The organism is Clostridium sp. AM58-1XD, from assembly GCF_003464085.1.
GTDB lineage: Bacteria > Bacillota > Clostridia > Lachnospirales > Lachnospiraceae > Lachnoclostridium_A.
The window spans coordinates 1-57671 of record NZ_QSDR01000013.1; the positions used below are offsets into that span (position 1 = coordinate 1).

General features: G+C 45.6%; 51 protein-coding genes and 1 pseudogene (1 of these 52 running past the window's edge). 5 read left to right on the top strand and 47 right to left on the bottom strand.

Translation table 11 applies throughout. The features are described 5' to 3' along the window. Positions 1-290 precede the first annotated feature (290 nt). From DXA13_RS09410 to DXA13_RS09545, 29 genes are all read right to left on the bottom strand, one after another. The gene (locus tag DXA13_RS09410; RefSeq protein ID WP_181995593.1) at positions 291-1922 is read right to left on the bottom strand and encodes a trypsin-like peptidase domain-containing protein; all 1632 of its coding nucleotides are present in this window, start codon (positions 1920-1922) and stop codon (positions 291-293) included. 304 nt (positions 1923-2226) lie between these two features. After that, positions 2227-3420: an elongation factor Tu gene (gene tuf, locus DXA13_RS09415; RefSeq protein WP_118243767.1), complete on the bottom strand. Its 1194-nt coding sequence runs from the start codon at positions 3418-3420 to the stop codon at positions 2227-2229. 173 nt (positions 3421-3593) lie between these two features. Next, positions 3594-5714: an elongation factor G gene (fusA, locus tag DXA13_RS09420; RefSeq protein ID WP_118243769.1), complete on the bottom strand. Its 2121-nt coding sequence runs from the start codon at positions 5712-5714 to the stop codon at positions 3594-3596. A 55-nt stretch (positions 5715-5769) separates the two neighbouring features. Continuing rightward, a complete protein-coding gene (gene rpsG, locus DXA13_RS09425; RefSeq protein ID WP_118243771.1) occupies positions 5770-6240 on the bottom strand; it encodes a 30S ribosomal protein S7 in 471 nt (156 codons plus the stop codon). A 260-nt stretch (positions 6241-6500) separates the two neighbouring features. Then, positions 6501-6920 (bottom strand): 30S ribosomal protein S12, encoded by a 420-nt coding sequence (gene rpsL, locus DXA13_RS09430; protein ID WP_118243774.1) that lies wholly within the window; start codon positions 6918-6920, stop codon positions 6501-6503. A 588-nt stretch (positions 6921-7508) separates the two neighbouring features. After that, positions 7509-8525 carry an alcohol dehydrogenase catalytic domain-containing protein gene (locus DXA13_RS09435; protein ID WP_181995594.1) on the bottom strand — a complete coding sequence of 339 codons (1017 nt, stop codon included), beginning with the start codon at positions 8523-8525 and terminating at the stop codon, positions 7509-7511. A 36-nt stretch (positions 8526-8561) separates the two neighbouring features. Then, positions 8562-9614: a LacI family DNA-binding transcriptional regulator gene (locus DXA13_RS09440; RefSeq protein WP_118243779.1), complete on the bottom strand. Its 1053-nt coding sequence runs from the start codon at positions 9612-9614 to the stop codon at positions 8562-8564. An 80-nt stretch (positions 9615-9694) separates the two neighbouring features. Beyond that, a complete protein-coding gene (locus tag DXA13_RS09445) occupies positions 9695-9865 on the bottom strand; it encodes a FeoB-associated Cys-rich membrane protein (protein ID WP_118243781.1) in 171 nt (56 codons plus the stop codon). 18 nt (positions 9866-9883) lie between these two features. Continuing rightward, on the bottom strand, positions 9884-10054 hold the full coding sequence (locus DXA13_RS20985) for a hypothetical protein (protein ID WP_181995595.1): 171 nt from the start codon (positions 10052-10054) through the stop codon (positions 9884-9886). A 239-nt stretch (positions 10055-10293) separates the two neighbouring features. Then, positions 10294-10836: a sugar ABC transporter substrate-binding protein gene (locus DXA13_RS09450; RefSeq protein WP_181995596.1), complete on the bottom strand. Its 543-nt coding sequence runs from the start codon at positions 10834-10836 to the stop codon at positions 10294-10296. Then, complete coding sequence (locus DXA13_RS09455; RefSeq protein ID WP_118243786.1) at positions 10758-11306, bottom strand: substrate-binding domain-containing protein; 549 nt, start codon at positions 11304-11306, stop codon at positions 10758-10760. Before DXA13_RS09455 ends, DXA13_RS09450 begins: the two co-directional genes overlap by 79 nt. 70 nt (positions 11307-11376) lie before the next feature. Continuing rightward, entirely contained in the window at positions 11377-12426 is a 1050-nt protein-coding gene (locus tag DXA13_RS09460; protein WP_118243789.1) for a sugar ABC transporter substrate-binding protein, read from the bottom strand. 25 nt (positions 12427-12451) lie between these two features. After that, on the bottom strand, positions 12452-12898 hold the full coding sequence (locus DXA13_RS09465) for a hypothetical protein (RefSeq protein ID WP_278287042.1): 447 nt from the start codon (positions 12896-12898) through the stop codon (positions 12452-12454). Positions 12899-13040: 142 nt separating this feature from the next. Further along, entirely contained in the window at positions 13041-13400 is a 360-nt protein-coding gene (locus DXA13_RS09470; protein ID WP_118243794.1) for an ABC transporter permease, read from the bottom strand. Between the two features lie 85 nt (positions 13401-13485). Continuing rightward, positions 13486-14391: an ABC transporter permease gene (locus DXA13_RS09475; RefSeq protein WP_118243797.1), complete on the bottom strand. Its 906-nt coding sequence runs from the start codon at positions 14389-14391 to the stop codon at positions 13486-13488. A gap of 20 nt (positions 14392-14411) precedes the next feature. Next, entirely contained in the window at positions 14412-15923 is a 1512-nt protein-coding gene (locus tag DXA13_RS09480) for a sugar ABC transporter ATP-binding protein (RefSeq protein WP_243009046.1), read from the bottom strand. A 331-nt stretch (positions 15924-16254) separates the two neighbouring features. Continuing rightward, complete coding sequence (locus DXA13_RS09485) at positions 16255-18411, bottom strand: alpha-amylase family protein (RefSeq protein ID WP_118243801.1); 2157 nt, start codon at positions 18409-18411, stop codon at positions 16255-16257. Further along, positions 18398-20362: a TRAP transporter permease gene (locus DXA13_RS09490; RefSeq protein WP_118243803.1), complete on the bottom strand. Its 1965-nt coding sequence runs from the start codon at positions 20360-20362 to the stop codon at positions 18398-18400. Before DXA13_RS09490 ends, DXA13_RS09485 begins: the two co-directional genes overlap by 14 nt. A gap of 32 nt (positions 20363-20394) precedes the next feature. Next, entirely contained in the window at positions 20395-21465 is a 1071-nt protein-coding gene (locus DXA13_RS09495) for a TAXI family TRAP transporter solute-binding subunit (RefSeq protein WP_118243805.1), read from the bottom strand. 141 nt (positions 21466-21606) lie between these two features. Further along, positions 21607-22272, bottom strand: a complete 666-nt coding sequence (locus DXA13_RS09500) for a GntR family transcriptional regulator (RefSeq protein WP_118243807.1) — start codon at positions 22270-22272, stop codon at positions 21607-21609. A 283-nt stretch (positions 22273-22555) separates the two neighbouring features. Next, positions 22556-22909 (bottom strand): aldolase/citrate lyase family protein, encoded by a 354-nt coding sequence (locus tag DXA13_RS09505; RefSeq protein WP_118243809.1) that lies wholly within the window; start codon positions 22907-22909, stop codon positions 22556-22558. Between the two features lie 196 nt (positions 22910-23105). Then, positions 23106-23309, bottom strand: a complete 204-nt coding sequence (locus tag DXA13_RS09515; RefSeq protein ID WP_118243811.1) for a hypothetical protein — start codon at positions 23307-23309, stop codon at positions 23106-23108. Positions 23310-23319: 10 nt separating this feature from the next. Continuing rightward, positions 23320-24135 carry a sugar phosphate isomerase/epimerase gene (locus DXA13_RS09520; protein ID WP_118243814.1) on the bottom strand — a complete coding sequence of 272 codons (816 nt, stop codon included), beginning with the start codon at positions 24133-24135 and terminating at the stop codon, positions 23320-23322. Between the two features lie 16 nt (positions 24136-24151). Further along, positions 24152-25195 (bottom strand): 4-hydroxythreonine-4-phosphate dehydrogenase PdxA, encoded by a 1044-nt coding sequence (locus DXA13_RS09525; RefSeq protein WP_243009047.1) that lies wholly within the window; start codon positions 25193-25195, stop codon positions 24152-24154. 7 nt (positions 25196-25202) lie between these two features. Then, positions 25203-26294 (bottom strand): tripartite tricarboxylate transporter substrate binding protein, encoded by a 1092-nt coding sequence (locus tag DXA13_RS09530; RefSeq protein WP_118243816.1) that lies wholly within the window; start codon positions 26292-26294, stop codon positions 25203-25205. Between the two features lie 38 nt (positions 26295-26332). Further along, positions 26333-27490: a tripartite tricarboxylate transporter permease gene (locus DXA13_RS09535; RefSeq protein WP_347559802.1), complete on the bottom strand. Its 1158-nt coding sequence runs from the start codon at positions 27488-27490 to the stop codon at positions 26333-26335. Continuing rightward, positions 27490-27843 (bottom strand): tripartite tricarboxylate transporter permease, encoded by a 354-nt coding sequence (locus DXA13_RS21680; RefSeq protein ID WP_243009048.1) that lies wholly within the window; start codon positions 27841-27843, stop codon positions 27490-27492. The genes DXA13_RS09535 and DXA13_RS21680 overlap by 1 nt, the downstream gene beginning before the upstream one ends. 15 nt (positions 27844-27858) lie before the next feature. Beyond that, positions 27859-28356 (bottom strand): tripartite tricarboxylate transporter TctB family protein, encoded by a 498-nt coding sequence (locus DXA13_RS09540; protein ID WP_181995597.1) that lies wholly within the window; start codon positions 28354-28356, stop codon positions 27859-27861. A gap of 203 nt (positions 28357-28559) precedes the next feature. Then, the gene (locus DXA13_RS09545) at positions 28560-29525 is read right to left on the bottom strand and encodes a LysR family transcriptional regulator (protein ID WP_181995598.1); all 966 of its coding nucleotides are present in this window, start codon (positions 29523-29525) and stop codon (positions 28560-28562) included. A 97-nt stretch (positions 29526-29622) separates the two neighbouring features. On the opposite strand from DXA13_RS09545, the gene DXA13_RS09550 reads away from it, so the two are divergent. Further along, positions 29623-31035 (top strand): flagellar biosynthesis protein FlgA, encoded by a 1413-nt coding sequence (locus DXA13_RS09550; RefSeq protein ID WP_118243822.1) that lies wholly within the window; start codon positions 29623-29625, stop codon positions 31033-31035. A gap of 424 nt (positions 31036-31459) precedes the next feature. Here the strand turns inward: DXA13_RS09550 and DXA13_RS21685 are convergent, their stop codons facing one another. From DXA13_RS21685 to DXA13_RS09570, 4 genes are all read right to left on the bottom strand, one after another. Further along, the gene (locus DXA13_RS21685; RefSeq protein ID WP_243009049.1) at positions 31460-31621 is read right to left on the bottom strand and encodes a hypothetical protein; all 162 of its coding nucleotides are present in this window, start codon (positions 31619-31621) and stop codon (positions 31460-31462) included. A gap of 147 nt (positions 31622-31768) precedes the next feature. Further along, positions 31769-32425: a phage head-tail adapter protein gene (locus tag DXA13_RS09560; protein WP_118243824.1), complete on the bottom strand. Its 657-nt coding sequence runs from the start codon at positions 32423-32425 to the stop codon at positions 31769-31771. Positions 32426-32727: 302 nt separating this feature from the next. Beyond that, positions 32728-36354: a DNA-directed RNA polymerase subunit beta' gene (gene rpoC / locus DXA13_RS09565; protein WP_118243826.1), complete on the bottom strand. Its 3627-nt coding sequence runs from the start codon at positions 36352-36354 to the stop codon at positions 32728-32730. A gap of 19 nt (positions 36355-36373) precedes the next feature. Next, complete coding sequence (locus DXA13_RS09570) at positions 36374-40228, bottom strand: DNA-directed RNA polymerase subunit beta (protein ID WP_181995599.1); 3855 nt, start codon at positions 40226-40228, stop codon at positions 36374-36376. A gap of 203 nt (positions 40229-40431) precedes the next feature. Here DXA13_RS09570 and DXA13_RS09575 point away from each other — a divergent pair, with 203 nt between their 5' ends. After that, complete coding sequence (locus DXA13_RS09575; protein ID WP_347559803.1) at positions 40432-40878, top strand: hypothetical protein; 447 nt, start codon at positions 40432-40434, stop codon at positions 40876-40878. Positions 40879-41295: 417 nt separating this feature from the next. On the opposite strand, the gene yfcC is transcribed toward DXA13_RS09575, so the two are convergent. The 4 genes from yfcC to DXA13_RS09595 all read right to left on the bottom strand — a co-directional run bounded on the left by yfcC (position 41296) and on the right by DXA13_RS09595 (position 45351). Next, positions 41296-42810 carry a putative basic amino acid antiporter YfcC gene (gene yfcC, locus DXA13_RS09580; protein ID WP_118243830.1) on the bottom strand — a complete coding sequence of 505 codons (1515 nt, stop codon included), beginning with the start codon at positions 42808-42810 and terminating at the stop codon, positions 41296-41298. A 192-nt stretch (positions 42811-43002) separates the two neighbouring features. Further along, complete coding sequence (locus DXA13_RS09585; protein ID WP_118243832.1) at positions 43003-43446, bottom strand: DUF1934 domain-containing protein; 444 nt, start codon at positions 43444-43446, stop codon at positions 43003-43005. Positions 43447-43450: 4 nt separating this feature from the next. Continuing rightward, entirely contained in the window at positions 43451-44266 is an 816-nt protein-coding gene (gene murI, locus DXA13_RS09590; protein WP_118243834.1) for a glutamate racemase, read from the bottom strand. A 17-nt stretch (positions 44267-44283) separates the two neighbouring features. Then, positions 44284-45351 carry a D-alanine--D-alanine ligase family protein gene (locus DXA13_RS09595; protein ID WP_118243836.1) on the bottom strand — a complete coding sequence of 356 codons (1068 nt, stop codon included), beginning with the start codon at positions 45349-45351 and terminating at the stop codon, positions 44284-44286. A gap of 96 nt (positions 45352-45447) precedes the next feature. Here DXA13_RS09595 and spoIIR point away from each other — a divergent pair, with 96 nt between their 5' ends. Further along, on the top strand, positions 45448-46074 hold the full coding sequence (gene spoIIR / locus DXA13_RS09600) for a stage II sporulation protein R (protein WP_243009050.1): 627 nt from the start codon (positions 45448-45450) through the stop codon (positions 46072-46074). 6 nt (positions 46075-46080) lie between these two features. On the opposite strand, the gene DXA13_RS09605 is transcribed toward spoIIR, so the two are convergent. From DXA13_RS09605 to ispE, 3 genes and pseudogenes are all read right to left on the bottom strand, one after another. After that, complete coding sequence (locus tag DXA13_RS09605) at positions 46081-46275, bottom strand: hypothetical protein (RefSeq protein ID WP_181995600.1); 195 nt, start codon at positions 46273-46275, stop codon at positions 46081-46083. Further along, positions 46275-46952, bottom strand: a complete 678-nt coding sequence (locus DXA13_RS09610) for a GntR family transcriptional regulator (protein WP_118243840.1) — start codon at positions 46950-46952, stop codon at positions 46275-46277. The genes DXA13_RS09605 and DXA13_RS09610 overlap by 1 nt, the downstream gene beginning before the upstream one ends. Beyond that, positions 46942-47849: pseudogene (gene ispE, locus DXA13_RS09615) on the bottom strand (4-(cytidine 5'-diphospho)-2-C-methyl-D-erythritol kinase). The gene DXA13_RS09610 and the pseudogene ispE overlap by 11 nt, the downstream one beginning before the upstream one ends. A gap of 222 nt (positions 47850-48071) precedes the next feature. Between ispE and DXA13_RS09620 the strand changes: the two are divergent. Both DXA13_RS09620 and DXA13_RS09625 read left to right on the top strand, forming a co-directional pair. Then, positions 48072-48590: a peptidylprolyl isomerase gene (locus tag DXA13_RS09620; RefSeq protein ID WP_118243842.1), complete on the top strand. Its 519-nt coding sequence runs from the start codon at positions 48072-48074 to the stop codon at positions 48588-48590. 4 nt (positions 48591-48594) lie between these two features. Further along, positions 48595-49341 (top strand): GNAT family N-acetyltransferase, encoded by a 747-nt coding sequence (locus DXA13_RS09625; protein WP_118243854.1) that lies wholly within the window; start codon positions 48595-48597, stop codon positions 49339-49341. A 79-nt stretch (positions 49342-49420) separates the two neighbouring features. Here the strand turns inward: DXA13_RS09625 and DXA13_RS09630 are convergent, their stop codons facing one another. The 7 genes from DXA13_RS09630 to DXA13_RS09660 form a co-directional block, all read right to left on the bottom strand. Continuing rightward, on the bottom strand, positions 49421-50791 hold the full coding sequence (locus DXA13_RS09630; RefSeq protein WP_118243857.1) for an MATE family efflux transporter: 1371 nt from the start codon (positions 50789-50791) through the stop codon (positions 49421-49423). Between the two features lie 245 nt (positions 50792-51036). Beyond that, positions 51037-51534: a zinc ribbon domain-containing protein gene (locus DXA13_RS09635; RefSeq protein WP_118243860.1), complete on the bottom strand. Its 498-nt coding sequence runs from the start codon at positions 51532-51534 to the stop codon at positions 51037-51039. A 30-nt stretch (positions 51535-51564) separates the two neighbouring features. After that, positions 51565-53307 (bottom strand): dynamin family protein, encoded by a 1743-nt coding sequence (locus tag DXA13_RS09640; RefSeq protein WP_118243863.1) that lies wholly within the window; start codon positions 53305-53307, stop codon positions 51565-51567. A 12-nt stretch (positions 53308-53319) separates the two neighbouring features. Continuing rightward, positions 53320-54294, bottom strand: a complete 975-nt coding sequence (locus tag DXA13_RS09645; protein ID WP_118243866.1) for a M48 family metallopeptidase — start codon at positions 54292-54294, stop codon at positions 53320-53322. 19 nt (positions 54295-54313) lie between these two features. Continuing rightward, a complete protein-coding gene (locus DXA13_RS09650) occupies positions 54314-54727 on the bottom strand; it encodes a hypothetical protein (RefSeq protein ID WP_118243869.1) in 414 nt (137 codons plus the stop codon). Between the two features lie 38 nt (positions 54728-54765). Next, positions 54766-56361, bottom strand: a complete 1596-nt coding sequence (locus DXA13_RS09655) for a dynamin family protein (RefSeq protein ID WP_118243872.1) — start codon at positions 56359-56361, stop codon at positions 54766-54768. Beyond that, on the bottom strand, positions 56348-57671 hold the 3' portion of the coding sequence (locus DXA13_RS09660; RefSeq protein WP_118243875.1) for a dynamin family protein. It continues 485 nt past the right edge of the window; the window shows 1324 of its 1809 coding nt (coding positions 486-1809); its start codon lies off the right edge, out of view — the gene reads right to left on this strand; it ends in the stop codon at positions 56348-56350. Before DXA13_RS09660 ends, DXA13_RS09655 begins: the two co-directional genes overlap by 14 nt.

Below are 57671 nucleotides of genomic sequence, written 5' to 3' on the forward strand. Positions count from 1 at the left end.
ATTATAGTAGATATCTAGAATCTTTACGTTAAAAACCTGATAATTCAGGCTAAATTTTAAAGACCAGTGGAATTTAGTCCCGCACTGGAATTTACTTTTTCAATTCAGCTACGAAAAAATTACCAATTATTTTGTAACTATTAAATATTACGAAAATATAAGTGTAAAAACCGGAGGCAAACACGGTAAGTAGTTTGTGCACCCTGTTTCTATCATAAAAAGTCTCCGCTGCTTCCCGTATGGACTCCGATCGTGCAGAAAAGGATACCATTCCTGATAGCTTACCGATTTCAGACCGTAAAACCTCCCGCAAACATCTGGATTGTCTCATAATCCACCGCAAAATTCAGATTCTGCCCGTCATCGACACCGGCCGTTATGATTCCGATCAGATTACCATATAAATCCAGCAGCGCTCCTCCGGAACTGCCATGAGAAATCGGCGCCGTAAACTGAATCATCGATACATCTTCCATTTTTCTAAAGCCGGAAATAATTCCATCCGAAACAGTGTTAAATAGTCCCAGCGGGCTACCGATTGCCACTACTTTCTGGCCTCTTACCAGCTTCTCCCTGCCTCTGTAAATCGGAATCGGAGGTCTTGCCTTATCTGTTTTCAGTACGGCCAGATCATGATACTGATTATATTTAACAAGTTCTCTTGTATAAAAAATTTCTTCTTCCTCTTCCAGCCTGATCCCATAGTAAGCTCCTTCGCAGGCCACATGAAAATTAGTGAGTATATATCCTTTGCTGCTGATCATTACTCCCGAACCTGTCTTAAAACACTGCCCCTTTTTATTGTAAACACTGATCATTACAATGGAAGTTGCCTTAGCAGCCAGCTCTACAAAATCCAGCGGCCGATCAGAAGGTAATGCCCCCTGTATCTGGCCTTCCTGCCTCTGCCATTCCCTCTTCCGGCTTACAGATGCACCCGCCGGCTGCTGTATCCCGGTGCCTCTATGTGGCTGCTGCTGCGGAGGAGCAAAGGGATTAACTCCGCCTGGAATAGTGGGAGGCTGCGTACTGACCACAGGTGTTCTTTGAGGCGCTCTTTGAGGAGGACTCTGAGGTGCTCTCTGAGGAGGACCCTGAGGCGTTTTTACCTCCGGTCTCTCTTGAATTCTCTCCGGTACTGCATGACTGGCAGCCGCAGGCCGCCTGAGTTCCCTCTGAGCCTGCTGTTTCTGATCACGCTCTATCCTTCGCAGGGAATCCCGGCTGATCGTTACTTTTTCCCGCTTTTTTTCATTGGAAGCCTGATACATCATGGACAGTGCCAGAAGCTTCTTGTCCTCGACTGCAACATCCTTCTCCTGTGCCAGAACCATGACATCGCATCCCATCATGGTCAGAAAATATAAAAACAGATATTCCTGTACCTTTACCTGACCCCCACACACAAATTTCGGAAAGGACCGCATTTTCAAGGTCTCGCAAAACAACTTTGGAAAATACATGTCGATCCAGTATATAACCTTTACCCCAAAGTTTCTCCGAAAGGTTTCTTCCCTTCGTCCCGAAGTATCCACATACATCTGTATCAGCTTCTCATAGTTACAGTAAAATGCCTGTTCCCACATCTCATTTTGATAGTGAAATGGGAGTTTTCCACCATCTCTCTTCCATTTTTCATAAATATCCACATATTTTGCAGTCTGATCCGCAGGAAGTACTCTGGCAATCTCCTCAACTCTCAGATAACCCGATTGTTTCTGCTCCATTCTCCGTTTCAGAGTGCTGTCCATCTGGCTGATTCTCTCATCGTAATCCCTGTTATGACTGGCTCCCACATAGCGAATAAAGCTGACCTCTTTCGTAAAATTAGAGTATCGCCCCTCTGTAGCTGTAAATTCACCGATCACATCCTCTCCCGAGAGAGGTCTCACCGTAACCTGAAAGCTCTGTAAAAGACCCATTTTTCTTTCCTCCGCCCACGTCGAATTGCTGCACAGGTATAATGCCCGCTTTGCGGTCATTATCTATATCCGCTCTCCGGATATCATGCCTCCGGCGGAACTTAGCGCACGGTTTTTGGCGGCTTGCGCCAAAACCGTCTATGCGCAGGTATAATGCCCGCTTTGCGGTCATTATACCATCGTAATCTACAAAAATCAACAAAGCTGGTATGTGCTTATTGTACAGAAAAACCCGCAGAACAAAGTTCTGCGGGTCTCTTACGCTTGGACACAATGCACCCTGTGGTGCGATATATTCTAATGATTATTCAATGATAGATACAACTCTACCTGAACCTACTGTACGTCCGCCTTCACGGATAGCGAAACGAAGTCCCTGCTCCATAGCTACTGGATGGATCAGTTCAACAGTCATTTCTACGTTGTCACCAGGCATACACATTTCAACGCCTTCTGGTAAATCGCAAACGCCTGTTACGTCAGTTGTTCTGAAGTAGAACTGCGGACGGTAGTTGTTGAAGAAAGGTGTATGACGTCCACCTTCATCTTTTGTCAGTACGTAAACCTGAGCTGTAAATTTCTTATGGCACTTTACAGAACCTGGTTTAACAAGACACTGTCCTCTTTCGATTTCGTTTCTCTGAACGCCACGAAGAAGAGCACCGATGTTATCACCAGCCTGAGCCTCGTCAAGTAACTTACGGAACATCTCGATACCGGTTACAACAACCTTACGAGTTTCTTCGTGTACACCAACGATTTCAACTTCGTCAGAAACGTGTAATGTACCACGCTCTACTCTACCTGTAGCAACAGTACCACGGCCTGTGATAGAGAATACGTCCTCTACAGGCATTAAGAATGGCTTGTCTGTTTCACGAACTGGGTCCGGAACATAGCTGTCAACTGCAGCCATTAATTCAAGGATTTTGTCGCCCCACTCGCTTGTAGGATCTTCCAGAGCCTTTAATGCAGATCCCTGGATGATAGGTGTATCATCGCCTGGGAATTCATACTCGTCAAGAAGCTCACGGATTTCCATCTCTACTAATTCAAGAAGTTCTGGATCGTCAACCATATCACACTTGTTCATGAATACTACGATGTAAGGTACGCCTACCTGACGGGAAAGAAGGATATGCTCTCTTGTCTGAGCCATAACACCATCAGTTGCAGCAACAACCAGGATAGCGCCGTCCATCTGAGCAGCACCAGTGATCATGTTCTTTACATAGTCAGCATGGCCTGGGCAGTCAACGTGTGCGTAATGTCTTTTCTCTGTCTCATACTCAACGTGAGCTGTAGAGATTGTGATTCCACGCTCTCTCTCTTCTGGAGCCTTATCAATATTTTCGAAAGCAACAGCTTCACCAGTACCTAATCTCTCGTGAAGAGTCTTTGTGATAGCAGCTGTTAAAGTCGTTTTACCATGGTCAACGTGTCCGATGGTACCAATGTTACAATGCGGTTTGTTTCTTTCAAACTTAGCTTTAGCCATTTTATAACGTCCTCCTTAATTTGCGCCCCCTAAAGAGGGCTATTATAGTTTCTATATCTAGGCTGTCTATAATTATATTATATTTAAATACTATTTTCAAGCCTATTTTCTTTACACTCTGCGGCAGTTTTACTGCCGCAAAAGTGCTGCGGAACTTAATAATTTATTCCGAATTATTTGCCGTTTCTTTCGTTAAGAACTTTCTCCTGAACGCTCTTCGGAACCTGCTCATATTTCTCAAAGAACATAGAGTAGTTACCGCGTCCCTGTGTCTTAGAACGTAAGTCTGTGGAATAACCGAACATTTCAGAAAGCGGCACATATGCCTTGATCAGCTTTCCGCCGCCGATGTCTTCCATACCTTCAATACGGCCGCGGCGGGAATTGATATCGCCGATAACGTCGCCCATATATTCTTCAGGCATAGTTACTTCGACCTTCATGATCGGTTCGATCAGAACAGGATTTGCTTTCTTCATAGCTTCCTTGAATGCCATAGAACCGGCAATGTGGAATGCCATTTCAGAAGAGTCAACCTCATGGTAGGAACCGTCGTATACATTTGCATGTACGCCCAGTACCGGGAATCCGCCTAAGATACCAGCCTTAGTTGCTTCTTCAATACCTTCGCCGACTGCAGGAACATATTCCTTAGGAATAGCACCGCCGACAACGCTGGATTCAAACTTGAATACTTCCTCAGCATTTGCATCCATTGGTTCGAACTTAACTTTACAGTGTCCATACTGTCCACGTCCGCCGGACTGTTTTGCATATTTATATTCCTGATCAACAGCCTTTGTGAATGTTTCCTTGTATGCAACCTGAGGAGCGCCGACATTTGCTTCTACGTTGAACTCACGGAGCAGACGGTCAACGATGATTTCCAGATGAAGCTCGCCCATACCGGAAATGATTGTCTGTCCTGTCTCATGATCTGTTCTTGCACGGAAGGTCGGATCCTCTTCTGAAAGTTTTGCAAGAGCTTCGCCCATCTTCTGCTGTCCCGCTTTTGTCTTAGGCTCGATTGCAATGTCGATAACAGGCTCTGGGAATTCCATGGATTCCAGAATAACCGGGTGCTGTTCATCACAGATGGTATCACCTGTACCGCTGAACTTAAATCCGATTGCAGCAGCGATATCGCCGGAATAAACCTTATCTAATTCCTGTCTCTTATTTGCATGCATCTGAAGGATACGTCCAACACGCTCCTTCTTGCCCTTCGTTGCATTCAGTACGTAAGAACCGGAGTTCAAAGATCCTGAATACACGCGGAAGTATGCCAGTTTACCAACGAATGGGTCTGTCATAATCTTGAATACGAGTGCTGAGAACGGCTCGTCGTCGGAAGAATGTCTTTCCACTTCGTTGCCTTCCAGGTCAGTACCCTTAATATCAGCAATATCTGTAGGAGCAGGCATGAATTCCACAACTGCATCAAGCAGCTTCTGAACGCCCTTATTTCTATAAGCAGTACCGCAGCATACAGGAATTGCTGCACACTCGCAAGTACCCTTTCTAAGAACTTTCTTCAATTCTTCAATGCTCGGTTCTTCGCCTTCCAGATACTGCATCATCAGATCATCATCCAGTTCGCAGATCTTCTCGACTAATTCAGTATGATACAGCTCTGCATCATCCTGCATATCTTCAGGAATATCTACGATGGAGATATCTTCGCCCTTTTCATCATTATAGATGTAGGCTTTCATCTCGAATAAGTCGATGATTCCCTTGAATTCATCTTCCTTACCGATTGGTAACTGCAGACAGATTGCATTCTTTCCCAATCTGGTACGAATCTGATCTACAGCGTTATAGAAATTCGCGCCTAAAATGTCCATCTTGTTGATGAATGCCATTCTAGGTACGTTGTATGTGTCTGCCTGACGCCAAACGTTTTCAGACTGCGGCTCAACACCGCCCTTTGCACAGAAAACGCCTACAGCACCGTCAAGTACACGCAGGGAACGTTCAACTTCTACTGTAAAGTCAACGTGTCCTGGAGTATCGATAATGTTGATACGATGTTCCAATGCACCTGGCTTTGGTTTACAGTTTTCTTCCAAAGTCCAATGACAGGTAGTAGCTGCTGAAGTAATAGTAATACCTCTTTCCTGCTCCTGGGCCATCCAGTCCATGGTAGCATTACCCTCATGAGTATTACCAATCTTATAGTTTACACCAGTATAATAAAGGATACGCTCAGTCAATGTAGTCTTACCAGCATCGATATGAGCCATGATTCCAATATTCCTGGTTCTGTCTAATGGATATTCTCTTCCAGCCAAGGGATTTTCCTCCTTATTATTCCGAAACACGGCCTACGCCGCATCACAGATTCGATTAGAATCTGTAATGAGCAAATGCCTTGTTTGCTTCTGCCATCTTGTGCATGTCTTCTTTTCTCTTAACAGATGCACCTGTGTTGTTGGCAGCATCCATAATTTCATTAGCCAGTCTTTCTTCCTGTGTCTTCTCGCCTCTCTTGCGTGAAAACATAGTGATCCAACGAAGTGCTAATGTCTGCCTTCTCTCCGGCCTAACCTCGATCGGCACCTGATAGGTAGCACCACCGATACGTTTTGCCTTTACTTCCAGAACAGGCATGATATTATTCATTGCTTCTTCAAATACCTCTACAGCTTCTTTACCGGTCTTTTCTGCAACACGGTTAAATGCGCCGTATACAATTTTCTGAGCAACACCCTTTTTACCATCTAACATGATGTTGTTAACCAGTTTGGTAACAACCTTGTTCTTGTATAACGGGTCTGCCAGAACCTCTCTTTTCTGAGTATGTCCTTTACGTGGCACGTTACTTCCCTCCTTAATCATCCTGCGTTCCGCTCTGCGCGTCCGCATTTTATTAAATCCCAGGTACTCACGCTCAAGTGTAACACCTGTTTCATGACACGCCAATCTGTGCGGTCATGCACCGGCGTACATGACTGTGCCTGATTCGGCCAGCCTTCTGCATGTTTCGTGCTCGGTTCTCCAATTTATATAATCCTGCAACCCACAGGTCAATATCAACCGGTCTTCCGGCACCAAAAATGATTCATGAACTGCGTGAATTATTTCTTGTCTTTCGGTCTCTTAGCGCCGTATTTAGAACGGGCCTGCTTTCTGTTAGCAACACCTGCAGTATCCAGTGTACCTCTGATGATGTGGTATCTGGTACCTGGCAAGTCTTTTACCCTTCCTCCACGGATCAGAACAACGCTATGCTCCTGAAGGTTGTGACCCTCACCTGGAATGTAGCTTGTTACTTCGATTCCGTTAGAAAGACGAACTCTGGCGATTTTTCTAAGAGCAGAGTTTGGCTTCTTAGGAGTTGCAGTCTTAACAGCTGTACAAACGCCTCTCTTCTGCGGAGCAGAAAGATCAGTTGCACGTTTCTTTAAAGAGTTGTAACCTTTCTGAAGGGCCGGTGCTGTAGACTTCTTTTCTGAAGTCTGTCTTCCCTTTCTAACTAACTGGTTAAATGTTGGCATTCTTTTCACCTCCTGTGATATTGTCTGTGGTTGCGCTTTTAATCAGCGTGATTTTTGCATACAAAAAACGCTTACGTTTATGCACGCTTACTTATTATATACAGATTCCATTTTTCTGTCAAGCTGAAAAATCTATTTTTTTCCTGCATTTTATACAGATTTCATCAGCATCTTACCATGTCGGCAGACAGGGCCATTTTTCCGGCTGCATTTTAAAATTGCGGCTTATGCCGTGTATCCAAATAAAATATACGGCGCCTTCTTTAATAATTACCATATCTGCTGTAAATATTCCAGGTGCAGTGCATAGTAGCCGCAGCTCCTGTCTTTATCGGCTCAATCTTTGCCGGAGGAATATGTATTATAATATGTAGCAACGCCTTTCATCCGTTTCAACCGAATAGCTTCTAAAAATAAAAGCCGGCACAAAACTTCAGCAAAATAAAACCTTGCGGTAATATTTGCTGCGCCCCGTACCGGCTGCTTTTTACGATTTGATCGACTGCATCCCTTCCTTAATATAAATATATAAATACAGAAGTAATAATCTTAAAAAAGACAAATGTTATCATCCCATTTCTATCGAACTTATGGAATTAAAACAAAACGGCCGCATATATGCCCACCATCGTTCAGCTGACGTAAGACTTCATTCGCATTTTCCAGTGAATTGACTGCCCCTATGATCGGTTTAATCTTTCCCATCTCGACCATTTTGAGGGCATCCTTCAGATTCTTTACCGAATGACCGCGTGTGCCTATCAGGCTCAGTTCGTTCACATGCGCTGCAGCAGAAGAGAAAAGGGATGGACTGTTAACCGAATACCCCACCATGACAAATTTTCCCCGCCTTTTCAGATGAGATAATATTCCGTTATAATTCGTTATTTTTCCTGTAACATCAAATATTGTATGGAACGTTTCATCCGCAGGCAAATCTTCTGCGTATCCGCAAAACACCTGATTAAGCCCAAGCTCCCCGGCAATGGTTACCTTCTCTCTGCATGGTTCACAGACTGTTACATCCACGCCGCAGCTGTTCAAGATCTGAGCCATGTGTACTCCAAGTCCTCCAAAACCGATTACGAGAGCCTTTTCCCCACTTTTGATATTAGCCGCTTCAAATGCTGCCCTCCAGCAGGTTGCCACTGCATCTGTAATGACGGCGGCCTCTGCGGCCGGAATTTCATCTGAAATCGGAACAAGATTTCTGGCCCGCACCTTCATTTTCTGTGCATAACCTCCATTTTCCGTGAATCCGATAATTTGCAGCTCATCACTTTCACAGAGCTGTTCCATTCCAGCCCGGCAGCTGTCACACGTCGTGCAGCCCATATAGATGGAAACCAGGGCCCGCTCTCCAATTTTCCAGCCGTTCACCCCGCTCCCGGCCGCGCTTACTCTTCCGACCACCTCATGGCCTGGAATAAACGGCAGCCGGATTTGTGCGCAGTTCGGATGCATGCCGGAAATTATCTTTAAATCTGAATGACAGACGCCGCATGCTTCCACGTCCAGAACCACCTCTCCATATCCCGGAACCGGGTCCGGGACTTCTCCGTAGCGCAGAGGCTGCCCGAATTGTTCCAGCAGCATTGCTTTCATCGTAAATCCCCCTTCCATATATACATGTTCCATCTTTCATGTTCCATGATCCGTATATCTCCCTACGGATTCCCTGTACTCAATATGGGTGGGCAGATACTGTACCAGAGGAGCCGCTTCGTTTTTCAGCAAACTCTCCAGAGTTTCCATAGCCTTTTCACCCAGCTCAGCTACAGGCACTGCAACTGTGGTAAGCGCAGGGGTTACAAACGTTGCCGCCTGTATATTGTCGAATCCCATCACCGATACCTCTTCCGGAACCCGGATACCATTTGCCTTCAAACCATTCAGGACACCGATAGCCATAAGATCGTTTTGGCAGAATACCGCTGTAATTCCGTCCCGTCCTCCAAATCCCTGCTTATTCAGTTCGTCTGCCGCACGCCTTCCTCCTTCTGCAGTAAAATCTCCATGTACAAAATATTGGTCAGGCACAGGAAATCCCGCTTCCTCCATCGCCTTCCTGTAGCCACGTTCCCGTTCTAATGCAGATATAGATGTTTCTGTTCCGGCTATCATGGCAATTCTCTTATGTCCCAGTGAGATCAGAGCTTTACAGGCCTGCCTGGCAGCCTCCACATTGTCAATCTGTACCGAATGGATGCTCTCATCTTCAGGCGTTCCGACCGCAACTACTTTCATTCCTGATTCGTGAAAATAGGCGGAATTCTCCACATTTCGAATGATGCTTCTTCCCACCATAATCAGTCCGTCCACCCTTTTTTCCCACATAATTCTCAAGGACTGTGTGATCTTTTCCTGGCTTCTTTGTGTATTGGCGAGTATAATGCTGTATTTCGACTTCTGTGCGCGGCTCTCCGCACCTTTTACAATTCTGGGATAGTAGGGGTTTGTAATATCCTGTATGATTAATCCAACTGTCATGGTAGAAAAAGAGTGCAGTCCCCGGGCCAGCACATTCGGACGATATTTTAATTCTTCTATTACTCCCAGTACATGCTGCTTTGTCTGCTCACTGACAAAATAATCGTTGTTGTTCAGAACTCTCGACACTGTGGTTATTGATACATTCGCTTTTTTAGCAACATCTTTTATCGTCATCGGCCGTAATGCCTGTTCATTTTTCACTCATATCCCTCATTTCTGCCAGTTCCGCCTTCGTAATGATTTCATGGGGAAATTCCCCAATTGCGTAAAAATCAGGCAGATTATTCTGTTCTTTCTTCCTTTTTAGAGCCGCAGCTGTTCCTATGAGTACATCCTTGACAGCCGCCCTGGCAGCAGGATCTGCCCGACTTTTTATCCCGATAAATTTTACGTGCTGCCAGCCCGGCGGCAAAAGCCACACAAAGCAGCAGCAAAAGGTCTATGATCTGCATTCTCTTTTCTCCATCTGTTTATTCTTTCTCCAGCACAATATATGCCTGACCAAAATTCATGCTATTGGCGGCACAGGCTGATATTAATTTTACTTTCCATCCCTGTTTAAGCTCTTCATTCACCTCTTCTAACCCATCATTCACACTTTTGGCATTTGCACTGCTTCTTATCCAAATTATTTTTTGCATTTTACACGCTCCTTTCAAAATCCGGTTTCTGAGTACACCGCTTTCGCCTGCGGCGGACAGACACAGCTTAATTTCTTTTCATTCTAATAGCAGCCGGTGGAAATGTCAAACAGCTCATTTCATATCAAACCTCCTGCGATACAAGTATATCAGGTTCCTGAAGATATGGGTGATTCTTCTCACAGGAACCTGGTACATATGAAAGTATGTTCCGGATTTTGAATATGCGGAATGCTATTTTAATTTACGGTCTCATCTACATTGTCCTTATCGATAATCAGCATCTTAGTGACGACTCGCTCTTCTACCTCTTCCCCATTGACGATTTTAGCTGCTGCCGCAACCGCCTGATATCCCTGATCGTATGGGACTAAATCACAGGAAAATGCCAGCTTGTCGTCCCGGATTGCGGTACGCGCATCTGCGTTTCCATCACACCCACCTACAATAATCTGATCTGACCTTCCTGCAGCCGCGATCGCCTCCACACATCCAAGAGCCATCTCATCATTGATAGCATAAACTCCCTGTACATCCGGATGGGCCTGAAGCAGGTTCTGCATCACTTCCATGGCCTTTGCCCTGTTCATATCTCCCGACTGGGAAGCGACAATCTCCATGTCCGGATAGCTTTCGATAACTTCCCTGGCTCCTCCGATCCGGTCAATTGAGTTCTGCGCACCTGTGACGCCTTCTATCAGAATTACCTTTCCTTTATAGCCCATTTTCTTTGCCAGTGCTTCACCGCAGGCACGTCCGACTTCCCAGTTCTCACATGCCACATAACTTTCCCATATGGTATCCTGCTGTTGATCGCCGTATTGAGTATGACAATGGGAATATTTGCGTCATAAGCTTTCTGCACTGCCGGTACGATGCCGATGGAGTCAGACGGAAAAACAATTAGGGCGTCACATTCACCGCTGGCTACCGCCTGTTCTGTCAGCTGCATTAGTTCCTCATTATTATCCCCCTGGACAGGAGTAAGAATCGTCAGATTCAGGTCGTTATCCTTCCCAGCCTGTTCCGCCCCCTCTTTCACCGTGACACAGAATGGATTAATCAGATTTTTAAGTACGAGCGTTACATTACGGCCTCCTTCTGACGGTTTTGCCTCCTTTTCCGTATCCTGCGCAGATGTGCCGGCAGGCTGAGAATCAGCAGCGGATGACGATTTCCCGGAATTGGAACAGGCCGAGAGCGTCACAACCATGGTTATGCATAAAGCAGCGGTCATCACGTTTCTTTTCATTGTAAAACCTCCTTATTTATAAACATAAGCCATCAGTTATCAATCTGTTCTGAAAATGTCGCATACCAGATTATTGAATCACCTCGTCTGCATGGTTCATATCCAGAATGCGCATATCGGTTACGATTCTCTCCTCCACTTCTTCACCGTCTATGATCTTTGCAGCCGCTAAAATTGCCTGATATCCCTGATTAAACGGAGAAATATCACAGTCAAAGGCCAGTTTTCCCTCTTTCAGAGCATTGCGCCCTTCCGTATCCCCATTACAGCCGCCGATAATAATCTGATCACTCTTTCCCGCTGCTGCAATCGCTTCTACACATCCTAATGCCATCTCATCATTAATTGCCCATACCCCGTTCACATCCGGATGAGCCTGCAGAAGATTCTGCATCACTTCCATTGCTTTTGCCCGGTTCATATCTGCCGGCTGGGAAGCCACGACTTTCATATCCGGATAACTCTCAATTACTTCTCTGGCTCCGCCGATCCGGTCAATGGAAATCTGCGCACCTGTTACGCCTTCTATCAAAATGACGTTTCCTTTGTAATCCATTCGCTCCACCAGAGCTTCGCCGCAGGCTCGCCCGATTTCCCAGTCTTTGCATGCAACGAACGTTTCCCATATTTTTTCCTCGCTTTTAATCGCGGTATTGAGAATTACTACAGGTATCTCAGCGTCATAAGCCTTCTGCACCGCCGGAATAATGCCGATAGAGTCAGACGGAAATACCACCAGAACATCGCAATCCCCACTGGCTACCGCCTGTTCTGTCAGCTGCATCAGTTCCTCGTTGTTGTCTCCCTGAACCGGTGTAAGAACCGTCAGATTGATGTTGTTGTCCCGGGCGGCCTGTTCTGCTCCTTCCTTCACCGTAACGCAAAAAGGATTGACCAGATTTTTGAGAACAAAAGTAACGCTGCGGCTCTCTTCTTTGCTCTCTGCCGCATTTTCCAGGGCCTTATCCTCTGTTTTCTGCTCAGATTGTTCCGTTTTCTCCGCTTGGGCCGTCTCAGGCCCGTTCACGTCGTCTGACCCTGATCCTGTGGAACCGGTACAGCCGGTGAGAGACAAAACAGCTGCCAAATATAATGTTGCAACTACTGTGACCTTCTTCATAGAAATCCTCCCATCCAAAACTACATCAGTTTTTATTATTTGTTAAAATCCTCGTGCATGCCTCCAGCCCAATAGACGCCAGAATTACGAAGCCAATTGCCGCCTGCTGCCACGTCGTGGCAACGCCAAGAATATTCATTCCGTTGCGTATAAATACGATGATCATGGCCCCTATTGCCGCATTTCCAATAGATCCTTCTCCGCCGATGAAAGAATTGCCACCGATCAGAGTCGCTGCGATAGAGTCCAGCGTAAAGTTTCCGCTGATTCCAGGATCTGCTGCGTTCAGACGCGCCATGTAAAGAATACCCGTTACAGCGGCCAGAATGCCATTTATCATATATACAATAATGATGGTTTTTTCTGCATCAATACCGGTCAGTACGGTGGCGCCGAAATTCGTTCCCGTAGAGTAAATTCCCCGGCCGAATGTAGTGCGTTTCATCATAAACTGAAGTCCCCATAGAATCACGAGGTTATGACTGCCAGACTGGTAACCCCTGCAATGGAAAATGTGCTGATTTTTCTAAAACCGTCACTGAACCCGTAGATCGATACGCCGCCCGTATAAACATATGCCAGGCCGAGTGTAATAAAATCGACGCCGTATGTAGCTACAAAGGCGGAATTCCCGCTTTCGTAATCAGCAGCCCGTTGCAGACCCCGCAGATAATGCCGATCAGCAATGCAGTCGTGATCCCGAGAAAAATCTGATTATTTTTCACAATTGTCGCTGCAATCACATTGCTGAGCACAAGAATGGAACCCATCGATTTATCAATTCCTTTTGTGATAATAGCCAGGGTCATCCCAAAGCTCATAAGCATGGTAAATGGTGCCTGTTGGAAAATGACGGTTGTAATATTGCCCCAATTCCAAAATGCTTCCGGCTTCAGCATGGCCAGTACCGCAACGATTAATAAAAGCAGTAAAATTCTTGAATACTGAGAGAGCATTTTCTTAACAGCTTTCATCTTGCATACACCCTCCTGGAATCTCTGATTTTGCGATGTTTTGTACTGATGGCATCGGCTACCAGCACTGCAACAATGACAAAGCCTATAATTGCCTCTGCCAGGTGGCGGGAACGCTCATGCACCCAAGTCCGTTGGACAAAATGCGAAGCATAAGCGCACCAAATACCGTTCCAGCCAGGGAACCTCGTCCTCCTTCAAATGTAGTTCCTCCTATGATAACGGCGGCCATCGCATCGAATGAATAATTTGCGCCGCCTATGGGATTGGCAGAACTGCTCATAGCGGAGAGAATGATTCCCGCCGCCGCGGCAAAAAATCCGCTGCATATAAATACAAGGATTCTGTTTTTAACCACATTCAGGCCGTTCAGCCTGGCTGATATCTCCGAACCTCCGATAGAGTAGATATTGTAACCGAATTTCGTCCTGCGGAGCACGAAAATGACAGCGGCAACAACGGCGGCAGTTATGTAAATCATCACATAAATACCACCCACTTTCCCATTTCCCAGCCAGTTAAACGTCTTGTTTGAAATCGGTACCGTCCCGCCATCCGCAACGACAAGGGCAAGTCCGGAGCAAATTCCCATTGTAGCAAACGTAGTGATCCAGTAGTCAAAACGAAAAACCGCAATCAGGATCCCGTTGAGAAGTCCTACTGCCATTCCGACCACAAGTCCGGACAGTATGGAAGGCGCCAGCCCCAAACCGGCGTTCAGCACAACCGCAACGACCGCCCCTGCCAAAGACATAACCGGACCGATGGAAATATCCACCTGCGAAACCAGAATGACCATGTTCATACCGATCGATGCCAGTATCAGAACTGCTGAGTTGCGTAGAATCAGAAGCACATTGGCCGGTGCGGCGATTCTCCAGCCTGTCAGGAAGCCGAAAAACAGAAAAAACAACGCCGTGCTGTAAGCCATCCCTGGAATGTTAAACCTTTTAAAAAATGCGGCGGCTCTATTGTTTATGAATCTATTCATGCTGAATCCCTCCTTCCATCTTATCCTTTCTTAGCTGCCTTTACGCCTCCCACACTTTTCGCAACAATTGCTTCCTGAGATACTTCTTCATGGCTGAATTCGCCCATAATTTCTCCTTCATACATCACATACACCCTGTCGCTTAAACCAATTACTTCATTCATTTCGGAAGAAATCATCAGAATAGCTGCCCCCTCGGCTGCCAGGTGATCCAGAAGCTGGTAAATTTCTGCCTTAGCCCCTACGTCAATCCCTCTGGTCGGTTCATCGAAAATAAAAAACTGATTACCGGTAGCCAGCCATTTTCCGATAACCACCTTCTGCTGATTACCTCCTGACAATTCACCTGCCAGTTTCTCTACACCGGTAGTCGCGATCTTCAGCTCATTTCTGTACCTCTCCGCAATCTCCGCCTCTCTTCGGTCATTCAGAAGTCCCTTGGGAAAGAATTTGAACAGGCCGGCGCTGACTACGTTCTCCTTAATGGATTTTCTCAGGAGAAGCCCTTCGTTCTTTCTGTCCTCCGGCAGGAAAGCCATTCCCATTCGCACGCTCTTTTTAGGAGTTGGTCTTGTAATTTCTTTTCCATTGAAAAAATATTTTCCTCCGGTGACAGGGTCGTAACCGAATATGGCTTTTGCAACTTCCGTCCGTCCTGCTCCTACAAGCCCGGACAGAGAAACGATCTCTCCCTTTCTGACCTCAATGTTCACATTGCGTAAGCGGATTCCACATAGACTCTCCGTCCTTAGAACGACAGCTCCCGGCTCATTCCACCGGCGATTGTAAAGTTTTTCAATTTTACGGCCGACCATTTTGGAGACCACCTCATCCATATCAATATGATCCGTATCGACACAGTCAATGTACTCACCGTCCCGCATAATTGTGATCTGATCCCCTACCCGGAGCAATTCATCCATCCTGTGTGATATGTAAATAATACCGATTCCCTGGGATTTCAGCCTGTCTACAATTTCAAAGAGCTTGTCAATCTCATTTTTAGTTAAAGAGGAGGTTGGTTCGTCCATAATCAGCAGCTTTAAATTGAAAGACAACGCTTTCGTAACTTCAACCATCTGCTGCTGAGCGATGCTTAGATTTTTAACGAGGGAATTCGGGTTTAAATCCAGGCCCAGGTTATTCAGAAGCTTTCTGCTTTCCATGACCATTTTCTTATAGTCCACAATCCCTCCTGTTTTCATCGGTTCACGTCCGAGAAAAATATTCTGGGCAATGGTGCGTTCAGGAAGCATATTAAGCTCCTGGTGTATAATACTGATTCCAGCTTTCTGTGCTTCCTTTACATTTGCAAATTCAACTTTTTCTCCGTTGAGCCAGAGATCGCCCTCATCACGGATGTAAACCCCTGAAATTATTTTTACAAGTGTGGATTTTCCAGCACCATTTTCTCCCAGGAGTACGTTTACCTTGCCGGGATACACCGTAAGCTGAACCTTATTGAGAGCTGTCATTCCGGCAAAGCGTTTCGTAATTCCTTCAGCCTTCAGCAAAATCGTTTGCTGTTCCACGTCAAGACCTCCTATCTCCTCATATTCTCTATAAACCGTTCCTGTCTCTCTATTTTTATTCCTCTCATGCAGCATTGGCCCAGTTATAGAAAAGGTTTTCCGAAAACGTTTTCTATTTCGATATTAACACACAGAAATCTGAAAGTAAATACATTTTTATTATTTTTGCTATTTTTCATCCAGTTATCATCAAATTATCAGTTTATATTATCCGTGTTTGGATAATATTAGCCTATTTTTTTGTGTCTGGCTTACGTTTGAAAACCTCCTGTAAAAAAGCAAAAAGAAGGGATCGCAAGTCTGCTATTACTCTTGCGATCCCCTCTTTTTATTATTCTATCACTACCATTTCATGAACACTCAAATTTTCTATCTGAAATACAATCCAGCCATCCTTCTGTTCAAATTCAACTGCACCATCCTCTACCATCTTATAAACCCGTTTGACCTTCTGCTCTCCGACATATATCTTAAACTGATTTGGACCAACTGAATAGTGTTCTTCTGCATATCCAGGCCACATATTCAAACCAGACAAATTAATCAGCTGGAGAATCCACCGTTCTTCCTGTCGATACATCTTACAGTCGATATATCCTTCTCCTTCCGACTCAAAAACACCTGTGCCGCCTGCTGCCCACTTTACACAGCTGCCCAGCAGCTTGCCATGATCCGGAATTTTAGCATAGCCATATCGTCTGTCAATATCGGCGGAAATATAAACACCTCTTCCGCCATAAGGGCTCATTCCCGCCATTATAACAGGAAAATCGGTGGATCTTTTATCGTCTTCCATATAGCTTATTTCAGGCGGATAAGTCGGAAACTCCGGTATATAAGTCGTCACCGTCTCAAGGCCGCCGACAGATCTCACCTTATAAACCTGTCCGGATATCGTAATAATGTCAGTATCTTCAAATCCTTTTAAAATTTCATGCGATTTGTTATCAAGCCTCATGTAATTGTGCAGGTCATAATTATCAATCGTATTAAATGTATATCCTCCCTGAAGTTTGACATCATGAACCGTATTCTCTTTCTCAATTCCCAGCAGTTCCATGACCGGATTTCTCTCTCTTTGATATCCCAACTCATCTAATTCCCCTGTTGCTCCTGTAACGACGAGGCTCTTGCCTGATTTATAAAACTCTATAACCTGATCAATCTGGTCGTCAGTAAGCACTGCCACATCCGGCATAACAAGGACATCTATTTTATCCATATTTTTTACGATCTGGCTACAGTGTATTGGTGAAAATAGAATTCTGCCCTTTATCATGGCTCCGGAAAATCCTCTCCAGGGCAGTTCACATACATCAGAAATTCTGTCTTTTCCGTAAAACCTTATATTATCGTGGCTCCATGCGAGACCCACTCGAAATACAGGCTGACGGCCATATAGAAAGTTTTCTGCTTTTTTATGCCATTTCATCACAGGCGTACATGTACCATAAATCCGCCTGTCCTCCTGTACTCCCCCGATAAAATGTGTCCAAGGTGATAGACCTCCGGCAATGCCTTCCAGCATCCAGGTTCTTGTTTCCTCCGGTGGGTTGGCCGCTCTCCGTATGAAATAACGTCCGCGGTTATAGTTGGCCATGCTTTCCGGTATCAGTGATTCATCTCCTGCAAGGGAGTGCAGCAGCATACCATTCATACTGTTCTGTTCAAATCCGCCGATTTCTTCTCTGCATTGATGATCCGTCATAATGCATCGACCATACCGTTCTGCAATCTTTTGCAGATCACTGAACATGCCGTGATCCGACATGGGATTTGCATTTACCATACCTAGCCACAGGCAGTCCTCTCCCCCTTCTTTCTGTGTTACTTCATTAAATAGCTCCCAGTTTTTCATACGGCATTCGACACTCCACTGAATCCACTGCCTGTACCTTCTGTCAGTCCAGTCTGCTTTCTGAGGCAGGTCAAACCCACAGTAATCCCGGAAGCTTTTTTTACATGCATCGCAGTAACAGATCTGCTTCGGACTGGCCCCCCACCAGGAATTATCCGTGATCCCATTGGGATGATACTCTCTTATAATTTCCCTCATCAATTCAGGTATATATTCTTTATAATATCCACTGTTTAAACAGGCAATGTATCGTTCCCCCGCCCTATAGGGTTTTCCGTTTCTGTCAGTAGCAAACCATTCCGGGTGCTCCTCGTAAACCTCTTTCGTCGCTCTGTTAATATCCATACGTGCTAAAACAACAATTTCCGCCTCTTTTGCTGCATCGCAGAATTCCTTCAGCAAATCCCGATCTCCCAGGAACTTCGAACGGTATTGATTTGGATTTTTGCTGGGATAATACGCTACAATTCCTCCTGCGTTTACTACGATTCCCTGTATTTCATTTGTTTTCCAGAACTCTTTCCATGTATTAAGGTCGCAGTCTCTGGCATCAATTTCTGTTAAATTTGTCTGAGCCCATCTATATGTATTTCTATACCACGGCTGCTTTTTTTCTTTATACGTATTCACTGATTTTTACATTCCTTTCTTTCACTTGTACAAAAATCAAAATGCACAAAAAGACAATTCCTATTATATCTGTTATGGACTCTGGCACCACCATCAAAGCCGCAACAATTCCTGCAAGCACTCTCTGCGGCAGCTTCATCCTAGTCATCAGCCATCCTTCCACCGCGCTGCTGAGCAGTACGACTCCTGCGATAGATGTTAAAATCGTAACAGCTGTTTTGTATGTAGGATGAATGAATAACAGGTCAGGCGAGACGATGAAGATAAACGGCACCAGATATCCGCCCAATGCCAGCCGAAACGCCTGCCATCCTGTTTTTGAAGGATTTGAATCCGCCAGTCCAGCCGCCGCATACGCCGGTATTGCCACCGGAGGCGTCACATTTGCCAAAAGGCCGAAATAGAAGACAAAAAAGTGCGCTGCCAATACAGGCACATCAAAGCCCATAATTAATGCAGGTGCCGCTACTGTTGACAGAAGCATATATACAGATACCGTCGGAAGCCCCATTCCCATCACAATGCAGATCACTGCGATTAAAATAAGAGTTATAAAAAAGTTTCCACCTGCCAGCTTAATAATCATACTACTCAGTGTCTGTGTGATTCCCGTCAGATTGCATACCGCCATAATCATGCTGATTCCGCCGCACACGGCCCCGATCGACAGCAGCCTTTTTCCCGAAATAGCCAGAATTCCAATAATGTCTTTAATATTTAATCTCGTTTCCTTTTTTAATGCAGCAATGATAACACACAAAGGTATTGCCAGAAATCCTACAAATGTAACGGTGTATCTCATCATCAGCATAGTCACTACAAAAATAAATGGAATGGCTAAATATCCCTCTTTTAAAATTACATTCCTGAGTTTTGGCAGTTCTTCTTTTGGCAATCCTTTTAAATCAAGCTTTTTTGCCCGCAAATGTACCATCGTAAAACAGCCTGCATAGTACAGCAGTACCGGGACAATCGCTGCAATACAGATCTTTGAATACGCGATTCCCGTGATGTCAGCCATAATAAACGCACTGGCTCCCATAATAGGCGGCATGAGCTGACCGGCTGTTGAGGACACCGCTTCAACCGCACCTGCAAATTCACTCTGATATCCTGTCTTTTTCATAAGCGGTATGGTAAATGCTCCCGTAGTCACGACGTTGCTGACCGCATTGCCGCTGATTGTCCCAAACAGCGCGCTGGTTACTACCGATACTTTAGCCGGACCGCCTGCGCTTGATCCTGTCAAAGAAAATGCAAAATTATTTATGAAGCGCCCGACTCCTGTTTTTTCCATAAACGAAGCAAATATAATAAACAGCCCCACCATACCGGCTGCCGTACCTACGGTACTTCCAAATATACCCTCAGCCGTCAGCAAGAGGTAGGAGGCCATTCTTCCAAATGTAATTCCAGGATGAGCGAAAACACCGGGAAGGTATTTGCCAACATAGGCATATGCGAGGAAAACGCCGATTATGCAGACCATCCCTAAACTCGCAACTCTTCTCACTGCTTCCAGAATCACCAGAACAGCGATTGCAAACAGGTACTTTTCAAACGAGGTAGCCATTGCATTTCTCTGAATAATCGCATTATGTTGAATCATCATATAGAGGCATATGGCAATACTAACGCCTGCCGCTGCATAGTCATACCATTTTGGAGGGAAACCTTTGTTTGATTTTTTCGCGGGATAAATCAGAAAAACAAGAGGCAGACACATGAGCATAAACGTTGCGCGATGCAGCATCGCTTCCGGGGCTCCGAATCCGCACGTATATATAATATACAGCGACATAAATGCTGCGACTGCATCCGTTATATAACCCAGTTTTCCGCCGTCTGTTTTTTCAACAACGGAATCCCTGTCAAATTTATCTAATAGTTCCTGTTGTGTTTCTTCATCAATTATCTTTTTTTCTCCATTCGTATCTCTTAAATCGTCCAAATATTTATCCCCCAGATTATTCTGCTATCCGTTTATTTCAGATATCCCTTTTCCTGATAGTACTTTTTAGCACCTGGATGAAGAGGTGCCCATTCTTCATTAGCCAGTCCGATCTCTTCCGGTGATGTCTGTTTAAATATATCGTGATATTCTTCCAGTTCGCTCCAGTTCTCACAAACAGTCTTAACGAATTCATAAACCAGTTCTTCCGGAAGATCTTCACGGCAGATCAGGCCTCCTGTAGAAGCAACAGTCAGAAGTTCTTCTCCGACTTTGCCATCATAAGAGCCTGCCGGAATTGTTCCTGCCATATATCCGCAGTTTGCATCCACAAGTGTTTTCACTTCATCTTCCGTAAAGCCGATCAGCTCTATTTTCTCATTAATAAACATTTCAGTAAAATTAGTAAATGGGATGGAGCCGCCGATTAAAATTGCATCTGCCAGACCATTTGAGATCAGATCGCAGCCTTCTGAGACACCGCTGTATTCCGCTTCAAAGTCGTATTTTCCATCTTTATACAGACCGAGATTTCCAAAAATTCGTTTGCTCATCGCTTCCGTACCGCTTCCGGCAGCGCCTACAACCACCTTTTTCCCTTTCAAGTCCTGTATACTCTTTATACCCGAACCTTTCCTGACCGCCAGCTGTACAATTGTCTTACTGTAGTTCATCACCTGACACATTCCCAATTCGACCGGGTCATTTTCGTAAGATTCCAGCCCGTTATGCGCTGTATAAATCAGATAACCGTCTCCCCATGCGAACTGCCCTTCTCCCTGTTCCATTAATAAGACATTCTGATTGGAACCTGCTGTTACCTGTGCCGTCACGGTTGATGGAACATGTTCGGAAACTACCTGTGCAATCGCGCTGACCGACAGAATCGCGTTTCCGCCTGAACTCGCTCCCAGAATTGTAATAAATTTCGGCCATACATCCGTTTTACTTTGTGTTTCACTGTCTTTTGCCACACTGCCGTTTCCCCCGCTGCTCTGAACCTCCTGGCTCTGTTCGGAACTCTTTTCTGCCGTCTGGCCGCACCCTGTCATTGCTGTGAATAGAAACGATATCGTTAATAGAATACTTATTATTTTTTTCATTTACTTCACCCTTTTCCTTTATACTAAGGCTTGACAATAGATTCCAATCTCTCTAAAATAGAATTAGTCTGAATACTTGACGGTATTTTGATCACTGAGGTTATTACCGGGTCGCATCCTGTAATGGCCTCTTTTTCTTTATTACTTATTATTTAAGCTTTCATTGAATTCTCTGATCTTCTTCCTGTTGGATATTAATGAAGCTGCAAAGTGGACTTTGTTGCAGTTAGCCGCCTGATCTGGTTCATGCATCGCAATTGCACTCAAAATCTCTTTATGTTCCCTGATGGAAATCACATATCTTTCTCTTCTGAATCCAATTGCATACAGGATTCTCTTCTCTCGTCCGTAAATGTCCTTTACGTAGGATAAAATCGTACTGTTATGTGATGCTTTCGCCACAAGAATATGAAATTTCTGATCCAGTTCGTTCGCCATATCCTGGTCAAATTCCATCGTTTCCATCGTTTCCTGAACCTCTAAAAGCTGCTGCAGTTCATCGTCTGCCGCATTGATTGCCGCCAGTCTGCTGGCCTCCTGGAGCAGGACACCCAGCACATACATCATATCGATGATTTCCTCTTCATTTAATCCATCTGCTACTACCACCCCTTTCTGCGGAATATGCTTCAACAGCCCTTCCGACTGCAGAACACGGTAAGCCTCTCGCAACGGTGTTCTGCTTACTTTCAATTCCTCTATCATCTCCCTTTCACATAGTTTTTGGCCTGGCTTGAGGGTTCCATCTAAAATCTTCTTTCTCAGCTCCTTGGCCGCATAGTCTACCAATACTTCTTTGTTTTCCATTTTACCTCCTAAAATATATACATTTTAGATATTTTAGCGTGTTTAACATTAAAATTATATACATTATATTTCATATATACCATTTTTAAGTCAGTAAATCAATACATTTTTTATGTTTTGACGTATTTCAGCATATTCTACAGTTATTTTTGTGATAAATAAACAATAAAATGTATACATTTTAAAACACTGAGATCATTGCAAAAGAGCCCGCAGCCCCGGTATTTGATATGTACCCAGGATTGAGAGCTCTTTTTCATTTTATTTCTATTATTTCAGGATTTTACAGTGTTTTTACCATCTCTGCTGTTTCTGCAAATCCTTTCGTTATAATATCTGTGTCAGTGCCACACATCACAAGCGTCAGATCATCTGCAAACTTACGCAGCATGCCTTCGCCTGCATGAAGTCCGAAATTTTTCCCGTATTTCCTACACGCTTCAGCCACCTTTGAAATCGCTTCCAGCTCAATGGGGTTCATCAGATCGCCTGGAATTCCCAATGAAACTGAAAGGTCGTTCGGACCGATCAAAAGTGCATCGATCCCTTCCACAGAGGCAATTTCTTCGATATGTTCCACTGCTTTCTTTGTTTCAATCTGTGCGATTGCTATCACTCTGTCGTTTGCGGCCTGCATGACATCCGCATGTCTGCCGCCTTTATAACCGCAGTGAGCAATTCCCCCAGAAAATCCTCTTCCCCCTACAGCTGATACTTTGAATAGAACACAAGGTTTTCTGCCTGCTCTCTTGTTTCAATCATTGGCACCATAACGCCGGAAGCCCCCTGATCCAGTACGCGAGAAATCCACTCCTTTGTTCCGTTTGGGACTCTTACCAGCCTTCCAGTCCTAACGCATTGCCCATAAGAAACAGATCGTGAAGGGATTCCATATTATAATCGCTGTGCTCACAATCATACATAACGAAATCAAGGCCGCCGTTATTTGCCAGATACGCCAGCGCCGGATTCCGTACAATCCGAATCATGACGCCGGAAATTTTCTGGCCTTTCTTTAATTTTTCTTTTATTGACATTTTCATCCTCCTATCGGTTCATCCAGTAATTTAATGTGTGGTACGATATTTTTGCAGCCGTATAACTGTCCGGCCTCTGAAGCACTTCCACAGAAATATAGCCATTATAACCAGTCACTTTTAACATCTCTATCATATCGCTGACAGAAAGCCTTCCTGTGCCGACCGGCAGCCTCTTATTTTCGGAAGCATGAATAAAACATGTTCGTTTTCCTGATTGAACGACAGCCGCGCACATGGATATTTCTGCGATATCCATATGAAACATATCCAGAAGAAGGCCAATATTTTCTGCACCGATCTCCACTGTTTTCGCAAGGACTTCTCCCACCGTATGCAGGTTGTTGATCCCAGGTGCGCTCTGAGGTTCCAGCAAAACAGTCACCTCCTTTTCCGCCGCATATTCCGCGATCGCCTTTAACGTCTCTGTCAGGTCCGCCATGGTGCTGCCTGCCGCGGCCTCATCCACATTACCTCTGAACTTCCCAATACAGTAAGGAACTTTAAAAGAAGATGCGAAATCGATTCCCGCCTTAGCCCGTTCCAGAGCCAGCTTCCTGTTTTCCGGATCTTTATTGGCCAAAGTCAGCTTTTCCTGTGTAAAAATAGGGCTGCTTCCAACCGCAGCCGCTTCCAGACCATACCTGGCGAGTATGGATTTGATGTATTCCTCATCGACCTGGCTGCCGTCCCGTACGAGAAGTTCTACTCCCTGATAACCGATTTCTGCAATTGCTTTTACATTATTCTCAAATTGTTTCTCACCCCAAAAAGCCATTAGTGAAACATTGGAATCTGGAGTGGCTACCGGGTAACACAGCTTCATGATCTTCCTCCTTCTTTCAGTCCTGTTCCTGACATTTTTTCGCTGCAGCCACTTTGCACATCTGAACCACAATATTGTATGCCGTCACGTATGCACGGTGTCCTGCGACTCCCTTTCCGGCAATATCATAGGCCGTGCCATGGGCTCCGGTTCCTACGGGATATGGAATCCCCCCGTAAATCGTAACCACCCTGTCAAAATTGATTAATTTAAATGCAATCTGTCCCTGGTCATGACTCATCGTCAGCGCCAGATCATATTTTCCTGCAAACAGCTGGCCGAATAACGTATCCGCTGCCAGCGGCCCTGTAATATCAATCCCTTCTTTTCTGGCCGTTTCCACTGCCGGGGCAATAATATCTATTTCTTCTGTACCGCACGTTCCATTCTCGCCTCCATGAGGATTCAGTGCCGCCACCGCAACCCTGGGCTTTTCAATTCCAAACCGTTTCACCGTATCATAGCTCATATGGAGCGTATCCAGTATTTTTTCAACAGAAAGCGCCGCAGAAACATTTTTTGCCGGGATATGACCGGTTACTCTGGCGTTAAAGGCCGCTCCGTTGATGTTGATTTCTCCTTTTATTCCCCTATACTCAAACATTTCTGCAAGGAAATCCACCATTCCGCTTAAATGATAACCAGCCATTTTCAGCGCACTTTTATTGTTGGGAGCGAAACAGAAGCCTTCGATCAGTCCCAGCCGGCAGAATTTGACGGCAAGCGCCATGTTTTCTGCCTCATCCTTTCCGCATTCAGCGCTCAGCTCTCCCAGTTTCACTGCATACGCATCCAGAAATTTCGTATCATATATGACAATTCCCTTGTCCTCCGATGCATATTTTACCGCTTCTTCTATGGTATCTTTTACTTCTACCGGAAAGTCCGCGCCTGCAATTTCCATTCCTCTTTCCAGCTGCCTGTAATCTCCTATAATTACCGGCCTTGCCTCTTTTGTCAAAGATCCTTCTTCTGCCGCTTTTGCAATAATCTCTGAACCTATACCAGCTGCATCTCCCATGATTACACCGATCACCGGCCTGTATGTCGTAAGCTCCATTCTTCCATCACTCCTCATTTTCATCTGCCATCGTAAGATCAGATTTTAAATTATTTGTATCTGCCAGAATCCTTCCCACATATTCTGTATAGACCTCTACATAATGGCCCTTTGCTACTTTTTCCCAGTCCTCTGCCAGATAGACCTCTTCTTCCATGCACTGCTGTTGTAAGTATTCCTTCCACTCTGGTGTCTCTGCAACTTTCCCAAGCAGATCCGCATAGTACTGAACCGCTTCCTGACTTGCTTTATTAGACATTACAAATCCTCTTGGCTGCTCGTGTTCAATGTCTACTCCAGCTTCTTTAAAGGTAGGCACTTCTTCCATTCCATCCATAGCCACTCTTTTTTCTGCGCTGACAACAATGGGCTTTACATTTCCAGCCGTGATATTATCACCAACCTCCGCAGGATTTAAGATCCCAAGCTGTACATGGCCGCCCATAACGGCTGCCAGCACATCTGCTCCGCTCTCATATGTCACGTAATTAAGTTCAACTCCACACGTGCTCTGGATCATATTGCACAGAATTGCATCGTCGGAATAGGCGCTGGAGCCTGCTGCAGAAACGGCTCCCGGATTTGATTTCGCATATTCAATCATGCCGTCAAAATCAGAAAACGGGGCGTTGTTTGCGGCAAAAAGCAGGTTCGGATCCTTACAGAGCATCGCTACATAGGAAAAATCTTCAAATTTAAACGGCGAGTTTCCAGATACCGGCTGCGTAAAAAAGCTGGCCGACGTAACATCCAGATGGTAATCGTCACCGTGATCCAGCAGATATGTATAGCCGGCTACGTGAGAAGACCCCGGCTTATTTACTACCGTAATGTTGGTAGGACACATTTTATACTGATCTATGATGGAAACCACTTCTCTTGTAAAAAGATCCGCACCGCCTCCGGCGCTGTTCCCTACAATAAATTCAATATCATCCTTCGGAACCCAGCCTCCGCTATCTTCTCCGCTGTCTGATTCTGCCGCCTGCGTATCTGTTTTTTTTGCTTCTGTGCCTGCTGAAGGAGTGCTGCTGTTCCCTGAACATGCTGTCAATCCCAATACTGCCATAGAAAGCATAACGAATAACATTTTCCTCATTTTAAAATCCTCCTGTATTTGATTTATTTTTTATGTGTTCAGGCCGCCGCCTGATTTCTGACCATTAATTTCTTAATTAAATTTCCGATTGGTTTTCCGAAAGCCAGCCCTAATGCTATCAATAAAATGGCTGCCGTAAGAGGCCTGCTGATAAACGCAAGTACGCTGCCGTGTACAAGCGTCATTCCCTGCCGAAATGTGATTTCCAGATTGTTGCCCAGCACAAGTGCCAGTATCATAGGCGCCGCCGGTATCTCCAGTTTTTTAAACAGGTATCCGATGCCGCCGAAAACGATCACAATACCTACGTCAAACAGTGAATTGTTCATCGCATAAGCGCCGACCAGAATGAATCCCATGACAACTGCATTCAGAATTCCTCCTTTTACCTTTATAATCTGAATGAACAGCGGCAGGGCAAAGATGACCAGAATCAGCATAATCACATTCGCTACATACAGACTCGCACACAGGTTCCATGCAAACTCTGCATTTTTCTGGAAAAGAAAGGGGCCCGGCGTCATCTCAAACATAAGCAGTGCACCCATCATAACAGCCGTTGCTCCGGAGCCGGGAACCCCCAGAGTAAGCATGGGTATCATTGCGCCGATGCAGGCTGCGTTGTTGGAACTCTCCGGCGCTGCAATTCCTTCCGGAATACCCGTGCCGAACTTCTCTTTTCTTTTTCCCGTTCTTCTCGCCAGGTCATAGCTTAGGAACGTAGCGATCGTAGCTCCCGCTCCTGGAAGAATGCCTACAAAGAAGCCAAGAATCGATCCCCTGAAAATATGTGGCAGGCTGAAGTGCCAGTCTTCCCTGCTGGGGAGCAGTTTTCTGAAACGGATATCTCCCCTTTTTAACTGAATTTTATTATCTTCATCACGTACCGCTATCATTTCTGCGATACCGAACAGCCCCATTGCTACAGGTATAAAGTCGATTCCACTGTACAGAGGGGTAATGCCGAATACAAATCTCTGGGTTCCATTCACCGCATCCAGGCCGATCGTTCCTACAAACAGGCCAAGCATGCAGGACATAAATGCTTTTGTAACACTTTTTCCCGTCATGCCTGCAATCGCCGTAAGGCCCATAACATACAGCGCTGCGTATTCCGTAGAACTAAATACAAGAGCATATGTAGAAATAACGGGAGCCAGAAATACGAATCCGATCAGGGCAATCGTACCTCCGATTACGGAGCAAAAGCCGCCATGCCGAGAGCCTGCGCCGGCCTGCCGTTTTTTGCCATCGGATGGCCGTCAAAGGTCGTCACAACAGCAGCCGAGTCCCCTGGAGTATTAATCAGAATGGAAGTGATCGAACCGCCATACATAGCTCCGTAATAAATACCTGCCAGCATGACAATTCCTGCCGTGTGATTCATCCCATAAGTAAGCGGAAGTAAAATTGCAATACCGGTAGACGGCCCCAATCCAGGAAGCGCCCCAATTATAATTCCGCTCAGCACGCCAATAAAGCAATAAAGCAGTACAAGCGGTTCTAACGCTCCGGCAAATCCGCCTGCCAAGTTAATCAATGACTGCATAGTTTCCTCCTCCCCTTAAATACCAAGTAATCCTTTTGGAAAATGAACCTTTAAGAACAGTACAAAAATACAGTAAATTACGATACCCATTCCAATTCCGATCACTAGACTTTTCAGCCAGTTTTCACCGCTCAGTAATTTTGTATACAACACCATGGCTACGGCAACACACGGAATAAATCCCAATACCTCGCTTAGCAAAACCACGATCACGGCGATTCCCAGAACGACGCAGAAATTATATAATTCCCTGCTTTTGATCTCGATGATCTTCGTCTCCTGTCCGTCTGGGGCCTTCCTTTTTCCGAGGATGGCTTCTATAAGAACGCCGATCCCACAGAGAATGATTCCCCCTCCTGCAATCATGGGAAACAGCCCCTGTCCCGGACCCCCGCGGCCCCATATGGTATAATTCTGTGTTTTTACTATCCCAATAATCAGTGCGCCAAACGCAGCAATTCCTGCCCCCAGAATTATATTTGCCATGCAGTCATTCCATTTAAACGCTTTCATATACCCTCCTTTTTTATGGCAATCGTTTCGTCTATCCGTTTTCATACTAAAACTGCAGTTTTTTGTGATATGTTCATTTTAACAACAAACATCAGGGGCGTAAAATGACTTTTAGCACTTTTGTCCATTCCAGAACGGAATGATAAAAGCATCTGCAGCAGCGTAAGAGTGCTGTTGCAGATGGCTTTTTCATTTTTCCTGATTCAGTTCCTTGGCTGTTCTTCCTCATTCGGGTACAGGGAACTTACAAAATCGATGAACTTTCTAATCGTCTGGTCCTTTTTATTATTTGGATGGTAAATCATCCATGTGCTGCGCTTAACCGGGTTCCCATTCAGATCTTCCATGGGAATTTTATAGAACTGCTCGTCCTCTCCCAGCGCCGTACTGTACATAATTCCATAGCCCATTCCTGCTGCGATCCACTTTAGACTCGTAGCAATATCGGAAACCGTATATGTCACATGAAAGGGAGTCTTAAAATGATCTCTCCACCAGTTGCTCAGAATTTTCAACGAGTATGCATCCCTGTGATGGCAGATCATCGGCAGATGTGGCAGATCCTCCATTTTCAAGGGATTTTTGGAAATAATATATCCGTACCCGACAGAGCAAAGCACTTTGGAATCCCAGTCCCTGTCCCCGTTTACAAATCCGATTTTTAATTCCTGCCTCTGGACCATACTTATAATTTCACTGCTGGTCATCACCTGAACATTATAATGAATCTCATTCTCTTTGTTCAAATCATTGTATCTGCTCATCAGTTTCGGAAGGGCATACCTCGCAAAACTTGAAGCCGAACCAATGGACAGTACCTTGCTTCCAAGCCTCATTTCTTTATACGTCTGCATTGTTTCTGAGATTAATTTTGTAATTTCTACTGCCTGCATAGCAAGATATTCTCCGCTTTCAGTAAATACTACGCCTTTATTTGAACGTTCTATGATCTTATCTCCCAGCTCCGCTTCAATGCGGTTTAAGTTTTTGGAAAGCGTAGGCTGGCTCATATACAGCATATTAGCGGCCTTTGTCACATTCTTGCAGTCATACAGTGTCACAATAATTTTCCAGTCAATATCACGCATGTAGTTTCCCCCTGTTATCTTAATGGTTCCCGTTCCGCTTGAATCCGGCACGCAGCTGTTTTCATCATTCCATTTTGGCATTGTCATTTTACCATAAATAATTGTACAAAACAATCTGCTTTTTATATACTTTAACCGAAAGCCAAATATAGTACACCGTTAAGAAAGGAGTTTCAAAATGATTTACCACCATCTGTACAACAAATTCCGTAAGAAAGACTGCGTGAATGTTGGAATTATCGGAACAGGCGCTTATGGCACTGCGATCGTAACTCAGGGAATACGGACGCCGTTTTTAAATGTATGTGTCATTGCCGATATCAGGCTTGAAAATGCAAAAAAGGCTTATGAAAGAGCGGGAATTCCCGCTTCCCGACAGATTTACTGTAACAGCGCCGAAGAGGCCGAAAAAGCCCTTTCCGACGGTATGTATGTCTATACGGATCAGAGCAGCCTCCCTGCCTGCATTGCCTCTCTGGATATCATCTGCGAAAGTACAGGAAATCCGGAACAATCCGCCGGAAATATTTTAGATGCCATTGAACGCGGAAAGCATGTTGCCGTTATTACCAAGGACTGCGATGCCTGCATCGGACCGATTCTTAAGAAAAAAGCGGATGAAAAGGGAGTTGTCTATACGCCTGTTGACGGCGATCAGCATGGACTGCTGATTCAGATGTATGAATGGGCCAAATCAATTGGGCTGCACGTCCTGTGCGGAGGCAAGGCAACCGACGGTGAGTTTATTTATGATAAAGAAGCCGGGACAGTATCAATCAAGACTGATAAAACAGTAGCGCCGCCTTTTTCAGCATCCGTAAAACTTTCTGAAGATGATAGAAAATACTTTGAAAAAATACCGGCCGGCCATGTCAAGGAATATATTGAAGCCAGAAAAGCCGCGCTAGACAGGCTGCCCCATCCTGGAGCATATGATCTATGCGAAATGACGATCGCAGGCAACTATACGGGATTGACGCCCCAGGTTGAGACTCTGATTCATGCCCCAATGAGAATTTCGGAGATTCCAGATGTTTATATCGGTACTGACCATGGCGGCCTTCTCGAGCATGAGGATACCCTTGATTTAGTTACCTGCATGCACGAGCCTGCCGACGCCGGCCTTGGGGGCGGAGTATTTCTTGTCGTAAGAAGCGACAGCGAATATTCCAATGAAATTCTCGCAACAAAAGGCCAAATCGCCAGTTATGACAAACATGCAACCGTCATTTACCGCCCTTATCATCTATGCGGTGTAGAGACACCTTGCACTCTGCTTCTGGCCGGACTTCTCGGTATCAATACAGCTTCCGACCATTACCTCCCCCGCTTTCAGCTGGCTAAGGTCGCCGATGAAAACATAGAAGCCGGCGCTACATTCGGCGGAGATCACAGCACCTCCATGAGAGCAGTGATCAGGCCTTATATGCCTGTGGCGCCGGGCAATTATGCAGAAGGCCATCTCCTGTTCGGTAATCGTGCCAGAGTCCGTATTCCAAAAGGAACACTCATCACTTATGATATGGTGGAAGAGCCTGAAAACTCCCTTTTATGGCGGCTCAGGCGGGAACAGGATGCATATTTCGCATAAAAGTTCCGCACCTTTCTCAAAACCACAAGTGGCAGAGCGGACTTTTCGGACGTAAAACCGAGGGGCCTGTATCATTCCACCTAAACTCCAGAAAACGGCCTGCTATCGTTCCGCACGACCGCTCCGGCGTGAAACGTACCCCCTCTCATGCTGGGGCTGGCTTCATGCGCGGCGGGAATTGGGATCCCACCGAAAGCAATTGTGGCAAGCAGGGCAGGAGTCTATACACGCCTGTAAAATCGTTTCGTGTGTACCCTGAAACACTGCTTGCCACTATTATCCCGAATTCGGTTTAACCACTATTGAAAACGTATAAAAGGGAAGTATGTATAAAACCAAAAAGGCGTACTTAAAGGCCCGATAAACGGGAATTGCCAAAATCACTTTATGTATTTTTTCTTAATCACCAAAGAATAAACTGCCATCAAACTATGGTTTCAACTACAGCTCCCGCAACCGAGAGAAATATCCATTTGGGATGTCCTGCAAGCAAAGGCAGTCCGAGCAGAATAAATACAATTCCATGCGCAACATAGAGTTTGGACATGGCATGATTATACTTTTTTATATCCGTCACCTCAAACATTTTCTTATTTCCCCATAAACCGATTGCTTTTTTTGAAAACCATATGTATACGGCCAAACATAAATAAATAACGGCCCAAATGCATAATATGATAAAAAAGAATATATTTCCTTCCATTCAGATACCTCATCAAATTGGAATTTTTGCTTATAAATGTATCTTGTTCTTAATACGTAAACAGGCTTCTGTGTGTATAATCCAATGTCTTGAAAGCGGCATTTGAATTAGTCCACGAATATCTTTATTACACCAATAATCAATCAGCCAAATTGCTTTTTCATTGTCGTTTACTACATTCAACGACTCTAAGTATCCTTTTCTTTCTTCCGGTATTTTTCTTTTCAATTCATCATAAGATAGCCGTTCAAGCATCTTCTCAGTGCTTTCCCGTACTTCAAAAATATATGAATATAATTCTTCCAGATTAAGCTGTTTTGAAAAGTCTGCAATCTGCTGTTTAATGAGTTCATTTCCTGTTGTAATGATGGGTGAATTGATACGCTCCTGATAATTGCCTGCAAAAAATACTTGTTCATCTTCATTTATCACTGTATGCGCAACTATATCTTCAATGCGAAAAATATGCCAAATAGAATAAGCAATCGTCTTACTATGATAACCATCAGCGTTTATGAAGGGAATTGCGTTAAAAGATTCTCTGCATAACTCCTCTTTGAAAGATACTAAGGTTTGCATTAGCTGACTTCGTAAACTAAGTAAAGTATCAAGCCCCATCTTATAAGTATCTTTCTTTTTTATTTGCGCCTGCATTGATTTATTTAGTTCAGACCATTCCTTATTCATATTCAATTCCCTCTCAAATTCCAATTTGCCGTGCTACGCCTTATCCGCCTAAGTCTTACAACACATAACTCGCTTTTTTCATTCTAATCTTTGCATTTTGAAATGTCAAACGGCTCATTGCTCGCTCTATAAAAATAACGGGAAGAGGGTGTTGCAAAAGTCGAATCCGCATTGCCGCCGATACCAGATTCCGTTCCAGGCAGTAGCCAAGTCACTCCATCTGGTATCGGCGGCAATGCCCTATTCCTTTTTGTAACATCCTCAGCAAAAAAGTTCCGCGCTTTTTAAGCGCGGAACTTTTTTTATTCTTCTACATTATCATCAATATCCAGAACCTCTTCTGCTTCAAGCTCTTCATCGTCAGACAGAATGATATCATCATCCATTTCCACATCCGTGTCCAGCTTAACGCTTCTGTATCTCTTCATACCTGTTCCGGCCGGAATCAGTTTACCGATAATAACATTCTCTTTCAGTCCGATCAGATGGTCGACCTTTCCGTTGATGGCTGCCTCAGTAAGAACCTTGGTAGTCTCCTGGAAGGATGCTGCAGACAGGAAAGAATCTGTTGCCAGGGATGCCTTTGTAATACCCAGCATGACCTGCTTGCCCTCTGCTGGCTTTTTACCTTCTGCGATCAGCGCTTCATTCATGTCGTTATAATCCAGAACATCCATGGATACTCCTGGAAGTACATCAGAATCTCCGCTCTCTTCAAGCTTAATCTTCTTAAGCATCTGACGCACGATGACTTCGATATGCTTGTCATTGATTTCTACACCCTGCAGACGGTAAACACGCTGAACCTCCTGAATCATGTAGTCCTGAACCGCACGAACACCCTTGATTTTCAAGATATCGTGAGGATTTACGCTACCTTCCGTCAGCTCATCACCAGCTTCAAGCACCTGTCCGTCCATGACCTTAATCCTGGAACCGTAAGGAATCAGGTATGTCTTGGAATTGCCTGTTTCATTGTCGGTTACGACAATTTCACGTTTTTTCTTTGTATCCTTAATTGCGACAACACCGCCGAACTCAGCAATAATTGCAAGACCCTTTGGTTTTCGTGCCTCAAAAAGCTCCTCGACACGAGGAAGACCCTGAGTAATATCGCCGCCGGCAACGCCGCCGGTATGGAATGTACGCATGGTCAGCTGTGTACCAGGCTCACCGATTGACTGAGCTGCGATGATACCGACAGCCTCGCCTACCTGAACCGGCTGTCCTGTAGCCATGTTCGCACCATAACATTTTGCGCATACACCAATATGGGATTTACAGGAAAGAACGGTACGGATCTTTACGGAATCCCTTCCCATCTTCTGTAAAACTTTCATAACAGCAGCAGCACGCTTCGGCGTACACATATGGTTGGCCTTAACGACAACTTCTCCCGTATCAGGGTCGGTAATCGTCTCCGCGATATATCTGCCTGTCAGTCTTTCTTCCAGACTTTCGATCGTCTCCTGACCGTCTGCAAAAGCTTTAATTTCCATAAATGGGATTGCTTTTCCTTCACAGCAGTCTGTTTCACGGACAATCAGATCCTGGGAAACGTCAACGAGACGTCTTGTCAGGTAACCAGAGTCCGCTGTACGGAGGGCCGTATCGGACAGACCTTTACGTGCACCATGCGCTGAGATGAAGTATTCCAGTACGTCCAGACCTTCACGGAAGTTGGACTTAATCGGGAGTTCGATCGTATGACCTGTCGTATCGGCCATAAGTCCACGCATACCAGCCAGCTGTTTGATCTGTTTATCAGAACCACGGGCGCCGGAGTCGGCCATCATATAGATGTTGTTATACTTATCCAGCCCTGTCAGCAGATCATGAGTCAGCTGATCATCCGTATTCTTCCATGTTTCAATAACTTCTTTATAACGCTCTTCTTCTGTAATCAGACCGCGGCGGAAGTTCTTGGCAATCCGGTCAACCGTGGCCTGTGCATCTGCGATCAGCTGCGGTTTGCTCTCCGGTACGGTCATATCCGAAATTGATACGGTCATTGCAGCTCTTGTAGAGTACTTGTAACCGATTGCCTTGATATCATCGAGCGTAACGGCCGTCTGAGTAGCGCCGTGTACATTGATAACTTTTTCAAGAATCTGTTTCAGCTGCTTCTTACCTACATGGAAATCCACTTCCATATTCAGTTCGTTCTCAGGTATGCTTCTGTCTACAAAGCCCAGATCCTGAGGAATAATTTCATTAAAGATAAAACGGCCGACTGTAGATTCTACGATTGCAGACTTTACGGTACCATCCGCCATTTTCTTTGTAATTTTAACTTTCACCCTTGTGTGAAGGGTAACTGCTCCATTTTCGTAAGCCAGAATCGCTTCATTTACGCTCTTAAAGCATTTGCCCTCGCCTTTGGCTCCTGGTCTTTCCTGTGTCAGATAGTAGATACCAAGGACCATATCCTGTGAAGGAACGGCAACAGGTCCGCCGTCTGAAGGCTTTAACAGGTTGTTTGGTGAAAGGAGCAGGAAACGGCACTCTGCCTGTGCTTCCACAGAAAGAGGAAGATGAACGGCCATCTGGTCGCCGTCAAAGTCCGCGTTGAATGCGGTACAAACAAGGGGATGGAGCTTAATCGCCTTTCCTTCTACAAGGATCGGCTCAAAGGCCTGGATACCAAGTCTGTGCAGCGTAGGAGCACGGTTTAACATAACAGGATGCTCTTTGATAACGTCTTCCAGTACGTCCCATACCTCCGGCTGAAGTCTTTCTACCATCTTCTTAGCGTTCTTAATATTATGAGCCGTACCGTTGGAAACAAGCTCCTTCATAACGAACGGTTTGAACAGCTCGATTGCCATTTCTTTCGGCAGACCACACTGGTAAATCTTCAGTTCCGGTCCAACGACGATAACTGAACGGCCGGAATAGTCAACTCGCTTGCCCAACAGGTTCTGGCGGAAACGTCCCTGCTTACCTTTCAACATGTCGGAAAGAGATTTTAAAGCTCTGTTTCCAGGACCTGTGACAGGTCTTCCGCGTCGGCCGTTATCGATTAACGCATCAACGGCCTCCTGAAGCATACGTTTTTCATTACGTACGATGATATCCGGTGCGCCAAGTTCCAGCAGCCTTGCAAGACGGTTGTTACGGTTGATAATTCTTCTATATAAATCGTTTAAGTCCGATGTGGCAAAACGGCCGCCGTCCAGCTGTACCATAGGACGGATATCCGGAGGAATGACCGGAATAACATCCATAATCATCCATTCCGGACGGTTTCCGGAATTGCGGAAAGCCTCTACGACTTCCAGTCTCTTGATGATCCTTGCACGCTTCTGGCCTGTTGCATCTTTAAGACCCTTTCTAAGCTCTGCTGAATCTTTCTCCAGGTCAATGGCTCTCAAAAGCTCCTGAATCGCCTCAGCACCCATTCCTACACGGAATGCACCGCTTCCGTACTTCTCCATCTCATCGCGATATTCCTTCTCGGACAATACCTGCTTATACTGGAGGGCCGTCTGGCCGGCATCCAGTACGATGTAAGAAGCAAAATAGAGCACCTTCTCAAGCGTTCTCGGTGAAATGTCGAGGATCAGGCCCATACGGCTCGGGATTCCCTTAAAATACCAGATATGGGAAACGGGAGCTGCAAGCTGAATATGGCCTACGCGCTCTCTACGCACACTGGCCTTTGTAACTTCCACGCCACATCTGTCACAAATAACGCCTTTATATCTTATTTTCTTATATTTACCGCAGTGGCACTCCCAGTCCTTGGTCGGTCCGAAGATCTTTTCACAGAACAGTCCGTCTTTTTCCGGCTTCAATGTCCTGTAGTTGATGGTCTCCGGTTTTTTGACCTCGCCATGGGACCACTCCAGAATCTTTTCCGGAGAAGCCAGACCAATCTTGATTGCATCAAAAGTCAATGGCTGATAAGTTTCATTTGTCTCAGGCATGAATGATACTCCCTTCTACTTATTCTTCATCATCAAAAGTTTCATCTTCTTCAAGGTCAAATTCATCTTCAGACTCATCAACCTCTTCTTCTACATCTACCAGTTCTGCACCTTTGAATTCCTGTTCCTGATATCCAAAGGAACTATAGGATTCATCGTCACGGTAATGTTTGTCACCTTCAATGATAGAGCGCAAATCGGTATCGCCGTAATCGATCGTTTCGGTCAACTCAACTTCTGTATTGTCATCTCTCAGGACTCTGACATCCAGGCCAAGTGACTGGAGCTCTTTAAGAAGAACCTTAAAGGATTCCGGAATGCCCGGCTCAGGGATATTCTCACCCTTGATGATTGCCTCATAAGTTTTGACACGGCCTACAACGTCATCGGACTTCACTGTAAGAATTTCCTGCAGTGTATAGGAAGCGCCATATGCCTCCAGAGCCCAAACCTCCATCTCTCCGAAACGCTGTCCGCCGAACTGAGCTTTACCGCCCAGAGGCTGCTGGGTAACGAGTGAGTAAGGGCCTGTTGAACGTGCGTGAATCTTATCATCTACCAGATGATGGAGCTTCAGGTAGTGCATGTGTCCGATTGTAACGGCGCTGTCGAAGTATTCTCCGGTACGTCCGTCACGAAGCCTTACCTTACCGTCACGGCTTAACGGAACACCCTTCCACAGCTCTCTGTGATCCAGATGATCGCCAAGATAGTCCATTACGTCAGGCTTCAGCACATCCTTATATTTCTCCTGGAAATCTTCCCAGGAATTATTTACATAATCATTTGCCACATCCAGAGTGTCCATGATATCGATCTCGTTCGCGCCGTCGAAGACCGGTGTTGCGATATTGAAACCGAGGGCTCTTGCAGCAAGGCTCAGATGAATTTCCAGAACCTGACCGATGTTCATACGTGAAGGCACGCCAAGAGGATTCAGAACGATATCCAGCGGGCGTCCGTTCGGCAGGAACGGCATATCCTCAACAGGAAGCACACGGGAAACAACACCCTTGTTTCCATGACGGCCAGCCATCTTATCACCAACAGAAATCTTTCTCTTCTGAGCGATATAAATACGCACGGTTTCATTAACACCTGGGGACAGTTCATCACCGTTTTCACGTGTAAATACCTTTGCATCAACAACGATACCGTAAGCGCCGTGAGGCACCTTCAGAGACGTGTCACGCACTTCTCTTGCTTTTTCGCCGAAAATTGCCCGAAGAAGTCTTTCTTCTGCTGTCAGCTCGGTTTCTCCCTTTGGTGTAACCTTTCCTACAAGGATATCCCCGGCACGCACTTCTGCACCGATACGGATAATGCCTCTTTCGTCCAGATCCTTTAAGGCATCCTCGCCTACGCCCGGAACATCACGTGTGATCTCTTCCGGTCCCAGCTTTGTATCACGGGCCTCTGCCTCATATTCTTCAATATGGACGGACGTATAGACGTCTTCCTGCACCAGTCTTTCGCTGAGCAGTACGGCATCCTCGTAGTTATAGCCTTCCCATGTCATGAATCCGATCAGCGGATTCTTTCCGAGAGCGATTTCTCCGTTCTGTGTGGACGGACCATCTGCAATGACCTCGCCCGCTTCTACATGATCACCCTTATAAACGACCGGTTTCTGGTTGTAACAGTTGCTCTGGTTGCTTCTCGTAAATTTAATCAGATGATAAACGTCTCTGTTTCCGTCGGAATCTCTCTTGATAATGATTTCATTGGAAGCGGAACGTTCAACGACACCTGCATTTTTAGCTACCACGCAGACGCCAGAGTCAACGGCTGCCTTAGATTCAATACCTGTGCCGACTACCGGCGCTTCCGTCGTTAGAAGCGGAACGGCCTGACGCTGCATGTTGGATCCCATAAGGGCACGGTTGGCATCGTCGTTCTCCAGGAAAGGAATCATGGAAGTAGCAACCGAGAATACCATCTTAGGAGAAACGTCCATCAGGTCAATATTCTTTTTCTGGAATTCAGAAGTTTCTTCACGGAAACGTCCGGAAACGTTGTTGTGAATGAAATGTCCCTCTTCATCCAGCGGTTCGTTCGCCTGTGCTACGATGAAATTGTCTTCCTCATCAGCAGTCAGGTAAACTACCTGATCCGTAACGATCGGGTTAACAGGATCTGTTTTATCTACTACACGGTACGGAGCCTCAATAAATCCGTATTCATTAACTCTTGCATAAGTAGCAAGAGAGTTGATCAGACCGATGTTCGGGCCTTCAGGCGTCTCGATCGGGCACATACGTCCGTAATGGGTGTAGTGTACATCTCGAACCTCGAATCCGGCTCTGTCTCGTGACAGACCGCCTGGACCAAGTGCTGAAAGACGTCTCTTGTGAGTCAGCTCAGACAGCGGGTTGTTCTGATCCATAAACTGTGACAGCTGGGAACTTCCAAAGAATTCCTTTACCGCCGCAGTAACAGGCTTGATATTAATTAAGGACTGCGGAGTGATTCCCTCCATATCCTGTGTTGTCATTCTTTCACGCACCACACGTTCCATTCTGGAAAGTCCGATACGATACTGGTTCTGAAGAAGCTCTCCCACGGCACGAATACGACGGTTTCCGAGGTGATCAATATCGTCAGCCGTGCCTACTTCTTCCTCCAGGTGCATATTATAGTTAATAGAAGCCAGGATATCCTGTTTTGTAATATGCTTAGGAATCAGATCATGCACATGTTTCCGGATTATCTCCTTCAGTTCTTCCTGGTCTGCACTTCCAGCTTCTGACAGGATAGACTGAAGCGCCGGGTAGAATACTAACTCCGTAATCCCTGCTTCCTTCGGATCGAAGTCCACGTACTCTGCTAAATCTACCATCATATTGGAAAGGACTTTCTGATTTCTCGTCGGTCCCTGAATCACCACATAGGAAACGGCAGCATTCTGAAGCTTAACCGCCAGGTCTTTGTCGATGGAAGTGCCTGCTTCTGCAAGGATTTCCCCTGTTGTCATGTCGACTGTATCTTCTGCCAGCACATGACCGGTAATCCTGTTTTTAAAATGAAGCTTCTTATTAAATTTATATCTTCCGACCTTTGCAAGGTCGTATCTTCTAGGGTCGAAGAACATACTGTTCAGTAAGCTCTCTGCACTATCAACGGATAAAGGCTCGCCCGGACGGATCTTTTTGTATAACTCTAAAAGACCATCCTGGTAATTGTCAGATGTATCCTTACCAAAGCTGGCCAGTAATTTCGGTTCTTCCCCGAATAAGTCGATAATTTCGGCATTTGTACCATAACCGAGGGCACGGATCAGTACAGTTACCGGAACCTTTCTCGTTCTGTCTACTCGTACATAAAAAATATCGTTGGAATCTGTTTCGTACTCCAGCCATGCACCACGGTTCGGGATAACCGTACATGTATAGAGTTCCTTACCAACTTTATCATGGCCTACGCCATAATAAATTCCAGGAGAACGCACCAGCTGGCTGACAATGACACGTTCCGCACCGTTAATAACGAAAGAACCGGTATCCGTCATGAGAGGCAGATCACCCATGAAAATCTCATGTTCGTTAATCTCATCTTTATCTTTATTGCAAAGTCTTACCTTTACTTTTAAAGGAGCTGCGTAAGTTGCATCTCGTTCCTTGCATTCTTCGATGGTATATTTGATATCGTCCTTACACAAGGTAAAGTCCACAAATTCCAAACTCAGATGGCCTGCAAAATCAGCGATTGGAGAGATGTCTTCAAATACCTCTTTCAATCCCTCATCAAGGAACCACTGATAAGAGTTCTTTTGAATCTCAATCAGGTTGGGCATTTCAAGGACTTCTTTTTGTTTCGAGAAGCTCATTCTTACGCTTTTCCCGGCCTGAACCGGACGCATCTTGCTTTTTTCCATTGACGTTTCACCCCTGTTTTCTAAAATTCTAAATTTGGGCATGGCTGTGCCAAGCACATGCCGCCACAATAGTGCACTTTCCATATTATCATAGGAAAGTCAAGGTGTCAAGGATTTTTTGCTTGCACTTTTCTCCAAAAAATGATATACTATTGCAGATAGGTTTGTCCTATTGAATAGAACTGCTGGAGGTACTCCCCATGTTGAACACAATTTTAAATGTATTGTTAATTGTTCTTGCAGTGGCGGCAATCGTGTTGGTAGTCTTATATTTCCTGGGAAGAAAGCTGGAAAAGCGTCAGATTGAACAGCAGCAAGCTCTGGAAGCAGCAGCACAGACCGTTTCCATGCTGATTATTGACAAGAAAAAGCTTCGCCTGAAGGAAGCCGGACTTCCAAAGATCGTTTATGAGCAGACGCCGAAATATCTGCGCCGTTCCAAAGTTCCGGTAGTAAAGGCAAAAGTAGGTCCGAAGATCATGACTCTTATGGCTGATGCAAAAGTATTTGAGGCACTTCCAGTCAAGGCAGAAGTCAAAGTCGTAATAAGCGGTATCTACATAACTGAGATTAAAAGTGTCCGCGGCGGCGTTGTTGCACCACCGCAAAAGAAAAAGGGACTGTTTGCAAGATTTAAAAAAGACAAGTAGGAACGTATTAACGGAGCAGCCGGGCTGGTAAAGCGGCAGGCACTCCTGTAATATAGAAAAGGGATTCTGTTTCGAGGCATTGGCCGCGTCGCAGAATCCTTTTCTATATTATTACAATATCGTCTCTTTCATCACATGTGATCTATGGAGTAATCGTGTTGCAGGGAGAATTTTCTTCACTTATATATGCCCTCGCCTTGTGGGCGTTTGTTTCCCGTGTATCTATGATATAGCATATTCACACGAATCTTCAAGAAGTTAATTCAGCAACATTCAAATTCTGCTTCGTACCCTCCGCCATACATAATCCATTCCTTTTTCCCCCATCTCCAAAAAACGCGGCCACCAAAGCAAAAACTCACATATTCTGCGCCTTGCCACTACATCGGAACAGAATATGTGAGTTTTTTGATATTATTATGAGAATCCAATTAAAACTGCCGTCACCATCGCTATACTGGCGCATACAAACAGGACTGCCTGGAATTTGATCTGGAATTTCGCCCATCTTCCCCAGTCCAGCCGCGCAGCCGCCAGTGCTCCAAGAAGACAACCGGAAGTCGGAACGATAAAGTTGCTGAACGCATCTCCAAGCTGGAACGCCAGTACCGCCGTCTGTCTGCTCACACCTACAATATCGGAAAGAGGAGACATGATCGGCATAGTCAGTGCCGCCTGGCCGGAACCGGATACGACGAAGAAATTAAATACCGTCTGGAACACATACATAAGCCATGCGGATACCATAGGCGGGAAATTCTTCATACCCTCACCGATAGAGTGGAGGATCGTATTCAATACAGTGCCTTCTGTTGCACTCGTTCCTCCCAATATAATGAGGATACCCTGAGCCATTCCAACACAGATAGCCGCTCCAAGAAGGTCTGCCGCTCCACGATCAAACGATCTTGCAATGTCATTTAAATGCATGTCGTTCAGCTTGAATGCAACGCCGATAATTCCGGATACAAGGCCCATTACGAAGAACTGGGAAGCAATTTCAGGTATATAATATCCTTTTGCAATCACACCCCAAATGGTCCAGGCTACTGTAAGAACAATTGTCAGAAGCACTAGCTTATGTCCTAATGTAAATGGAAGATTTTTCTTATCTTCAGAACTGAAATCATCCCTATAGTACTTGTCCGATTCATACGCTACGGACTTCATCGGATGTTTTCTGATCGAAATTGCATAGCGCATTGTAAATACACACGCAATCCCCGTGAATGCCACCCACAGTACAATACGGAATCCCGCTCCTGACATAACAGGGATTCCGGCCACGCCCTGAGCGATTGCCAGGCTGAACGGATTCATCCAGGATGTTCCGAAACCGATCTGCGTTGCCACATAGGAACACATGACCCCGACTACCGCATCATAACCAAGCGCGATAAACATGGGTACCAGAATCATTACAAACGGCAGCGCTTCTTCTCCCATGCCAAATACGGCGCCTCCCAGAGAAAACAGAATAATCAACAGGGGAATCAACAGGATCTCACGTCCCTGGGCCCGTTCAATTACCCTCATAATTCCGCTTTCTACCGCGCCTGTCCGAAGCACGATTCCAAATGCGCCTCCGACTACGAGAATAAATGCAATAATTCCAACAGCCGTACCATTTTTATCTCCGACTGTTAAACCTTCAAATACATAGTTTAAGATTCCCTGCCTTCCAAAATCTTCTGTTCCAAAAAGCGGAGCCGCTTTAATTACCTTATTTCCGTCTTCATCCAGAACATATCGGAAGCTGTCCGGGTCCAGGACCGTCCTTGTTTTCTCCTGACCGTCCTGCATATAAGTGATTTCCTTCGTATCATACTGGCCTAAGGGAATAAACATGGTGAATGCTGCTGCAAGTAGGATAACAAAGAAAATAATGATGTACGTATGAGGCATCTGAAATTTCTTCTTCGTATCTGCCATCTACAATTCCTGCCTTTCTCTTATACTTTTTCAATAATATGGCCGCAAGGGGCCATGAGCCTCCGGCGTATTTATGCGCATATCTTCGATATGATATCATACTCCTGTGCAAAAATCACGTAGTTTTTGATTTTTTATGCATTATTACTGAAAAAAATTATAATTATACACCAAATTTTTTTAGGCCTGATACTATTTCAGGCTGAATGCCGCACCAATTCTGGATTTAATATCCACAACTATGTTGCAGTCTGAAATTCTCTCATAATTGATATCGAGTGAATAATCCACGTGTACTCTCAGATTATTCTCCTCTTCTTCCACTTCTATGCTGCTCGTATGAATTCCCACCATCATCTCACCAAAAGGTGTCACATAACGGGTCTGGGTCTTCTTCCCCTTTTCAAAAGCCATATGGACATTTGAAAGGCCTCTTTTTATGATATCCAGGCTGACCGGACTGATCTTGATAGTATTTTTAATAACCCCATCCATTCCTTCCAGGGCTTCATCATAAAGAATATAGTGCTTCCCATCCTTCAGATAATAGTTCCCTGCGGTTATCATTTCCACATCACTGTTTTCTCCGTCAGCCGCCTGCATGCCGCTTATACTGATCAATACATCTTTTGTCATTGTATTAATACTCCTCTATCGCGATTTTTTTTGTTTCCTTTACCTGTTCCGGAAGAATCGCGGTGGCAAAATTTTTAAACTTTTCTGCAAGGTCACTGACGAAAAACTGGTACTTTTCGCCTTCCATACGATCTTTGCTGCAGGAAAGGCCTTCCCTTTCCAGCAGGCCGCGCAGTTCGATCGCCGTCTCATACGCCGGATTTACCAGCTGTACATTATCTCCCATAATGCGCCTCAGCGTCGAGCGGATCAGCGGATAATGCGTACAGCCCAGAACAAGCGTGTCAATATATTTCCCCTTCAGATCCGCCATATATCTGGACGCGATCTCATCGGTCACAGAATCATGCAGAAGCCCTTCCTCAACCAGCGGAACAAAAAGCGGGCATGCCTTTCCAAACACTTCTGCACCTGAATTCCACTGCCGTATGGTTTCTGCATAGATCCCGCTGTTAATCGTTCCTTCTGTTCCGATAACACCAATTTTCCCGTTTTTTGTCGTTTTTGCCGCCATATACGCTCCGGCATTGATAACTCCAATCATGGGGATATCGCATTCTTTTTTCACAGTTTCAAGTGCATACGCACTGGCTGTGTTACATGCAATAACAATGGCCTTCACATCCTGTGTCCGCAGGAAACGGATAATCTGCCTGGAATACCGTATAATTGTATCCCTCGACTTGGTACCATACGGCACCCTGGCCGTATCTCCAAAATAAATTACTCTTTCATCCGGAATCTGACGAATGATTTCCCTGACAACCGTCAGACCGCCTACACCTGAATCAAAAACGCCGATTGGCGCATTCCTGTCCATGACAATCCCTTAACCTCTTACCTTTCGTACCGTTGCAGCGCATGTTCAATCAAGGCCTGAACAAGGGCATCCTTATCCATTCCCGCCGCTTCCCAAAGCATGGGATACATGCTGATCGCCGTAAATCCCGGCATGGTATTAATTTCATTAAATACAATCTCCCCGTCATTCTTCACAAAGAAATCGACTCTGGCGAGGCCATAGCCATCTACAGCTCTGAATATATCTGCGGCCGCCTTTCGTATCTCTTCCGCCGCATTGCCGGGCAGCTCCGGATTCATGACCGTTCTGGATTCCGGATTGTAATATTTTGCTTCAAAATCATAGAAATCTGCTGCCGCAAGAATTTCTCCGACCCCGGAAGCCTGAATTTCCTTCGTTCCTCCTCCGAATACGGCGCATTCCACTTCGTGGCCCACGATCATCTCTTCTACAAGGATCTTTCTGTCATGGCGGGCTGCCTCATTCAAAGCTTCTTTCAGTTCTTCCCTGTTCTCTGCTTTTCCTACGCCCTTAGATGAACCGGCGTTAGACGGCTTCACAAATACAGGATATGAAAACTTTGCCTCTACCCTGGCGATGATATCCTCCATCTGCCCTTCCATCTCTTCCCGTCTGACAGGAACGTAATCGGCCTGGCGAACGCCTAAATCATCTACAATAATTTTTGTATAGATCTTATCCATAGAAACAGCGGAGGCCAAAACACCACAGCCAACATATGGAATCTTAGCCAGCTCCAGCAGTCCCTGGATGGTCCCGTCTTCCCCATATAACCCGTGAAGCACCGGAAATACTACATCGAGCTTTATGGTTTCCCACTGTATTCCTTCTGTGAATACGGCGCACTTTTCCGTCGCATCCGGCAGGATTGCTGCCTTAACCTTGCTTTCTCTCCAGGAACCATCTTCGATGCTATCCAGAGAATCTGCTCTCAGCCATTTCCCCTCTTCAGTGATTCCAATTAAAACTACATTATATTTTTCTTTATTAATGTGCTTCACCACATTGATAACTGACATACATGATACAACATGTTCAGAGGACTGTCCCCCGAATACGACTGCGATCGTTTTCTGATCCATATTTTGTTCTCCTTCCGCTTTTTTACCTAGAAGCGTTTATATTATAGCATACCTGGTTACAATTACAATTAGATATTGAAAAAAGGAGTGATTTCCATGAAACGAACTGTATTTCTTGCCCTTTCCCTTTGTTGTTTTCTGATCTCCGGGCTCTGCCTGTTTTCCATAAAACGCGCCGATGACGAAGCGCTGGCTTCACGTATTGCCCCGGAAATCCTGCGCCTTCATGTATTGGCCAACAGCGACAATCATGCAGACCAGCAGCTGAAAATAGAAGTGAAATCTGTGCTCGTTGACCGGATCAGCCGCGATATGACAAGCTGTTCCTCCAAAGAAGAAATGTGCGCTTATTTAACTGACAACCGCGACGAGCTGGAGTCCCTTGCAGAATCATACATACAGACAAAAGGCTATTCTTATCCCGTAAGCCTTAAACTGACAAAAGACTATTTTCCAGCTAAAACCTATGGTGACATGTCATTTCCATGCGGTACTTATGATGCAGCCCGTTTTGTAATCGGCAAAGGAAAAGGACACAACTGGTGGTGTGTCCTCTATCCATCCTTATGCTTTATTGATCCCACTTATGCCACCGTACCTGATTCTTCCAAAGAAAAACTGAAGTCTGCGGTGGACGATAAGGATTTTCATGCTCTGGAAAGCAGCAAACGGCCTGCCCCTCATATAAAATTTAAAATCCTTGAACTCTTTGGCCGCTCATAAAAACAGCTATTTTCTCTGACTGTCCAAAAGAGCTTTTAAGGCTTCTTCACTCTCATCAATCCAGGCGTCTTCCTCTTCAGTATTCAGTCCGAGGAAGACGGCCAGTCTCCTGTCGTCGTCACTGTTATTCCACTCTTCCACAAAATCATCAATCGCCTCGAATGGGATTTCTCCCGCAAGATATTTCTCTTTAAATGTCATTATGCTTCCTTCCCCTTGATATTCCTTGAAACCGTTATTTCCTGATTGTCAATATGCTCTCTCATCAGTTCCTTTGCTTCGGCCACCTTCCGGTCCCTTACAGCCTTCAAAATGCGCTCGTGTTCACTTAAAAGTATCTGCCTCTTATCCGCGTCCTTCACATACTCCAGACGGTAACGGTACATCTGCTCACGCAGATTATTGAGAAGCTGAATCAGGCGCACATTTCCCGTCCCCTGGTAAATAATATCGTGATAGTGTTCATCTGCCTCTGCAATTTCCATCGGCTCTCCGCCTTCTACTGCACGGCCGAACTGAGTATTGGCATCCGAAAGTTCACGGATTTCATCCGCAGACATACGCTCACACGCCAGTTCGATCGCCAGTTCTTCCATGGCCCGGCGTACTTCCAGTACGTCCCTCAAACTCTTTTCGGAAATTTTAGCGACTTCGGCTCCCTTTCTTGGAATCATAAGTACGAGTCCTTCCAGCTCAAGTTTTCTGATCGCTTCTCGAATCGGCGTACGGCTCACACCAAGACGGTCTGCCAGCTGAATCTCCATAAGCCTTTCTCCCGGTGCCAGTTCCCCTTTTAATATTGCCTGGCGCAGCGTATTAAAAACCACATCTCTCAGCGGAAGATATTCATTCATCGTCACTTTTAAGTTATATTCCATTGCCGGAAACCTCCTTGTTATTGTAAAAATTCGTAAGATAAACCTGCTTGGCCATCTCCGCAGACTGTCCGTAACGCAGTTCCTCATAAGCATTCTCCGCCGCGGCAGGACTTGTAAACAGGCCGAAAACTGTCGGGCCGCTTCCGCTCATCATGGCGTTAACAGCTCCCATTCCTTTCATCTTATCTTTTATTTCCTTTATTACCGGATACTCCTTTTCCGTGACCGTCTCAAGAACATTTCCAAATCGCTCTGCAACTCCATAAAGATCCTGGTTTCGTATCGCCTGAATCATTCCGTCAATATCCGGATGCTGCTCTTTTTTCAGCTCATTTGCATGAAGGTTTTCATAAACAAATTTAGTCGAGACACTGATTGCCGGCTTCGCAATCAGAATCTGACACTGCGGCATCGGCGGCAGCGGAGTGAGTATTTCTCCAATCCCTTCCGAAAGAGCCGTTCCGCGCATCAGACAATATGGAACATCGGCGCCGATCTTCACGCCTCGTTCCATCAGGTCTCTCATGGACAGTCCCAGGCTGAACATCTTGTTGACGCCGAACAGGACTGCTGCCGCATCACTGCTGCCCCCGGCCATTCCTGCCGCAACCGGAATAAACTTTCTGAGTTTTATCATTACGCCCTTTTTAATTCCGAATTCTTCCATTAAAAGCTGCGCCGCTTTATAAACAAGATTGTTTTCATTGCATGGCAGATAATAGAGATTCGTTTCAACTTCAATTCCAGGCTCGTCCTCAGAATCAGATCAATCCTGTCATATATTCCGACTGTCTGCATGATCATTTTCACTTCGTGATAGCCGTCTTCTCTTCTCCTGAGGACATCGAGACCCAGATTGATCTTTCCATATGCCTTCAGATTCAGGTGGTGTATCATATTCAGAAACTCCTCTGTTTTCGTAAATTGTATTTTTATATTTTTTTGTATACAATATTTATTATACTATGTACACCAAAAAATACAAGCTATTTCTTTTGGAAGTGTTTTAAGTTTTGCCGTAGGCCCTTTCACTGTGCACCGGCTATGGACAAATTCTGGCGTATTTGATATATTCATTATAGCAATACGCTTAAAATACACATAAAGGAGATTTTTACTATGAAAAATCCAGTTGTTACCATTGAAATGGAAAACGGCGATATCATCAAAGCAGAGCTTTATCCGGAAATTGCACCGAATACAGTGAATAATTTTATCAGTCTTGTAAACAAGGGATTCTATAACGGCCTGATCTTCCACCGCGTCATCAGCGGCTTTATGATTCAGGGTGGATGTCCAGACGGCAACGGCTGCGGCGGACCTGGTTATGGCATTAAAGGTGAATTCAGCCAGAATGGCGTAGATAACCAGCTGAAGCATACGGCCGGCGTTCTTTCCATGGCTCGGGCTATGCACCCTGATTCCGCAGGATCGCAGTTCTTCATCATGCATAAGGACTCCCCACATCTCGACGGCTCCTACGCCGCATTTGGAATGGTTATTGATGGAATGAATGTAGTAAACAATATCGCTGCTGTTCGTACAGACTACAACGACCGTCCCATGAAGGAACAGAAGATGAAGTCTGTGACTGTTGATACGTTTGGAGAATCTTATCCGGAACCGGAGAAATGTTAATCTTATGGTCATTGAACGATGTGTAAACATAGGTTTAGATGAATATACCGTCGTCCTATCCGACGAACCAGACAGCCTTCTGGCCGCAGCTGCGGCCGGCAAGGCTGTTGTTGGTCTGTGGGACCCCGGCAGGCCGGACGTATCCCTGTTTCCTGCCAGATATGTAATAGAGCGGCCGGAAGATGCCGACGCCGCTTATCTGGAACGGGCAGTAAGGCGCCATTTGGGGCTTCCGCTTACCATCTGCCGGTCCGAACGTCTGATCATCCGGGAATTCACGCCGGAAGACTGCCGGTTCATTCCTTTTGAAGAAGAGGCCGGTACGGACGATGCCGTTTTCCGGACTCCCGAGCTTCTGTATGCCTATATAAAAAATCAATATGAATTTTATGAATATGGAATCTGGGCTGTCGTACGGGCGTATGACAATGTTCTGGTTGGTAAAGCAGGCATATCTCCTATGCATGTTTCAGAAGAACTGCTGTCAGAAGGCGGGAAATCCGATGATCCCGCCGCAGAGCTGAGTTATCACATATTCCGCCCCTTCCGCCGTCACGGCCTGGCCCTGGAGGCGTGCCGCCATATCCTTTCATATGCCCGGTCCCAGGTCACGTCCAATCTCTTCATTCGGATCATGCCGGATAATCTTCCATCTGCTTTATTGGCGAAAAAACTTGGATTCTCTCCTGTTCAAACATCCTTTTCCCCCTCAGAGGAAATATCTGCAGCTTCTCCTGTCTTTTATCGCTAATCGCAGCAGCATAAAATCTTCTGACTTTCATATCTGATCTGCAAATATACGTTTTCCTTCTCCCCTTGTGCCGGCGAAATCATGCCTTTCGTTCCGGCACTTTCTGCATCTTTTTAAAGATTCTGAACAACATCCAGACGGCAGCCGATGCAAGTACGGATTCCGCGATGCACTGTGCATAGGAAAGTCCATAAAGCGGAAACAGATGATTCAGCACGTAAAGGGCCGGAATCTCCAGCACAATTTTTCTCAAAACAGCGAATGCCAGAGCCGCTCTTCCCATTCCCACCGCCTGGAACACGCCGACTGCAAGAAAATCCAGGCAGATGAACGGCAGCCCAAGGCAGAATCCCCTCAAAAATCTCGTTCCATACGCAATGATATTCTCATTGTCCATAAAAGCTTCTGTCAGCACTCCAGCTCCAAAATAGTAAAATACAGCGACAGCCAGCATAAACGGCAGCAGCGTTTTTATGGTAAAGAAAATTGTCTCTTTCATTCGTTTCTGATTCCCACAGGCAAAATTATAGCTGATCAATGGCATAATACCCTGTGAAAATCCCATGGCTACCTGCAGCGGCACCATATTGACCTTCTGTGCAATTCCCATTGCCGCTACTGCATCCGCACCGTAAGAAGACGTGAAATTATTTAATATTGTCATACCTGTCACATTGAGAAGGTTCTGAATTGAGGCGGGAATTCCCACGCCGCATACGCCCAATACAATTGCTTTCTGCAGACTGAATTTCTTAGGAAGGATACAGACAGATGTGCTCTTTCTTCTGACGTACAAAAGCACAAAGAAGTAGAGGCAGGCAACACAGTTTGACAGGAATGTGGCCAGGCCGGCACCAGCAGCGCCCATATTCAGTCCCCATGGAAGGATAAAGATCGGGTCCAGAACCATGTTCAGCAGGCAGCCGCTCATCGTTCCGATACTGGCATGGAGCGAAGCCCCTTCCGACCGAACCATGTAAGCCATTACGACATTCAGAATTGCCGGCGCTGCACCGAAGAAAACGGTCCATTTCAGATATCCTTCCGTAGCAGCTGCCGTATTCACATCAGCCCCCAGAAGAACCAGAAGCTGTTTCCGGAATACGATACACAGCAATGAAAAGATGATTCCGCAGAACAGGGCGCAGTAAAAACCGAATGCAGAGCTTCTATGTACCGCTTCGTAGTCCTTCCTCCCCAAGGCCCGGCTCATCATGCTGGAACTGCCGACGCCGAACAGGTTATTTACCGCATTAAACGCCAGAAGCACCGGCGCCGCCAGGGTAACCGCCGCATTCTGAATCGGATTGTTCATCATCCCTACAAAATATGTATCTGCCAGATTATAGATTACCATTACGAGTGAACTGAGAACGGTGGGAACCGCCAGCTGCATAACAGCTTTTGGCACCGGCATCTGTTCAAATAACATCGTTTTTTTATCGTCCATTCCATTATCCCCTTTGCCCTATCCCTATGCAGCCTTCCCGCCGCAAGTACTTCTTTTTAGTTTATCACGGGACGGGCCATAAGACAAGTTGACCATAATGCAGCAAAAAGAGGATGTTACAAAAAGGAATAAGGCTGTGCCACCGATACCAGATGTAGTGACTTGCCACTGCCTGTGACGGAATCTGGTATCGGTGGCACAGATGATTCAACTTTTGCAACCCCTCTTTATATTCTCAGTACATGTTAAAATGCCAAAATAAAAAGTGCTATAACCAGTCCGACCACCATGCCAATGACTGAGACCAAATAACTTTTTTTCAACAGTTCTACAGCTTCTGTCGTATCAGAAGCCTTTTTTACTTTACTGATACAAATCATACTGTAAACACTGGCCGGCCATAGAAAGAATAAGCAGATAACAGCCAAAAACCAGGCTCCTCCCGTACGAATCACTGGTTCGGCCGGTACCGGAACCGTTGGCTTTATCTTCTGCTTCGGAGATGGATTTTCCTTTTTCTCCAGCTTGATCTCCGGTTCTTTACCCGGCTGCTTTACCGGATCTATCTTTTGCACCTGCGGCATCCGGTGCCCGCAGTTCGGACAGAAAATCTGCTCTCCGTCTACCCTGGTACCACAGTAAGCACATGTATTCTCTTCCACACTCCTCACGGGAGCGCCGCATTCCGGGCAGAAGCCTTCCGAGTTACTCAGACCTGCGCCGCAGTTTGGACAATAGATCATACCCTAACCTCCTATATTAATAATTTCTCCTTACATCTCCATTTGGGCCAGTATGGATCGGATCTTGCCAATTGCCTCTCTCGTCTCTTCCTTTTTTGCTTCATCCTGACGCGCAACCATTGCAGACTGCTCCACCTGCTGCTGTGCTGCAAGAATTTTATCCCCGTAATATTCCGCCAGTTGTTTTATTACGTTTTCGGCCATCGTTCGGTAAGTATTTTCGATTGCCTGCTGCACGGATATATGCAAGTTCGTGTATTGAACCTGAATTGACTTGATAATATCAGGTGTTTTATCAGACATCTCCTTCTGCCGCATGGCTCCTGCAATTCCATCAGCAACCAGGCTGAAAAGTCCCAGGCTGTCAATTTTTGAAACTACAAAACTGACATTGTCCCCCATTGTCCATGTCTTATTGTCTAAAGCAAAGCGAAAGCCATATGCTGTATTTTGTGCATTTTTCGAAAGGCTGTACGTAAGTTCACTGGATATTTCATCCAAAGCGTCATACAGAATGACCGTATGATAATCTGTACAGCGGGTAATTGCCTCCTGCATCATATCGATGCAATAAAACGAATAGTATTTTGTCAGATCCTTGGCTTCCACATCTGAGAGTGTACTGACATCTTCCTGCATTCGATTAAGAAGCTCCTCTATCCACTCATATGTTTCGGACTGCATAACCTGAATCATACCGTCAATTCTGCTCTCCGTCTCCGACTGCTGTTTCATCTGCTGTATTTTCTGCTCACTGACCCTTTCTATGGCGGCCTGCACATCCTGACTGCTCATAATCAGACCATTTTCCAGTGCGGCCAGATCGTCAGCCAGGTCAACCAGCATTCCGCGAAGCATACGCTGCATGCGGTCAGGCAGAATCACGTCTTTCTTGTCCTGTACCAGCCTGGTTATCTGTGATCGGAAGCCATCAAAGTTCCTCCCCAGCAGTTCTTCCATTCTGACATTCGGCCGTTCCTCTCCCGTCTGGCGGCAGCGCTCATCCAAAGCGCTTACCATCCACGGTTCCTGGGCAGGAAGCAGCCCGTGAATTCGCTCTTCCAGCATTTGTTTCATGCGCTCATATTCCTTTTCATTGGAAAGGACATCCGCATAGTTGCCAATCAGAAATAAGTCTGTATATTTCTGCGGAAGGATGACCGTTTTAAGAAACATCTGCTCTGCCTGTGACAGCGGATAATTTACAGAAAACAGATAGACAACTGCATCTGCCTGACATAATGCCTGCTCCACCATATCAGTAAAATCCTTCATGGAATCGCCTAAACCTGGCGTATCAATAATCGTAACATACCGGAGCAGCTCAATCGGACGTTTGATTTCCAGCTGCCGTACAGGCTCCCCTGCCTGGCTGATCAGCTCTTCCAGACGGTCACGTTCCATCTCCTCATCGGACAGGCGCATCCGCCGGCCGCCGGAAAGAATTGCTTCATTGGAATGTGCCCCATAACTGATTTTATTCAGCGTGACTGTTTCTGTCGTTACATTGGTGGTAACTACTTCCTCTCCCAGCAATGCATTAATAAGGCTGGATTTTCCCCGTTTGAACTCGCCGCATACAACCACTGTAAACGGGTCCTCTTTACGATTACGGATATTCTGTTCCCATCTGGACAGCTTGCTGATAAACGGGTCTCCCAGAAGAGCGCGGTACTTGCTGTCAAACTGAAACATCTTTAATTTGTCCAGTTCGCTTTCTATCCTCCGTATCATTTCTTCCGGATCATATATAATGCGGTCCTGCATCTCCATTCCTCAGCCCTCCTATCCCTCTTTTGCTACGTCGACGAATCTCCGGCAGCGCTCATCCGTTTCTTCCTTGGAACGCATGATCTGCCCAGGCTGCATTAGTTCCGGACGCCACCGGTAGAACACCTCGCATTCGATAAACTCCATCTCTGCAACAATCCTTCGCACCGAAGTGGGATGATCATAAAGTAGTTCATTAAATTTAGTGAGATTACCCATCTGCATATCCAGCTGCTTTCTAAGCGCTTCATAATTCACTGTATGTTCTCCGAGTGCTGCACCATACATCAGTTTGGCATTTACCTGATAGGCATCCTCCGGCTTGTCACAGCAGATCAGGCCAGCACGGTCGCATGTGACTTCAGCCGCACGGCTCCATGCGTTCAGAGCAATTCTGCTTCCCATCGTCAGAAGGGCCATCAGTTGTGTAGATATAATTCCAGTCGCAGCAATCCCTACGTTCAGCAAGATATTACTCAGCATGGAATACACGGAGTGCTGATTATGTATATGACCGCACTCGTGTCCGATCACGCACCGCAGCTCTCCCGGTGTAAAACGTTCATAAAGGCCGCTGTGAATAACGATCAGCGGCTCAATATCGTCCGTTGCAATCGTATACGCGTTTATGGAAAGATCATTTATAATATAGATATTCGGAATACCGATTCCCAGAGTCCTGGCGCAGTCGCAGCCAATCTGATAGACCTCCGGGAACTGATCCGGACCGACAATAAGCCCATCCATGTTGATCACCTGAAGCGTCCGGCTCGCATAGGTCGCACATATCTTCTTGGCAATGCTGTAAAAGTGCGGAATTGCGTCCAGCTTTCTGCGGCATTCATAGTCAAAAGCAAAGGCATAATCCGGCAGTCCGTTGCCTGACAGACGCCTGCTTTCCATTGCCTTTCGACGCGCCATGTAATCTCTGAAACTGTAGTCCATCCCCTGCAGAGGAGATGATGTACTCGAATCCATGAAATCATTCATTTTCAGTTCCTCCAGTCTGTCAGGCACTTTCCAAGACCTGGCGCACCTTCATATTCAACGGCTTCAGGTTTTCCAGAATCTGCTTCACGGTAGCAACGATCTCGTCGCATTCTGCTGCCATTTGTTTCCGCTGCAGTTCATTTCTGGTCAAATCCTTTTTAATATTGTCCATCGTGCTTTCCGTATCATTGAGCATTTTCTCACACTCTTCCTCCATACTTGCGGTCAGCTCATTAAACCGGATCTCCACACGCTGGTGTACCCAGTTTTCCAGTTCTCGCTTTGCCTGCATTTCCACAATCATCTGTTTCATATTGTCTCTTATTTCTCTGCGCAGTTCTTCCAGTTTTCTCTTTCCAGAATCTCTGGCAAACAGTTTGCTTGTGAAATGCTTACTGACAGCCGTGCCGGTAGCACAGCTGATAATCAGCATTGGCAGTCCTACAATCGACATTGAACCCAGAATCGCGGCTACCGTAAGGTTGCTACAAGCCCTACGCCGCCCCCTGCAAGCGCGCCCTTTACCCCCGCCTCCCTGTATCCTGCAACAATTCCGCCAATTCCATATATCCCCATGAAATCTGTCAGCACATCGACTCCTGTTCCTATTAAATTAGTCTTGTCTAGACCTTTTCTATTTTCAGTTATGCTGTTTCGGAATGCGTCCATCTGTGTAGAAATTTCCTGAGTAAACTCGCCCAGGCGAACGGCCTCTTTTCCTACGATATCCTGAAGCTGCAATTCGATCTTTTCGGAAAGAAGAGACATCGACGATCTCATTTCATCGGAAACTGCTTTCTGCAGCTTTTCCGCCGCTGCTTTCTTTCCCCCATCGCTGGACAGCGTCGTCACATCAATCGGAGTGTTCTCCAGCTTTGCAGCCAGTTTTGCCTCCAATTCCGAGTAGAACTGACTGACTTGGGGAATCAGCTTATTCTTTGCATTCGTCGCACTGGATGAAAGGCGCCGCTTTTCTTCCTGTTTTTTCTTTCTCATTTCCCCTATCTTTGCCAGCGCCTCTTTCTGATGTTTTTCAAATTCCTCAGCATCTAATTCGAGAGCTTTCTTCCGTGTTTCCGCAGCCTTTATCACTTCCAGGGACGTGCGCTGAATCAGATTCAGCGGAGTTCCAAGCTCCAGAGCGCCTCTCTCTTCGGTCAGCATCTTAGTCAGCGCCTCTTCGAAAGGCAGCGTACCGCTCTCTTCAATCAGCTTCTGGTCGCCGGTCATCTTCCCGTCCAAAGCATCCAGCGCTGAAAATGGATAAATCCGAATGTTTCCCATCTTAAATTCAGAATCCTTATATTTTTCAGAATCTTTTCCATACAGCTCTGCCATTTTATCCAGCACGCTTCTCTGTATTTTTTCCCGTATCCCCTGTACCACACGTTCCCGGTCTGCAGCCCTTCGTATTGTATCAATCTTATTAACAAGAAAAATCAGACGCCCCAGGTCACTGGCCATAAGCTTGCTGCGCACAAATTCAGCTTCGGACATACTGAATGGATTGTCAGGAGTAATAACCATGATCACAGCATCCAGCTTGGGAATCACCTCTTCCGTAACACGGTTCATTCTTTCGTCATCATTCAGTCCCGGCGTGTCGACGATGTCGACGCCGTTCTGGCAGAATCTGCAGGGATAATATACCACTGCCTCTTCCACTTGTGAAGCGCGCGCTTCATTTTCACCCGTCAGCTTCGTTACATAACCGGCCAGATCATCTATGGATATATTCTTGATGGAGTTATCTTTCATCAGAAGCTCTACATGTGGCTGCATATCATAAGTCACTCTGTTCATCGTAGCAGAACATGGCAGTATATCGGCAGGCATAATTTCCTTTTCCAGCATAGAATTGATTACCGTGCTCTTTCCCCTCTTGAATTCTCCCATAATTCCTACGGCAAATTTATGCTCCGCCAGTTTCTCCCTGCTCTTCTCCAGGGATTTCTTGTTCTCATCCAGCTCCATTCTGCCGCAGATTTTCTCCATCTGCACCATGCTCGTATTAACCTGGGCTACCATGTTCTGATAATTCGTATAGCTTGCGTTACCATGCTCCATTTGTATCTCTCCTTTCACCCCTGATCTCCTCGTCGAACCTCACTTTCAGGCGGTCGTTATCCTGCAAAAGCTGATCTAGTTGTAATCGCAGCTCCTTTCCTGCCAGATGATCTGCACATGCCTGTAATTCCCTGATACGTCCGTTTGCCCGATTGTAAAGAATGACTACTATTTCCTCCAGTTTATCGCCTGCCTTTCCGCACGTGTATTCCAGTCTGCCTGCTATTTTCCCTTTTTTTCTGATGTTGAAGTCCTCCATCGACTGATCAGCCGCCCGTTCAATCCACATAATAATGTCACTGTTCAGAAGCTGGTTTCTCGGCGGCAATGGAGAATAGGTCCATTCAAACATTACGCCGTTATCATCTTTTAGATATATGGTTTTTTCATCAGGCAAACGTTCCAGCCGATCATTTACTTCTCTGAACATTTCCCCCTCAGGCCTAAGCAAAGTCTGCAGCGCTCTGGATATATCAGTCAACAGATATCTTGTCTGCTCTGCATAATACTGGTCCAGCCATGGATCCAATTCTCTTTTAATCCTGTCATTCACGTACTTTTGTGTTTCATCCATCTGCTGCACCAGCGCATTTTCCAGTGTTAGGACGTCAAGAGTCCTTATTTTAGACAGCTGTAAAATAAAATCTTTTTTTATTTTCTCTCTGACCGTACAAAAGTCATTCACTTTTCCATACATCTTTACTCTCGCTTCATCCATCATGGTTTCAGCCATGCCATAGCTTAATTTCGCAAAATCCGCTTTTTTATTTTCCATGTATTTTATCTGGTTGGTAATCGAAGTGTGGAGAATTGGAAGCATACTACGATACTTTGAAGCGGTCTGTTCGATTGTCTTCATCGACTTCATTACAGAACTGCTATTCTGGCTGTTCAGTATCAGCTGAGGCAGTCTTCTGTTCAGCCTTTTAAACCCGCTCTCCTCAAAGCGTTCATCATCATTGAACTCCCTTGCCTCCAGCGCGTCCAGCGAGGATACGGCAAAAATCTCAAGTTTCGGAAAAATCGTCTCATATTTATCAAATACAGGATCCCCTTCATCATGAGTCTCTTTCAGCTTATCTAGAACCTTTTCCTTAATCCTCTCTGTCAGATAGGTGATCAGGCGCTCCCTGTCTCTCTTGCGGACCAGATCGATATAAGTGATCACAACTACGATCTGGCAAATCTCCGAATTTTCCACCAGCTGTGCCATAAAACTGCTTTCCGTATCACTAAAAGGCAGATTAGCAGATATTGCTACGATAGCCAAATCAATTTTCTCCAGTTGGGATACTGTCACCTGATTCATA

Coding starts and splice junctions, on each gene's coding strand:
- DXA13_RS09410 (WP_181995593.1), bottom strand. CDS start 1,922: ATGGGTCTTTTACAGAGCTTTCAGGTTACGGTGAGACCTCTCTCGGGA.
- tuf (WP_118243767.1), bottom strand. CDS start 3,420: ATGGCTAAAGCTAAGTTTGAAAGAAACAAACCGCATTGTAACATTGGT.
- rpsL (WP_118243774.1), bottom strand. CDS start 6,920: ATGCCAACATTTAACCAGTTAGTTAGAAAGGGAAGACAGACTTCAGAA.
- DXA13_RS09435 (WP_181995594.1), bottom strand. CDS start 8,525: ATGAAAGCAATGCTGCTGGAACAATTCGGGCAGCCTCTGCGCTACGGA.
- DXA13_RS09445 (WP_118243781.1), bottom strand. CDS start 9,865: ATGCAGATCATAGACCTTTTGCTGCTGCTTTGTGTGGCTTTTGCCGCC.
- DXA13_RS20985 (WP_181995595.1), bottom strand. CDS start 10,054: ATGCAAAAAATAATTTGGATAAGAAGCAGTGCAAATGCCAAAAGTGTG.
- DXA13_RS09455 (WP_118243786.1), bottom strand. CDS start 11,306: ATGAAAAGAAACGTGATGACCGCTGCTTTATGCATAACCATGGTTGTG.
- DXA13_RS09460 (WP_118243789.1), bottom strand. CDS start 12,426: ATGAAGAAGGTCACAGTAGTTGCAACATTATATTTGGCAGCTGTTTTG.
- DXA13_RS09470 (WP_118243794.1), bottom strand. CDS start 13,400: ATGAAAGCTGTTAAGAAAATGCTCTCTCAGTATTCAAGAATTTTACTG.
- DXA13_RS09475 (WP_118243797.1), bottom strand. CDS start 14,391: ATGAATAGATTCATAAACAATAGAGCCGCCGCATTTTTTAAAAGGTTT.
- DXA13_RS09495 (WP_118243805.1), bottom strand. CDS start 21,465: ATGAAAAAAATAATAAGTATTCTATTAACGATATCGTTTCTATTCACA.
- DXA13_RS09500 (WP_118243807.1), bottom strand. CDS start 22,272: ATGGAAAACAAAGAAGTATTGGTAGACTATGCGGCCAAGGAGCTGAGA.
- DXA13_RS09505 (WP_118243809.1), bottom strand. CDS start 22,909: ATGCAGGCCGCAAACGACAGAGTGATAGCAATCGCACAGATTGAAACA.
- DXA13_RS09515 (WP_118243811.1), bottom strand. CDS start 23,309: ATGTCAATAAAAGAAAAATTAAAGAAAGGCCAGAAAATTTCCGGCGTC.
- DXA13_RS09520 (WP_118243814.1), bottom strand. CDS start 24,135: ATGAAGCTGTGTTACCCGGTAGCCACTCCAGATTCCAATGTTTCACTA.
- DXA13_RS09525 (WP_243009047.1), bottom strand. CDS start 25,195: ATGGAGCTTACGACATACAGGCCGGTGATCGGTGTAATCATGGGAGAT.
- DXA13_RS09530 (WP_118243816.1), bottom strand. CDS start 26,294: ATGAGGAAAATGTTATTCGTTATGCTTTCTATGGCAGTATTGGGATTG.
- DXA13_RS21680 (WP_243009048.1), bottom strand. CDS start 27,843: ATGCAGTCATTGATTAACTTGGCAGGCGGATTTGCCGGAGCGTTAGAA.
- DXA13_RS09540 (WP_181995597.1), bottom strand. CDS start 28,356: ATGAAAGCGTTTAAATGGAATGACTGCATGGCAAATATAATTCTGGGG.
- DXA13_RS09545 (WP_181995598.1), bottom strand. CDS start 29,525: ATGCCAAAATGGAATGATGAAAACAGCTGCGTGCCGGATTCAAGCGGA.
- DXA13_RS09550 (WP_118243822.1), top strand. CDS start 29,623: ATGATTTACCACCATCTGTACAACAAATTCCGTAAGAAAGACTGCGTG.
- DXA13_RS21685 (WP_243009049.1), bottom strand. CDS start 31,621: ATGTTTGAGGTGACGGATATAAAAAAGTATAATCATGCCATGTCCAAA.
- DXA13_RS09560 (WP_118243824.1), bottom strand. CDS start 32,425: ATGAATAAGGAATGGTCTGAACTAAATAAATCAATGCAGGCGCAAATA.
- rpoC (WP_118243826.1), bottom strand. CDS start 36,354: ATGCCTGAGACAAATGAAACTTATCAGCCATTGACTTTTGATGCAATC.
- DXA13_RS09570 (WP_181995599.1), bottom strand. CDS start 40,228: ATGGAAAAAAGCAAGATGCGTCCGGTTCAGGCCGGGAAAAGCGTAAGA.
- yfcC (WP_118243830.1), bottom strand. CDS start 42,810: ATGGCAGATACGAAGAAGAAATTTCAGATGCCTCATACGTACATCATT.
- DXA13_RS09585 (WP_118243832.1), bottom strand. CDS start 43,446: ATGACAAAAGATGTATTGATCAGTATAAGCGGCATGCAGGCGGCTGAC.
- murI (WP_118243834.1), bottom strand. CDS start 44,266: ATGGACAGGAATGCGCCAATCGGCGTTTTTGATTCAGGTGTAGGCGGT.
- DXA13_RS09595 (WP_118243836.1), bottom strand. CDS start 45,351: ATGGATCAGAAAACGATCGCAGTCGTATTCGGGGGACAGTCCTCTGAA.
- spoIIR (WP_243009050.1), top strand. CDS start 45,448: ATGAAACGAACTGTATTTCTTGCCCTTTCCCTTTGTTGTTTTCTGATC.
- DXA13_RS09605 (WP_181995600.1), bottom strand. CDS start 46,275: ATGACATTTAAAGAGAAATATCTTGCGGGAGAAATCCCATTCGAGGCG.
- DXA13_RS09610 (WP_118243840.1), bottom strand. CDS start 46,952: ATGGAATATAACTTAAAAGTGACGATGAATGAATATCTTCCGCTGAGA.
- DXA13_RS09620 (WP_118243842.1), top strand. CDS start 48,072: ATGAAAAATCCAGTTGTTACCATTGAAATGGAAAACGGCGATATCATC.
- DXA13_RS09625 (WP_118243854.1), top strand. CDS start 48,595: ATGGTCATTGAACGATGTGTAAACATAGGTTTAGATGAATATACCGTC.
- DXA13_RS09630 (WP_118243857.1), bottom strand. CDS start 50,791: ATGGACGATAAAAAAACGATGTTATTTGAACAGATGCCGGTGCCAAAA.
- DXA13_RS09635 (WP_118243860.1), bottom strand. CDS start 51,534: ATGATCTATTGTCCAAACTGCGGCGCAGGTCTGAGTAACTCGGAAGGC.
- DXA13_RS09640 (WP_118243863.1), bottom strand. CDS start 53,307: ATGGAGATGCAGGACCGCATTATATATGATCCGGAAGAAATGATACGG.
- DXA13_RS09645 (WP_118243866.1), bottom strand. CDS start 54,294: ATGAATGATTTCATGGATTCGAGTACATCATCTCCTCTGCAGGGGATG.
- DXA13_RS09650 (WP_118243869.1), bottom strand. CDS start 54,727: ATGCTGATTATCAGCTGTGCTACCGGCACGGCTGTCAGTAAGCATTTC.
- DXA13_RS09655 (WP_118243872.1), bottom strand. CDS start 56,361: ATGGAGCATGGTAACGCAAGCTATACGAATTATCAGAACATGGTAGCC.